This window comes from Peribacillus sp. NPDC058002, from assembly GCF_042886655.1.
Lineage (GTDB): Bacteria > Bacillota > Bacilli > Bacillales > DSM-1321 > Peribacillus > Peribacillus aracenensis.
Map to the genome: position 1 here is coordinate 1 of NZ_JBHVQU010000021.1, position 44432 is coordinate 44432.

Sequence of the window (44432 nt, forward strand, 5' to 3'; positions counted from 1 at the left end):
GCTTTATCATTATATACATAAATATTAATGAAAAGGTGGTTCAATTATGTCGAATAAGAAAAACCTTACTACAAGCTGGGGAGCGCCAGTTGGAGATAATCAAAACTCGATTACTGCCGGAGATCGCGGCCCGGTACTCATTCAAGATGTACACTTATTGGAAAAACTAGCCCACTTCAACCGTGAACGTGTGCCTGAACGTGTAGTTCATGCGAAGGGTGCCGGTGCATTCGGAACTTTCGAAGTAACGAACGACCTTTCTCAGTACACGAAAGCTAAACTTTTCAATGGTGTGGGCAAAAAGACAGATCTTTTTATCCGTTTCTCCACAGTTGCAGGTGAATTGGGTTCTGCTGATACAGTCCGTGACCCGCGTGGATTTGCTGTTAAATTCTACACGGAAGAAGGAAACTACGATATCGTCGGTAATAATACGCCTGTATTCTTTATTCGCGATGCGATTAAATTCCCTGATTTCATTCATACACAAAAAAGAGATCCAAGAACACATTTGAAAAACCCTACGGCTGTTTGGGATTTCTGGTCACATTCACCAGAATCTTTGCACCAAGTGACGATCCTGATGTCCGACCGGGGCATTCCTGCTACACTTCGTCATACACATGGTTTCGGAAGCCACACATTTAAATGGGTGAATGCTGAAGGACAAGGCGTATGGGTGAAATACCACTTCAAAACAGAACAGGGCATCAAAAACCTTGATGTGGATCTAGCTGCAAAACTAGCAGGTGAAAACCCTGATTACCATACGGAAGATCTTTTCAATGCGATTGAAAAAGGGGACTTCCCTGCATGGAAATTATATGTTCAGATCATGCCTCTGGAAGATGCGGATACGTACCGTTTCGATCCATTCGATGTGACGAAGGTATGGTCTCAAAAAGATTATCCGCTGATCGAGCTTGGCCGTATGGTATTGAACAGAAATCCTGAAAACTACTTTGCTGAAGTAGAGCAGGCCACGTTCTCACCAGGAACATTCGTACCGGGAATTGAAGCTTCACCAGACAAGATGCTTCAAGGACGTCTATTCGCATATGGAGATGCACACCGTTACCGTGTGGGCTCGAATCACAACCAGCTTCCGGTTAACCGTCCGAAAGTGGAAGCGAATAACTATCAGCGTGATGGCTTCATGCGTGCTGATGACAATGGCAAGGGATCTGTTTATTATGAGCCGAATAGTTTTGGTGGCCCTGCCGAATCAACGGGAAATAAAGTGACTCCTTTCGAGGTGACAGGGCAAGCTGCACAAGTCGGTCATAATAGCGATGATCACTACACTCAAGCAGGCGACTTATACCGTCTATTAAGTGCCGAAGAGAAAACTCGCCTTGTTGACACGATCGTGGGCGCAATGAAACCTGTCGAATTGGAGGAAATCAAGCTTCGTCAAATCGGTCATTTTTACAAAGCCGATCCAGAATACGGAACGCGCATAGCCGAAGGTTTAGGTTTGCCCGTACCGCAAGAAGCGTAAAATATGGGACTCTCAATCTATTAAATGAAAACAGGCATCCATTCATGTATGGGTGCCTGTTTTGTTTGTTTATGGAAGGCTCCGTTATATAAATGGCACCCGACAAGTTCGGTAAGAATATATAGTTATAAATGTTTGTAAGGAAGTCAGGCTGTCAGATTAATTGGGGGCCAGTTACTTAAATTATAAAGGGTGGAATTTATGACTAGTAAAAAGTATCGGGTGTTAGTAGGCAGTCCAATTTACCAGAAACCAGATATTTTACAAAAGTTCCTGATCTCACTTAAAAGGGAGGATGTGGAGGGACTGGAAAGATCACCATACGTTATCAGTCGTACATCCGACAGATGAGAACACCTGGTGTTCATAAAGTTGGGGGCTTGGGTGCCTGTACACTCATAAGTCAAAAAGCGTGAAAGCAGGTGTGAATTTTAAAATGATCGACAATCTATCATTTTGGGGTGAAGACCGGCATTTTTGCATCCGTGCGGCAGCTTTAGGGTTTTCCCTGTATGTTGATACCCACTTGCCCGCTTATCATATATACAGGGATTCGGACTTGGACGGTGCGATGGAATTCCTTGATCGGACGGATAAGCGGGGAGCTTCACCTTCAGGGGCATCCCGTCCCAAATTAACGCTGAGCATGGTCATCAAAAATGAAAGTGACTGTTGCCTAAGGAAGGGTTTAGAGGAAATTCGTGATTATATTGATGAAGCGGTGATTATTGATGATGGCAGCACGGACGATTCCGCAGAGGTTTGTTCAGAAGTATTGAAGGGGATACCGGTGCGTATCATCAGGAATGATGTCTCCAAGTTCTCCAATGAAATAGAACTTCGTAAACAACAATGGTCGGAGACGGTGAAGTCAAATCCCGAGTGGATTTTAAATCTTGACGCTGATGAAATGTTTGAAAAAAGATTCAAAGAGGTAGCCAGGCAGCTGATAAGTGATCAAGAAGTGGATGTATATTGCTTCCGGTTATATGATTTTTGGAATGAAACCCATTACAGGGAGGATGAACACTGGTGCGCTCACCGGTATTACCGGCCGTTCCTGGTCAGGTATCGGGAGGGGTTTGTATGCAAATGGAACGATAGGCCGCAGCATTGTGGGAGATTTGCAGAAAATGTCTTTGAATTGCCCCACAAGTTATCCGACATTCGCTTAAAGCATCTGGGCTGGGTCAATGAAGAAGATCGGATGGCGAAATTCAAAAGATATCAGGAATTAGACCCTGAGGGTACGTATGGAAGTACTGAGCAATTATTTAAGCATTCTGGATGATGCCCCCAATTTGGTTCGTTTTGAGGAGTGACTTTTCTATTGGTGAGGGTGCGTTGCGTTGGCAATAATTAAATCGAATCAGCATACATTTGGTTAAGAGGAGGTGCAGTATGGACGTTTTTGTGCGGCAAAATGATTCCTTGTGGTATTATAGCCAATTATTCAAGGTGAATTACCAACTTATGATTGATTCCAATAGTGGGATTGATCCACTTGCACTTATGATTGGCCAACAAATCAAAATTCCCGGCTTTATGACGACCAGTTATAATATTAAACAAGGTGATTCGTTATGGGCAATTGCCAGGTCACGTCATCTTACATTGGATGCCCTATTTTTGGTTAATCCCAATCTCAACCCGAATGCCCTGCAAGTTGGTCAGACAATTTCTGTGCCATTAAGAATTACGTGGAGGCTAATTCAAGGAAACAGGGAATATGATTATGAGACGATGATGACCGATGTAAGACGTTTGAAAACTATCTATCCATTTATTAAAACCTCCCCGATCGGTGACTCTGTGCTTAAAAGGGATATCCCTGAAGTGCAGATTGGAAATGGTAACAAACGAGTTCACTATAATGGTTCCTTTCATGCGAATGAGTGGATAACGACGCCTGTGATCATGACCTTTTTAAATGATTATTTACTCGCAATCACGAATCAGGCTGACATCCGCGGTCTATCCGTGTTTCCCTTTTATCAACAGACGATGCTGTCGATCGTCCCAATGGTGAATCCGGACGGGGTGGAGTTGGTTCTTAAAGGCCCGCCTGCAGATGAGTCATTGAGACGACGACTCGTGGAATGGAATAATGGAAGCGAAGACTTCTCTGGCTGGAAAGCAAATATTAACGGGGTGGATCTGAATGATCAATTTCCCGCCAAATGGGAACTGGAAAAAGAACGCAATAATGTAACGGAGCCAGGCCCGGCAAATTATTCCGGAGAAGGGCCGCTTACACAGCCAGAAGCCATTGCAATGTCAGAGTTGACAAGAAAACGTGATTTTGGCAAAGTCCTTGCATTCCATACCCAAGGAGAGGTCATTTATTGGGGGTTTGAAGGTTTGGAACCGCCTGAGTCGGAAACGATAGTCAATGAGTTTGCGAGGGTCAGTGGATATGAGCCTGTCAAATCCGCCAATAGTTACGCAGGGTATAAGGATTGGTTCATTCAGGATTGGCGCAGGCCGGGGTTTACCGTGGAGCTGGGCAAAGGAACGAATCCCCTCCCTATATCACAGTTCGATGAGATTTATCAGAAGTCGCTTGGGATTTTCTTGGCAGGGTTATATATGTGAATTTTGACCAAATGAAAAAGCTCAACTCCGTTACCATGGGGAAGAGCTTTTTAGTCTTATAAACTATTAGACTTGCAACGATGAGGGCTGCTGCAAAAAATAAGTAAAGTCATGCTTTACTTATCGATTGCATGATTGACACGCTTTTAGCCTGAAATTAACGGACATTCTCCATGTCCCAGTAATATTGCAGCCCTTACAAAAGGAATTCTAATCGTTTTACGGTAAGAAGTTTAACATCCTTAACGCTTGTATTGGCCCCACCTACGCCAGATACTGTGACGGCCACGCATGCCATCCAACCTAATTTCATTATAATAGAAAGCGCTTACATTTTCAAAAATAATCGTGATGCAAATTTCGACATTCGCATAAGTGTCCCTTATCAGTAAGAGGAGAACGGGTGTATTACTGATAAGGGCACTATAGGATTCAAGTTAATCTGCAATGAACTCCTGCAGCTTTTTTGTCAGTCCGCCACTGCCAAATTTAATGAACTTTGTCTTTCCAGCTTCTTGTGCCGGGGAAGCGGCAAACTCCAAAAAGGCTAAAAGGTTAATCCTTCGGTAAAGTATATGGTCAATGCCATATTGATAGAACCAATTATCGATTGCATTGTAAACTCCTCTATTCAGGGCATATTGCTGCCGGCACCATTCGAAGAATAATCTGTCAGGCAGATTGATGTACTTCATGTCCTCAAGGCGGCCACTTTTCTCCTCATTCAAAATTGGGAAAATGGGCCTTACCAATTTCTTTTGCATAGTGTATTTCCTCCCTTATTGATAAAAACGAAAAGGCTCCCTACTCATGTTGAATAGGGAGCCTCCAGTAAACTGGTCAGCTTATATATTTTCATTTAGCATAAAACTTATTATTCCTATTTGTCAAGTGTGTATTTAAAAAACTTAAATGAAATACGTCTGTTTAATATTTTAGGTGCAATTTAAATGGAAATACGAATAAATATTTATGTTTATTCATTTATAGTTCGTATATAATGTTTTTGAGGATACGGAGGAGGAGAGACTGAATGTATAAATCGAAAAAGATTTTATTATTGGGCTCGGGTGAATTGGGGAAAGAGGTCATAATTGAAGCACAGAGACTGGGTGTGGAAACCGTTGCTGTAGACCGCTATGAACATGCCCCTGCCATGCAAGTCGCTCATCGCAGTTATGTGATCGATATGCTGGATGCGGAACAACTAAGGGGTATTGTGGAAAAAGAACAACCAGATTTGATTGTACCGGAAATCGAAGCCATCGCTACATCTGAACTAATCAAATTGGAAGAGGAAGGCTTTCATGTCATTCCGACGGCAAGAGCGGCTAAATTGACAATGGATCGTGAAGGAATCAGGAGGTTGGCTTCTGAAACCCTGGAGATTCCGACCGCAGCCTACAAATTCGCCGATACATATGAAGAATTTGTCCTTGCTGCCAAGGAAGTTGGGTTTCCCAATGTCGTAAAACCGCTGATGAGTTCCTCAGGTAAAGGTCAAAGTGTGTGCTGCACGGAAGGTGACCTGGAGGATTGCTGGAGAATTGCGATGGAAGGCGGACGGGTTCAAAATGGACGGGTGATCATTGAAGAATTTATCCGTTTTGATTCGGAAATCACGCTGCTTACTGTCCGGGCCATAAATGGTACCATGTTTTGTGCCCCAATCGGTCACATTCAGCAGGGCGGGGATTATATTGAATCCTGGCAGCCGCATAATATGACAGAGGCTCAAATTATGGAAGCGAAAAGAATTGCCCATGCCATTACGGATGAGCTTGGAGGGTATGGATTATTCGGGGTTGAGCTTTTCCTTTCAGGGGATAAAGTCTATTTCAGTGAAGTTTCCCCACGACCTCATGATACGGGGCTAGTGACTTTAGTGACTCAGAATTTATCGGAGTTTGCCTTGCATATTCGGGCGATTCTAGGATTTCCCATCCCGGAAATCACGCTGATAAGCCCAGGTGCCAGCCGTCCATTAAAAGCGCGGGATGAGTTATCGGAATATTCTATAGTCGGTGTTGAACAGGCTTTGGCTTTACCTAATACACAAGTGCGTCTTTTCGGAAAACCTGTTACAAAGGCAGGTAGAAGGGTCGCAGTCGCCCTGTCGACTGCCGATTCAATCGAGTTGGCGAGAGTGAATGCGGCCCGCGCTTTGGAATGTTTAGTTGTAGAGAAGTAGAATAGATTTTGTCTATAGTCTGACTCTAAAGCATCCTGATAGGGTGCTTTATTTTCTTTTCTCCATTGATTTTTAGCACTTTCAAATTCCTTACAAATCATCCAGATTTGAAGACATTGAATGAAAAGATCACTTACCCCCGCTCGTGTTAACTAAATCTTTTCACTTCTCCAACTCCTGTAAAAGGGCCCCACTACTGCAGATTTCCTGAACAACCAACAACCCGCATAAAATTGGCCTGTCCCTTTACCTTGTCTTAACAATTATCCTGCTGCATTTTTACATAGCCTTGACATTGAGTTCATCTTCATCACCTATAGTTTAATTAAATGGAAAACAATTAAAGGGGGGCTATTCATTTGAATCGCACATGGAGTAAAAAGGTATTGCCCATCACACTGGCTTCAGCATTGGCATTTGGAGGTTTATCATGGTCCGCTGCTGATCGTGTTTCGGCAAAGGATAAGACAAAAAAAGACCCGGAAATCAAGAACGTGATATTCATGATCGGTGACGGCATGGGTGTGTCCTATACCTCCGCTTACCGGTATTTAAAAGATAACCCTGGTACGAAGGTGGCAGAACGGACAGAGTTTGATAAATACCTGGTTGGCCAGCAGATGACTTACCCAGAAGACTCTGCACAAAATATAACGGATTCAGCTTCTGCCGCAACGGCAATGTCTGCCGGAGTGAAGACTTATAACGCTGCGATTGCAGTGGATAACGATAAATCTGAAGTCAAAACCGTATTGGAAGCAGCAAAGGAAAAAGGAAAAGCGACGGGATTGGTTGCCACTTCAGAAATCACTCATGCTACACCTGCATCTTTTGGCGCCCATGATGAAAATCGGAAAAACATGAATTCAATCGCAGACGATTATTATAATGAATTAATCAAGGGCAAACATAAAATTGACGTCCTATTGGGCGGTGGGAAGTCCAATTTTGTCCGGCCTGATGTCAATTTGGCGAAAGCCTTCGAAAAAGACGGTTACAGTTATGTGACTGATAAAAATCAAATGCTTAAGGATAAAAATGAACAGGTCCTTGGTTTATTCGCTTCTGAAGGACTCCCGAAAATGATTGACCGCCCTAGTGAAACGCCTTCTTTGTCAGACATGACAAGCTCGGCGATCCAGCGCTTGAATAAAGACAAAGATGGATTCTTCCTCATGGTCGAGGGAAGCCAGATCGATTGGGCCGGACATGATAATGATATCGTAGGTGCAATGAGTGAAATGGAAGACTTTGAAAAAGCATATAAAGCGGCCATCGAATTTGCGAAGAAAGACAAACATACCCTAGTGGTGGCTACTGCGGATCACTCTACAGGAGGATTCTCGATCGGGGCAAAAGGAATATATAACTGGTATGGTGAACCGATCAAGGCAGCCAAACGCACCCCTGACTTCATGGCGGATGCCATCGTCAAAGGAGCCGATGTCGAAAAGACGTTAAAGCAATATATTAATCAAAATGAAGTGAAGCTAACTGACGCTGAAATCAAAACGGTAACAGAAGCTGCCAAATCAAAAAATGTGACGAACGTCGATAATGCCATCGAAGCCATATTCGACAATCGGACCAATACTGCATGGACTACCGGGGGACATACAGGTGAAGATGTTCCGGTCTACGCATATGGACCATATAAAGAACGTTTTGCAGGGCAGGTCGATAACACGGATCAAGCCAAAATCATCTTTGATCTATTAAAGAAGTAAAAACGCTTCAGGGAGGGATTCAATGAACAGACTGATGATTGGTGCCCTGTTATTAACCGCATTTGGTGCTCTTAATACACAACCAGCTTACAAAGAAGAAACGACAGCTAAAGAAAAAACAGAGGAAATTGCAAGACCACTGGTAAAAGAGGATGTCTATGTTCCGAATCCACAGCTTCCTGATGATATAAAATTGAACCAGATCGGTCAGAACGTTTCCGATGCAAAAGGCGAATTGACTTTGAAGGGCTATAAAAAAGTGAATGAAACAGTGAATGTTGGCCCGATCGAGGTTAAAGTCAAAGAAATGAAAGTGATGCATGCCACTCCGGATTACAGCATGATTGATTTCTTCCACGGCTATACGCATGATGAGGATTTCGATATCGTAAAAATGAACGTGGAAATTAAAAACAATTCGGATAAAAAACTCAAGTTTTCCCCAGTTGCCTTCCTTGAAACGAACAGTGGAGAACATCTGACATGGGAAGATGATATCTACTTGGAAGAACTTTCTGGTGAAATAGAAGGAAACGGTTCAAAAAGCGGAAACATTGGTTTCATTGTAAATGATGGGAACATAAAGGGCATATCCTTCATGACAAGCGATGCGGTGGATGAAGAAGAGAAAGTCCTTGCAAAAGGCAAGCCAGCTGAATTCGCTTTTTAAAGAATATGTATAAATGCCTTGGAAAAATAAAATACTAGAACAAGTGATGGGGTTTACTATCACTGAACGGAATATCCAAATCCTAATGATGAGGTGACACAGAATGAGCTATAAAGATCAATTAGATCCACATTCTCAAAAGTTTCACCATAATTGGACAAGACCTAAGCGTTCAAAATCTCAAGTTAATGGTCATACGCAAGAATCACAAACGAACATTATACTAAGAAGCAATGCAAAGGCTCACAGGTGGTAACGGATATTTCCGACAAAGAAGGAGGCTCCCAGCGAGTCTTCTTCTTTATATTTAATCCAGAAAACAGATCAAGGCATACATGGCTTTTCACTCATAATTATGATACCATTTACCTTTAAGATTGAAGTGATGAGCTTGGCGTGAAACTGGAGTTTCGATTCCGATTGAAAGTTTCACTTTATACAAATAGAGGACGTGAATTGTAATGATTAAAATTGAAATCCCTGCAGCGGATATAAGCATCAAACAAAGAAAGCAAGTTATAGAAGGAGACGAACCTGTCATTCCTGAAATTTACGGGTTTATCGATTTTCATTTGATTCCCCGTGATAAAGGCGGCATCATCTTGTTTTACAATGAGAATGATGAACTGATTTTTGTCGGTAAGGCCCGTAAATTAAGACCAAGGGTCAAGAAGCATTTCGAGGATAATGTTTCTCCGATTAAAGAGCATCGTAATGAAGTCAAGAAAATTGACATTCTTTTAGTCGAAGACGCTATGGAACGTGAAATCTATGAAACGTACATGATCAATAAGCTTCATGCTAAATACAACGTCGACAAAGTGTTTTATAAATAAGAAGTACCTATGAAAAGCTGACTGCATATGCACTCAGCTTTTTTTTGTGTGCAAACTTAAGTTTACATATGTCCAAAAATAATTTCATACATTTACAGCTGCTACATGCCAGGTTAACATTGTTGGTTTATATTTAGAGTATTCCAATACATTCTCAGGAGGAAGCTATTGAAGAAAATACTTTGTAAAAAGGTGTTGGTTATCTCGATCGGGACAGTGATTGCCTTTGGGAATTTAACGTGGTCCGTGTCACAAGCTTCTAAATTGGCGAAACAGAGAGAAATTGAAACTTTTGAACAAAAGACAGTAAAATCTTCAGGGTGGGAAATGGCGGAATAAGCATAGTGACGAATGATTTTTTTCCCGATTTGCAACAAAGAAAAAGAAAAATATATTGGAAAATGAAACGTTGTGGATGATCAGCAGCTTGTCAAATACATTAAATGATATAACTCAATGGAGGTTCTTTACACAAGATGTTATGTGTGATTGGGCTTCCTTTTAATTTTTGTTTTAAGTTTCATGAAGAATGTCAGCACCGTTCATTTATCCGTGATTACAATTGTCAGCAAAAGTATTCGGAGGCAATTTTAAAAAAACTTGCAAATAGTAATGATTACGTTTTATTATTAAAGGGTGTTTTTACTTGTGAGATAGCTTCGGCGTTTAAATCGTAATGATTTTGATTTACGGTGAGGTATTAGGTAAAGGAGTGGGAAGTGATGGAGATGAAGAAAATTCCGGTTACGGTATTGAGTGGATACCTTGGTGCGGGAAAGACGACACTTTTGAATCATATTCTTGAAAATCGGAATGATCTGAAGGTTGCCGTCATCGTTAATGATATGAGTGAAATCAATATTGATGCTTCTCTGGTCAAGCAGGGAGGATTTACCCGGACGGATGAAAAACTGGTGGAAATGCAGAATGGCTGCATTTGCTGTACGCTTCGTGAGGATTTGATGATTGAAGTGGAGAAATTGGCGAAACAAGGGGACATTGATTACATCGTGATTGAATCGACTGGGATAAGTGAACCGGTACCTGTAGCTCAAACCTTCTCGTATGTTGATGAAAGCATGGGAATTGATTTAGGGGAATATTGCCGGCTCGATACGATGGTTACCGTTGTTGATGGGTATAACTTTTGGCAAGACTTCACTTCAGGAGAAACACTTATTGACAGGATGCAGGCAACTGATGCTGCGGATGGCAGGGAAGTGGTCGATCTATTAATAGATCAGATAGAATTTGCCAATGTCATCCTGTTGAATAAAATCGATCTAATTGATGCTGATGCCGTTGAGGAATTGAAAGCGGTTCTTCAAAAAATGAATGCCGATGCGAGGATCATCGAAACAAACCATTCCAAGGTGCCGCTAAAGGAGGTATTGAATACACATTTATTTGATTTTGAAAAGGCAAGCCAAGGAGCCGGCTGGATAAAGGAATTGAATGAAGAGCATATTCCGGAGACCCTGGAGTACGGGATTTCTTCCTTCGTTTACAGAAGGAAAATACCCTTTCATCCCGAGAGGCTGATGGAGTGGTTGGAAAACTGGCCCGTACAAGTGGTGAGGGCAAAGGGCTTCCTTTGGCTGGCAACGAGAAATGATACGGCAGGCTTGCTATCGCAGGCAGGACCGTCATTAACTTTACAAGCAGCCGGTAAATGGATTGCAGCATACCCTGAGGAAGAACAGCGCCGAATTTTAAAGGAGGCACCTGAATTATTGGAACGGTGGGATGCAGTATACGGTGACAGGATGACGGAGCTGGTGATGATTGGCATTCAAATGAATCAACAGGAAATCGAAACTGAATTAGATCAATGCTTATTGACGGAAACTGAGTTGCAGCAGGATTGGTCTCTGTACGAAGATCGATTGCCTGCATTCACGGAAATCGTTCATTAAAAAACTTTAGGAGGAAACAAAAATGAGAGTGAACATTACTTTAGCATGCACAGAAACAGGGGACCGAAATTATATCACGACGAAAAACAAGCGGAATAATCCAGATAGGATCGAATTGAAAAAGTACTGCCCGCGATTGAAGAAACACACGCTTCACCGTGAAACGAAGTAATTTTAAGGTTTAAATCGGAATGATTATGTTTTATTGAAGAGAATGGATGTAAAAGGTGGGAAGTTCATGTTGGAATGGATCATAATTGGCGGAGGCATTCAAGGTATGACGATGGCTGCATTTTTACTTAAGTCAGGAAAAACGACGGTGGACCAGCTGGCGATTGTCGATAGATATGAAGAACCATTGGCAAGATGGAAGCATTGTACGGAAGTCATTTCAATGCCATATTTACGTTCTCCATCCGTACACCATCTGGATGTGAATCCCTTCAGCCTGCAGAAATATGTGGAGAAGGCAGACTGGAAAAATAACTTTTACGGCCAATATAAGCGGCCATCCTTAAAATCCTTCAATGAACATTGTGTTCACTTGGCTGATGATTTATCCATTAAGCAGGCATGGGTGCAAGGGGAAGTCATCTCTGCCTGCAAAACGGGACAGAGCTGGGAAATCCAATTGCAGAACAAGCAACGGCTTGTGGGACAAAAACTTGTGATTTCAATTGGTATTGGCGAACAGCCTTATTGGCCTGATTGGGCACAGCAATTCAAACAAGAGCATGGTGGTCCCATTTACCACATATTCGATGAAAATATTCCGGAGCTGACACAATTGCAGGGGCCCATCACGATCATTGGGGGCGGCATATCTTCTGTCCATCTAGCTTTAAAGCTAAGTAAAATCTATCCCCATGATGTAACGGTTCTGAAGCGGCATCATTTTAGAATTCATGATTTCGACAGTGATCCTGGTTGGTTGGGGCCGAAAAAACAGCGACCTTTCCGTGCTATAACCAGCTATCAAAAAAGACGCGAGACCATTATCCAGGCCCGTAATAAGGGATCCATCCCACCTGACATACATAAAGCGTGTATGAATCAGGTTAAACAGGGATTATTGCGTGTAATGGATGTTGAGGTGATAAGCGCTGTGTGGAGGGACGGGCGTATCTGCCTCAGGGATAAAAACGAAAAGGTCATTCAAGAAACGGGGACGATCCTTTTAGCGACCGGCTTTAAGTCATCGATGCCAGGGAAGGATTGGCTGACGCCAGTCATCCGGTCGCATGATTTACGCTGCGCGGAATGTGGTTATCCAATCATTTCGCAGTCGTTGCAGTGGGGACCTGGTTTATATGTCACGGGTGCATTGGCTGAACTTGAAATGGGACCGATATCCAGGAATATATCAGGGGCAAGACAGGCAGCGGAACGAATTGTGAATAGTTTATAGATTTTCATAAATTAAAGATCTTAAAAAAGGAGAATATAAATGGCGAAAAAATCCAAGGTGATAAAAGCACAAAAACAGTTGGCAATGGTCGAAAAGTATGCAGAACTTAGAAAGGAATTGAAAGAGAAAGGGGATTATACCGCATTGGCCAAACTCCCTCGCGATTCCTCGCCGACAAGGGTCCACAATCGTTGTGGAGTATCGGGGAGGCCACGTGGATATATGCGCAAATTCAACATGTCACGTATCGTTTTTAGGGAACTTGCTCATAAAGGGCAACTGCCGGGTATCAAAAAGTCAAGCTGGTGAAGCGGGAAAGGATCAAGTTCATTCATAAGAAAAGGGGCCTATGTTAAATAAGGGGTTGTTATCTTGGGATTTTATTGAACTTGACGAAGCGGCTTGTAGAGTGAACGTTAAAAAAGCAGAAGTCTTTAAGACTCTGCTTTTTACCTTTGGAAAAATTCAATCCACTCTTTTTCCGGTCCATATACGTAGAAATAGCGATAACCATTTGGAAGGGTGACTATCTCTTCATCAATCAGCTCAGTGTTATCCATGCTTTTGATCCGGGCGTATTCTTCTTCGATATCATCCACGGTAATGGCAAAATGGTGGATCGTTGCCTCGGATGGCAGTGTGTCACTATATCCCTGAATCAACTCTATTTCTGTTTCGTTCGACTCTTCGTATCCCAGAAATGCCAGTTCGATTACCCCATTAGTATGTGTCATCCGTGCTTTTAATTTTAAATCCAGCACATCTTGATAAAAGGCGATGGACTTTTCAAGATCTTTTACAACGACGCCAATGTGATCGACCCTTTTCACAGCCAAGAAATCTTCCTCCTTCATATGTCCGGATGCAAATTGCTAATATTAGTATATATAAGATTATTCGAAATTAAATTACATTTTTATAGCCGTTTTTAGATAATTTTTTAAATGATGTTAATTAAGGGAAAGTATTGCTGAATAATAAAAAAATGACAAATGGCTTATGGGATAATATTTTTCTGGATTCTTTTCTTGTAAAGAAAGGCATTCATCATTTTCTAGGGCAAAAATTTGTTTCTAAATGGAATAGCCGATATACTTATTGAAACAACTCCATTATTAATGGATAGGAAAGGAGAGGTAGTATGGGAAAAATTCGTGAAGGTGAAGTTTTCACCCTTACCGATGACAGCGATGAAGGCCATGAAGTTGAGGTTTTAGGATCATTGGATGTAGAAGGAACGGAATATGTAGCAGTAGGTTTGCTTGAAGATATTGAAGAGGATACAGATGAAGATATCGATATTTTCTTTTTCAGGGTCGAAGGTGAAGGTGAACTGCTCGATATCGAATCGGATGAAGAATTCGAAAAGGTATCATTGGCGTTTGAAGCGGCATTTGAAGCGAAAGAATGACAAGATAAAAGGCGGCACATTATGTGTCGCCTTTTTTTATGTATAAAGAAAGTATTGGCCCCGCCTTCGCCAAATACCATGATAGCCACGCGTGCTATCCAGCCTTACTTAAGTATAGGGTACTATTATTGATAGGACGTGTACGATATATGAATATTTTGTTAATAAACGGAGTATTTTTCCATATCCAAGACATAGGATAAAAATGGAGGTGATGGGATGGCCGTTGTTAAGCACACTGATGCCGATATTGCCTTATTGGCAAGATTGCTTAGGGCGGAAGGCGAGGGTGAAGGTGATCAAGGCATGTTGATGATCGGTAATGTAGGAGTCAATCGGATTAGGGCGAATTGTTCCGATTTCAAAGGATTGAGGACGATTCCAGATATGATTTATCAGGAGCATGCCTTTGAAGCTGTACAGAAGGGATATTTTTATCAGCGGGCAAGGGATAGGGAAAAAAGGCTTGCGCGCAGAAACGTAAATGGTGAAAGGCTATGGCCCTCTAAATTTAGCCTATGGTACTTCAGGCCGCCGGGAGATTGTCCGGCAACCTGGTATAATCAGCCCCTGGTTGGGCGTTTCAAGCTTCATTGCTTTTATGAACCAACAGGTACAGAATGCCCGAACATTTATAATACATTTTAAGGAGGAGGCTGAACCTTATGGAGGTTTGGCCTCTTTGTGCATCAGTCTTTAACTAGGAAAAATCATATGATAAAACTGGCAAATGATTTACTGATACTGTAAAATTGAGACTGTAAATTTCCGGATAAGAAAGGAATAAAAAAATTGATGAGTAAAAGGCTTATTAATTATGGACAAGGGCAAATGGGAATACAGCCGGAGGATAATACCGAGAAATTTAAATCTTTCATGGAGAACAACCCGGACGCCATTTCCATTGTTGATCTGGAAGGAAAGACCCTTCAAGTGAATGCAGCTTTTGAAGAGTTTTTCGGTTGGACGAATGATGAGCTCATTGGCATGCCATTTCCTATTATTCCTGATTTCTTGAAGGAATCAGTCAATGAATTGCATGACCAGATTAAGGCAGGGGTACAAAAGAAAGGCTTTGAAACGGTCAGGTTAAGGAAGGATGGCCAGTTAATCGATGTAAGCATCTCCCTGTTCAATATTCGGGATGATGAAAATGAGCCGTGCGCCCTGGTTTTCGTTTATCGGGATATCACGAATCAAAAACTTGCTGAAGCTGCCTTGAAGGAAAGTGAGCAAAGGTATCGCAGTTTAGTGGAGGTGTCACCTGAAGCGATTTTTGTACATCGCAATGGGATCATCGAGTATATGAATCCCATGGGGGCGAAAATGCTTGGGATGGATAGTGTGGAGGATATTATCGGTAAATCGGTTTTTCAGTTCGTTCACCTGGAGTCCCGGGAAAGTGTACAAAAAAGAATCGATATCATGAGGGATGATCATCAGGCTGTTGGTTTACTGGAACAAAAATTCATTCGACTTGACGGACAAGTATTTTATGGAGAAACACTCGGTCTTCCGATTATTTATAAAGGTCAGCCGGCCATACAGGTATTCTGCAGGGATATTACCGAGCGTAAAAAGACCGATGAGCTGCTCTGTAAATCCAATATGTTATCAGCGGTAGGACAGATGGCTGCAGGCATCGCGCACGAATTAAGAAATCCATTAACTACGGTCAAAGGATTTTTACAATTATTAAGGGAAAATCCTGAGCAAAAGGACTATCTTGAAATGACGGTCAGCGAAGTTGAAAAGATCGAAACCCTGGCCAATGAATTTTTAAGTTTAGCAGAGCCTGAAGCGAAGGTTTGTGAATACATCCAGCTTAACGATATATTGGATAGTGTGATTACGTTAGCCGAGTTACAAGCGATATTGAATGATGTTGAATTCATCAAAGAATATAATACGGATTCGGCATCTGTCTTTGGCGAACCGAATCAGTTAAAACAAGTATTCACGAATGTAGTCAATAATGCGTTAGAAGCCATGCCGAATGGCGGCAAACTTCATATACAGTTACACCATGGAGGAGACTCTGCAATGATCCGATTCATTGATTCAGGCTGCGGAATCTCAAATGAGCGTATGCAGCACCTAGGGCAGCCATTTTATAGCACCTCTGAAAAAGGAACGGGGTTTGGGCTCATGGTCAGTACTAAAATCATCCATGAGCATAATGGGGAAATTCATTTCAGCAGCGAAGTGGGAGAAGGGACGATTGTAGAGATCAGACTCCCTATAAATGAAAGTTCACAATGAAAGTGACGAGAAGCCATGCTCTCGTCACTTTTTTGGTTTATAGCTTAACGATCGTTCTGCCTCTTGCTTCCCCTTTTAATAGGGTAGGAAGGACGTCAGGCAATTCATTAAGTGTAATTTCCTGTTGAACGAGCTGTTCTAAATGCTCGAGTTTAAAGTCGGTGGCAAGGCGATGCCATACTTTCAATCTTGTTTCCATCGGGCAATTGACCGAATCGATCCCAAGTAGATTAACCCCTCTTAGGATGAATGGAAAGACGGTGGCAGGAAGGCTTGTACCAGCTGTCAACCCACTGACCGCCACAGCTCCGCCATACTTGATTTGGCTAAGGACTGAAGCTAACGGTTCGCCGCCGACGGGATCTACCGCCCCGCTCCACTTCTGTTTGCCCAGTGCCCGCAGCTTGCCATCATATACTTCTTCACGCGATACGATGGTCGCCGCACCGATTTCCTTCAAATATTTATGTTCCGATTCTTTTCCTGTACTCGCCTCAACGGAATAGCCAAGTTTGGAAAGGATCGAGACTGCAAAACTGCCGACTCCGCCAGTTGCACCAGTGACAAGTACGCTCCCTTGCCCAGGGGTGAGGTTATTTTCTTCCAGTCGCAGAACCGATAAGGCTGCAGTGAAACCGGCCGTTCCGATGATCATGGCCTCTTTCATTGTAAGGCCATCAGGAAGCGGGACGATCCACTCTGCAGGAACACGGGCAAATTGACTATAGCCCCCTGATTGGGAAACGCCAATCCCGTAGGAGGTCGCAATGACTTCGTCTCCTTCTTTAAAGCGGGAATCCGCAGATGAAACGACAACACCAGCCATGTCGATTCCCGGAACGATCGGATAGCTGCTGACAATGTTTCCATTTGGAATTGCTGCAAGGCTGTCTTTATAGTTCACACCGGAATAATGAACACGGATGAGCACTTCGCCTTGAGGTAGATCATCTAGAGATAGTTGCTGAATGTTAACGGTGAATTGATCATCTTGCTTGTTCACGACCAATGCATCAAATTGCTGTATCATGGTTCGTTCCCCCTTAAAAATAATGTTCTACCCCATTATAAAAGAAAAAATATAGGAATGTATAATGATACAATTCGAAATAATAGCGCTCGCTTTTCTTTCTGCTTCTAAAAATGGTACTATTAGATTTGATTCAGTTCATATTAAAGGAGATGTTTAACATGGCTAAAAAAGGATACATACTTATGGAAAATGGAGAAAAAATCGAATTCGACCTTTTCCCGAACGAAGCACCGAACACAGTGGCTAACTTCGAAAACTTGGCTAACACAGGATTTTATAATGGCGTAGTCTTTCACCGTGTAATCCCTGGTTTCGTAAGCCAAGGCGGAGATCCAACAGGTACAGGTGCAGGCGGAAGCGGCAAGCAAATCAAATGTGAAACAGAAGGAAACCCTCATAAACATGAGGCAGGAAGCCTATCGATGGCACATGCCGGAAAAGACACAGGCTCAAGCCAATTCTTTATCGTGCATGAACCACAACCGCATCTTAACGGTGTTCACACAGTATTCGGTAAAGTGACATCTGGACTTGAAACAGCCAAAGCTATGAAAAATGGCGACAAAATGGAAAAAGTCGAAGTTTTTGACGCTGAATGATGAAAGCGAAAAGAGGGGGCATTATGCTCCCTCTTTCTTTTTGCACTGTTCATGAGTGGAAACAGGGGAATGTAGAGTCATTTTGGCGTCATGCTTTCAGTGAAATGATATTCGACCTCTGTCAAGGTTTCCGAAATGGCCCATAATCTTTTCGAGATTTCTTCATTATATAAGGAATCGATGATATCATCTTTTCTCGGAAAGCCTTTCCTGCTCTTCTTTCCATCGGGTCCGATATACTCCCCGCCTGTTAATGTAGGTTCCGTTGCGGCATAAAGGGTAGGCAATGCTCCCATACTCGCCGGCTGGGTGATGGTTTTCGAAAGAAAATGCACGAATCTATTTACGGGTTTGCCAGATCCGCGAGACATGAGATTAGTATGGGAAAGGCCCGGATGACAGGCGATGCTGATCGGGTTTGCATCATGCTGGTTGAATTTATTCTGTAATTCGCGGGCGAAGAGTAGATTCGCCAGCTTGCTTTGCCCATAGTATTTCATTGGTTTATAACCGTTTTCACCATTTAGGTTTTCGAAGTCTATATATCCATTGATGGCGGCCAAGCTGCTCAATGTGACCACACGCGATCTTGGCGTAGAAAGGATACGCGGAAGAAGGAGGCCTGTCAAAGCAAAATGACCGAGATGATTGCTGCCGAATTGCAGCTCGAAACCATCTTTCGTCTTACTGTATGGCGGAATCATCACACCCGCGTTATTGATGAGGACGGACAGAGAGTCATAGTTTTCCTGAAAGGAATCAGCAAAATGCCGAATACTGCTTAAATCACTTAAATCCAGCTGCATCACGTGTACATTCGCCTTAGGATGGACCGATAAGATTCTATCGACTGCCTTTTCACCTTTTGAAGCATTCCGGACTGCAAGGATGATCTCTGCCCCCTTACCGGCCAGTGCAAAAGCCGTTTCGAAGCCAATTCCACTATTTGCACCAGTAATCACAATGGTTTGCCCCGATACATCTGCCATTTCTTCGCCATTCCACTTTTCACTCATCCAATCACACCTTCCCACACGGTCTATACCTATCATATACCCAAATAATTCCTATATGTCACATTCTGTGGCGGGAACATGTGCCTGTATTCTATTTTTTAAAAAAGCTCTTTTTGTTAAGATTGTTGTTTTTAAAACGAAACGATTTAAGGTTGATTGGAGCGGAAGTGCGAGACTCCTGCGGGAGCAGCGGGACAGGTGAGACCCCACAGGCGTTCACGCCGAGGAGGCTCACCGCCCGCCCCGCGGAAAGCGAGCAATGGAGGGCAAATCAACCACACCGCATTACTTGGTGAATAGCAACAGAGTATGCGAAAACAGCCTTTAAAAAAATTAGCCGCCCATTAAATAATCCATTATATTTTTCAAAATCAGAATGACGGTTACTATGATAAATAATACCCTTACATATGCCACTCCCTTCTTAATGGCGAATTTAGATCCGGCCAAAGCACCTGCTATCATGGAGATCCCCATCGGTATTCCGTAGGAAAAGTTGACGGTATCAAGGAAAATGAACATGATCAGTGCTGCCAGATTGCTTCCGAAGTTCAAAAATTTTGCATTTCCTGCAGAGTGCAAAAAATCAAAGCCAATCATTAAAAAGGCAAAGAGAATGAAAGATCCCGTTCCAGCGCCCAAAAACCCATCATAAAAACCAATGGCAAATATAGCAAACGCAAATAGTACAGCCTTTTGCCATGTGAGTTTATGGTAAGTCGATTTCTGTCCCCAGTCCTTTTTAAAAAAGGTATAAATGGCAATAGCTATTAATAGAACCAAGATCATTGGCTTTAATAATTCAGGCGAGACGAAATTAACAACCCAAGCGCCCAGCAGGGAACCTATGAAAATCAGTGGGAAAAGTTTGGATACCAATCGAAAATCAACCTTACCTGAGCGAATGAAGGCAATGGTGCTTGTTAAAGACCCCATGGAACTCGCTAACTTATTCGTTGCGATCGCTTGAGAGGGGGGAAGTCCAGAAAATAATAAAGCGGGTATGGAAATCAGGCCTCCGCCGCCTACCACAGAATCAATGAATGCTGCCAAAAATCCGAAAAACATCAGCAGCAAGAGTGTTGAAATTTGTATATCCTCCATCCAAAAAGCCTCCGTATCAATGGCATTATGGCTGAAATGCTTGTTATGCCGAAGCCATAATCCAAAGTTTTTCTATTAGTCACTATTTAAATAGTAACTAATAAAACCCATTCTGTAAATGAGAATATTATGAGTCATACCTTTTGAAATCGAATAGATTTCGATAAGAGATTTGGTATGATAGGCATATAACTTACTAAAAGCACTAGGAGGTACTATGCAAGATATCATTCAAAAACTACAGTCTCTCGGGTTTAGTCAATATGAAGCAAAGGCTTATGTTTCTTTGGTTCGCCAAGGTCCAACCAGTGCCTATCAAGTAAGCAAGGAATCAGGAATTCCCAGGGCCCGCATCTATGAGATATTAAACGGACTGCAAGAAGAGGGAATCGTCTTAAAAGAGGAAATCAATGACTCGATAAAATATTCACCGTTACCAGTCGATGTGTTTTTGGAGTCGGTTCAATCAAAATGGAACAATACCTATCAATCCATCAGCCATACACTAAAACAATTTGAGAAAATCGAACCGATGTCCGATAATCGTGTAATGACGCTTAAGGGGGAAGGGCATATCCTTTCCTTTTGCCGTACTCTGATTCACAAAGCCGAGAAAAGGGTGGTGGTTTCCTTATGGGACGAGATGTATGGAAAACTTGAACAAGAGCTAAAGGGGGCTGCCGCGCATTGCACTCTCAAGGGGATTGCCTTTCATGTTGAAAAACCATTATCAGGTATAGACATACATCGCAAAACAAGTTATGTGGAAAATATCGGAGAAAACAAATGGTTCATCTTATCCATTGATGGCAAGGAGACGATTTACGGCCCTTCTCCCGAAACGAGAGAAACGGCTTTCTACACAGATGATCCCATTCATATCAATTTTCTCGAAAATTACATTTGGCATGATATCCTCGTTAACCGCTTGGTTAAAAAGAATGAAGAAGATACCGAGAAGTGGATTTCAAGTGAAAGAGACCGTTTTTTCTCCCTATAGAAAAAAAGCTGATAGCCCCATTGCAGGGGGGCTATCAGCTTTTTTATTTTTGTATCAAAAGTCATTCGGATAAAAGGGTTTTAGGAAATCTGATGGCCGTGGGCAAGCTGGATTTATCCCGATAAGATCTGTAAGACACAATCGGATGATCATGGGCTTGAACATCCAACTGGAGAATCTGTGAGCTTTTCATTTCCAAATAGTACGTAACGTCTTCTTTTTGTAAATGATAAAAAGAAAAGGGGATCCCTAAAAGGTTTTTCCTGATTAGTTTTGTTTCAGGCTGATTGATGATGTGCTCACTCAATTCCGCTATCGTAACAGAGGTTGTTCCTGTAATTGCTGTTATTTTTTCTTTTGCATAATCGACTGCATGACTGAAGGTACCGGCAATATTCTTCAAGATTCCGTTCATGGGGGGCATCTCCTTTTAATTAGGCTATGTTTGTAGTATGGTACCTGGCTAATGCTTTATGCAAAAAATACGCGTAGATGATATAGAATTGTCACTTTATGAACATGATTAAGAAGTGTGCAATGAAATCAAAAAAAGCAATCAAGGAAGGACAGGGAAAATGTCAATGAAGGTCAAAGCATGAAGAATAAAAAAATGTATATGGGCCTGCTTTTCATCACAATCCTCGCTTTTTCAATATGGTTCATTCAGTTGAATATCGATGTGAACTCAAGAGCGGAAAAAGGGAAAGACGCCGAGGCGGATAGTCATGAGAAAGTAGAAAAATTGCTTAAAAAAATGACACTTGAAGAAAAAATCGGACAGCTTATGATGGTCGGTTTCAGGGGAACTGAAAAGGGCAATGAAATCACGGAGCTTATCGAACAAAAACATATAGGAGGCGTCATTTATTTTGACCGCAATATGAAATCGCCTAAACAAGTGGCTAGATTATCCAACTCGCTTCAGCAAACGGCCAATCAAAGTACACATTCGCTTCCGTTGATGGTGGCCATCGATCAGGAAGGAGGGGACATCATCAGGATGAAGGAAAGGGTATCTCCCCTCCCTGCGCAACAGGATCTTGGAAAAAATGCCTCTATTGAAGACATGTACAAGGTGGCCAAATTGAATGGAACAGAACTTGGATCCATGGGGATTAACATTAATTTCGCCCCTGTACTAGATCTATCGCAAACGGATAAGCGTTCATTGGGGCAAGATCCCAAAAAGGTCTATCAATACGGAAAGAAAGCCATTCAAGGCTTGAATGATGCATCGATAACTGGTGCATTGAAGCACTTTCCTGGAAACGGACGCAGCGAAATCGATCCGCATGTCGAAACATCTTCCGTTGAGGCAAACCAACTTGATCTGGAAAATTCGGATATTTATCCTTTCAAGCAAATCATAAGTGAAATGGATAACCAAAAGTTTTTCGTGATGGTGACCCACATTAAATATCCAGCCTATGATAAAGAAAAACCAGCAAGCCTATCTAACATCATCATAGAAGACCTGCTTCGGGGGAAACTCAAATATGAAGGGATTGTCGTTACCGACGATTTGGAAATGGGTGCTGTGAACAAGTATTACTCCTATGAAGAGATGGGGAAGCAGGCAATCCTTGCAGGAGCTGATTTATTACTTGTGTGTCATGAATACTCCCATGAGCTTGAAGTATATAACGGATTGCTACAAGCGGTAAAAGCAGGGGAAGTTCCAATGGATAGAATTAACGAGTCAGTGAAAAGAGTGCTGACATATAAACTTTACAATATGAAGCAAACGAAAACTGACCCGGATCAAGCTGAAAAAGTAGTGGGAAATCCAGAAAGCATAAAGTATATCGAAAGCCTGGGCGATGATGAATAAAAGCGAAGCCACTCTCTCAAAAGGATGCTTTTGTTTAAATCAGCTGATAGAGGGAATACTATATATGACTAACTTGAAGGAGGAAACTAACATGCCATCAAACAAAATGCTTGGAACCGTCCTGATAGGAGCAGCCGCATTTTTAATGCGCAATAAGAAAACCCGTGAAAAAACCATGAGTCAAATAAAGTCCCTAGCCACACCGGAAACCATCGATAAGGTTAAGGGCCAATTCCAATCAATAACCAAAACAAAATCAAGTAATCCTTCCGTACGTTAAGGTGAAATAACCCATTAAAAGTTTTAATGGGACAAGACTGTAAATTAGAGAAAAACTAGTTTACAGTCATTTTCTTCTTGAAAAAGTTCCAGTTGATCCGCTCCCGTTCCGCCGACTGTCTGCCAAGCCTCCTTGGCTAGTCAGGGGTTCGCACATAGAGGGTTCATTCGTATAAATCATGGTTCGGGGTGAGAGCATTTCGAACTTCTTTTGTCATCAAACTGTCCCCGCTAAAAGGGGGCTTTTTTAATTGCTTAATATCCAGCAGTAAAAGGAAAAGCACCCGTTACTTTAGAAGACCTTGGAAAGGTCTTCTAAAGTACAAGTGCTTTCATGAATGGTCAATGATCATTCAGCTTCATCTTCACCGTCATCTTCTTTGTTGAACCAAAGCGGATCCTCATTATCGACTTCACCATTATAATTAATCAGGATTTCTTCTCCTGCTTTTATGTCGGTGTAAGCAAAGAAATCAAACGTATGATTCTTGAAGTTTATGTCATACGTAGCGTTGGGTGTATAAGAATGATTAAACAGCATGCCATAACCCAAAAGCATGGCAGTATGGTTAATTCCATATTCAAACGCATAATCAGCCAGCAATGTTTTCTCTATGAAAACATGCTCCTCGTTCGGATAAGCAATGACAGGTGCCTCATGCAAAAGCTCACCCTTTTTAATGTCTCGTGTTGCGAATACGCCTCTATTGAACTCACCATCACTGAGTGTGGAAGTTTTAACTTCAATCATGTTCGTCACCTTCTTGTTCTATTCAATATAGTCCAGATCATCTAAGCTTGACAGTTAATAAGAAGAAAAGCAACTATTTTACGGAATTAATCAATTTTAACAAACGGCACGATTGTTTTTTATGCGGCTCTACCGGTACCGTGGGACGGAATTCTTCACATGAGGAAAAAAAAAGGTAGCGAACGGCTGAAGTAATCCGGATAGCCCCGAATATCCATTCCAATAAAAAAACACCTCCGCTAGAAGACAAGCTAGGGAGGTGTCGTTCATATAGGTAAATCCCTTAATTCACACCGACAGCTGTAAAGGCATTTTTGACAGCTGTGACTTCTGCACTGCTAGAACCGTATAAATCAGAGGCCGCTTGTACGACTGCCGCTTTGGCTTGTGAAAATGTCGACGAGGAAGTTAAATAAACCGTGTTTGCCCGGTAAAAGATGGTCCCCAGTTTATCGATGCCAATCCCGGATACGCTCACGCCATGGTGAGTTCCGCCTGCAGAGATCAAATAGGCCGCCTTATTGATGATTCCGCTGTTCGTATGGACTCCGCCATTATCACCGGTTCCCGTATAGCGGTTCGAATAATGGTCAGGGTCACCATTCAATGTAGGATTAGCCATTGAACGAAGTGCATCACCTGAAATGTTAGGTGTGTAAATATCTTCGCCGATCAAATAATCGGCTTTGTCACTTTGATTCTTGAATTCGACGACCGTGCCAAAAATATCAGAAATCGCTTCATTCAAAGCACCGGATTCATTCTGATAGGTAAGATTCGATTCCGAGGAAGTCACGGCATGCGTCAGTTCATGTGCAACGACATCCAGACCGCCCGACAGTGGGATGAACGTCGTGCCATCTCCATCACCGTAAACCATTTGGGTGCCATCCCAGAATGCATTATTATATCTTGAGCCATAATGAACGGTCGATTTCAGGCTGGTTCCATTTCCATCATAAGAGTTCCGTCCAAACGTGGATTTATAATAATCATAGGTTTTACCTGCATAATTATGGGCATCAACCGCAGCTTTATCGGTAGAAGTAGTGAAAGCATTTGTCGTGTTGGAAAAGAGTGTACCAGGCAATGTTGAACGGTTATTGGCATTATAAGTATAGATGCCTTTCCCGCGTGTATTGTCCTGTAAATAGTATTGGCCGTTGGATAAGGTAGTGTTCAATGACACGGTATTGTTTAAGACGCCGGTGCCCGTTCCGACGGAATTGGTCCCCGTCACTTCATCTAGTGTATTAAATTTATTCAGGATTTTACCTGTTTTGACTGATATGAAATAATTATGATTTCCTGGTTCGGGACTTAAGAACTTCAAATTGACTTTATATACATAATCGGCCTTGCCTTCATTTGCGTATACATATAGGTCGGATTCAGGTGATTGTTCGTAGGCAGGAGTGAACCCAAGATCCGCTTCAGCTATTTTGATAGCTTCGGATTTACTGATGCCTTTTTTAGCCTTTTTCCCTAATTTCGTGTTTAGATTGGCTTCAACCGTACCGGACACGACCGTCAGTACACCTTTAGTGTCAATCAATACTGCTTGTGTCGAATTCCATACAGGGACGCCTTTATAGGTTTGTTGCAATTTAAGGACGGTATTGCCTAGTTCATCCTTGCTTTCTTTCTGGATCGTGAAGGAGTCTTTCGCCTTTTGTTTTTCTAGCTTGTAAGACTTTTTGTTTTCATCAAAAAAGGTAAGAATGATATCTTCTGCAGTTTGCTTTGATGGGTCCGTAAGTTTCCCAGACTTGAATTCTAGCGAATCCTTATGCTTATTGTACTTTTCAACACTTAACACATTTTTTGCCGCTAAAGCTTCTTGATGGGGAATAGCAGAAAATAATAGACCGAGAGATAGTGCAGTTCCTAAAAATACCTTACCCTTCATAACACTCAACTCCTTCATGAGAATAACCTCATTTTTACATCGTTTCATATTATTCACAAACGGAGAAAACTTCCAAAAAATATGACATTTAAAGGAATAAAATGGAGAAAAATGGTTTTTGGGAGAAATATTCTCTGAATATATTCTTATAGTAATATTTGGAATGTATGTAAATTGAACCAAATGAATAAAAGTGCAAAAAAACATGGCATAATGTGCAAAAAAATGTGGCGTAAAGTGCAAAATATTTTGTCTATTAAGGGCGTTTTTTTTGTTTATTTGTTGAATATTGCGTTTTATAAATTTGGCATGAAAATTGCATATATTCAGAAAAGGAATTCGAATTGTAAATTAGATCTATTTGAAAGTCTATGAAATAGGAAAATTTATTAAATGGATTTCCCATATATGAAAGCGCTTATATAGAAAGGGATGAAAATTATGATACCAAAACAAGAACATGACATCGTTCAACATCCTCCGCAGCAAGAAGGACAAGAACTAAAACGCGGTTTAAAATCCCGCCATTTAACGATGATTTCCATTGGCGGGGCTATTGGCACCGGGCTGTTTCTTAGCAGCGGGGCAGCCATCCATACAGCTGGGCCAGGCGGCGCATTACTTGCATATGCCTTAGTTGGGGCAATGGTTTACTTTGTGATGACGAGCTTAGGGGAACTGGCAGCCTTTATGCCGACAAGCGGCTCATTCAGTACTTATGGAACGAAATTCGTCGATCCGGCATTTGGTTTTGCCTTGGGATGGACGTATTGGTTCAATTGGTCGATGACGATAGCGGCAGAGTTGGCAGCCTCGACAATGATCATGAAATTCTGGTTTCCGAATAGTCCATCATTGTTATGGAGTTCATCATTCTTGGTGCTCATTTTCCTTTTGAATTATTTATCCGTTAAAGGATATGGTGAAGGGGAATATTGGTTTTCCTTCATAAAGGTTACAGCCATCGTTATATTTATAATCGTCGGGCTGCTAATGATCGTCGGCATTATGGGCGGCGAAGCAGTAGGTTTTAAAAACTTCACCGTCGATGACGCTCCTTTCCCGGGTGGGTTCATGGGTGTCTTCATCGTGTTCATAGCGGCTGGCTTTTCTTTTCAAGGTACCGAAATTGTTGGTGTGGCTGCCGGGGAAAGTGAAGATCCTGCACGGAATATACCGAAGGCCATTAAGAGTGTCTTCTGGAGAATCTTGCTTTTTTACGTATTTGCAATATTTGTTATAGGGCTGCTTATCCCTTATACGAACTCAAGTTTACAAGGTGATAACGTCATGGTAAGCCCATTCACGCTCATTTTTGAAAAGGCTGGAGTGGCCTTTGCCGCTTCGCTTATGAATGCCGTCATTTTAACCGCGGTATTATCTGCAGGTAACTCAAGCCTATATGCATCAACGCGTATGTTATACTCAATGGCAAAAGATGGACAAGCACCGCGCATTTTTGCAAAACTTAATAAACGCGGAGTACCGGTTGCAGGCATGGTTTTGACATGTTCCATCGGCATGCTGGCCTTTTTAGCCTCCATATTCGGGGATGGTAAAGTGTATATTTGGTTAATGAATGCCATTGGAATTACAGGATTTATCTTTTGGCTCGGCATTTCCATCAGCCATTACCGTTTCCGGAAAGCATTCATCGCTCAAGGCCATTCATTGGAGAAGCTGCCATATAAGGCATTATGGTTTCCGATTGGACCGATCTTTGCCATTTTAATTGGCATGATTGTCATCCTGTCCCAAAATATCCAAGCATTTTTCTCAGATCACATCGATTGGGGCAGTGTTATAGCTGCATACCTGGGAATCCCGCTTTTCCTTGGTCTATGGTTTGGCTATAAACTGGTAAGAAAAACTAAATTCGTTAAAATTGATGAAGTAGAATTTGATTTTGACAAAAAATATGAATGAACAAGCTTAAAGTAAAATCAGCCGGACAATGTAATTTTAAATTGTCCGGCTTTTACTTGTGTTCATTAACAAAATCCAGGAAGCTGATTCCTGGATTTTTATTTTTATTAAATGGAAATTTATACAAAAATGACAGGCGGTGTTATATGATAATCGTAAACTCTGCATAATTGCATGTACTGAACGACGGGGAAAGCTTTTACTATTTCCAATGGAAAGGGAAGGTGCACGGCTGATGACATTATTGACTCATTTAAAAGTATTGGATTTTTCAACGTTACTGCCAGGCCCATTTGCCACTTTGATGCTAGCGGATTTAGGAGCGGATGTTTTGAAGGTAGAGAGGCCGGGAGCAACGGATTCATGGGGTGTGAACCAATATCTTAACCGATCGAAAAAGTCGATCACACTTGATTTGAAACAATCTGAGTCCATTGAATCCGTAAAAAATCTAGTGAAGGAATACGATATCGTCATTGAACAGTTCCGTCCAGGTGTCATGGAACGCCTAGGGCTAGGATATGAGGCATTAAAATGGATCAATCCGAAGCTGATTTACTGTTCCATCACGGGCTTCGGCCAGACCGGTCCCTATAAAGACCGACCGGGACATGATATCAATTATATTTCGATTGCAGGCTTATCAGGCTATTCCGGTACAAAAAAGGACGGCCCGGCAAAAAACGGAACCCAAATAGCAGATCTTGCCGGAGGATCCCTGCATGCTGTTATCGGTATATTATCTGCAGTCATTCACCGGGAAAGAACGGGATTCGGCCAAGCCATCGACATCAGCATGACCGACTGCAGTTTTGCGTTGAATGCCATCTCCGCACCCCTGAATTTACAAGGGGGCCTCGAGCTTGAACCAGAAAAACTGATGTTGAACGGAGGATCCTTTTATGACTTTTACGAAACGAAGGATGGACGCTATTTTTCGGTAGGAAGCCTAGAGCCCCCTTTTCGAAAAGCATTATGTGAAGCGATCAGTGCACCCGAATTGTATGAACTGAGCACCAAAAGTGATGAAGAAAGCGGAATCAGGTTTAAAACGGCCGTCCGACTGGCTTTCCTTGAACGGGATTTTCATGAATGGCAGGAAATATTCGCTGATTTCGAAGCCTGCGCAGAACCAGTTCTAACCTTCACTGAAGCGGCCGAACACCCCCAATTGAAGGAGAGGGGAATGATCGTCAAGGTACCGGACGGAAAAGGAAATGTCCAGAAGCAAATCGCTTGCCCGATCAAAACATCGGTTTTCACCCCTGAATATAAACATGCAGGCTTGAGGCCAGGACAAAACAACGCAGAAATTCTTCACACCCCCAATCGATAAAAGAAGATGTTAAGGCTATCAATTTTCCGAGTTTTTTCGGAAGGAGGTAGCCTGTTTCTTTGAATTAAGCTGGAGTCAGGCCAAAAACCTGGAAACAACCCGGATTAAGCAGAAGGAGAACAATAGCACTTGTGGTAAGCGATATATCGCTACTGTGAAAATTTACTAGTTATAACGAATGTGGGCAGGGTATCAGAGTAGCATCAAGTAGGAAATTGCTCAGGTAAGGAGGGTTGCATAAACATGTTTGGTCTCTCTGATATCATCAAATTTCTATTTTCCTTTTTTTTGATCATGCCGATCGTTACGCTGATACATTTGAGCGGGCATATTTTTTTTGTCACGATCTTTGGGGGATCAGAAAAGAAAATCTTGATCGGTTGTGGCAATAAGCTTTTCGCCTTTCGGAACATAGAGGTGAGGAAATATTATTTTTGGAATGGGACTTGCGAGTTCAAGGGATTGAAACATGATAATCGATTGACGAATACGCTGATCTATTTAGGAGGGGCTATCTTTAATTTAGTCAGCATGCTGATCATCTATAGCTTAGTGTATCAGGATATCCTGGACAGCTCGGTGGTCTGGTATCAATTCATCTATTTTTCTTTCTATGTTATGTTCTTCTCGTTGTTTCCGATGTATTTCTCGGACGGGTCGCCTAGTGATGGGAAGGCCGCGGAATTGGCCTTGAGGAACAAGCTGGAAGATAGGGTGACGGATGATATATTTGTGAAGAAAATGGATGATGATAGCTGCAAGTAAAAAAGGGACGTGCTGGTGGCCGTTCTTTTTTTTGTTCTCGGATTTTTGGAAGAATGTCTTTTACGCTTTTTATTATAAACCTAATCGGCACGCTTATATTGATGCCGATTAGATTGTTCGAATGGATTAAAGTCTCCGCTAAAAAATCATTCCCATACTTCTTTTGCTACATCAACGACGAATTTCAGCTTTTCCCATTGCTGTTCTTCGGTCAGCTTGTTGCCGTGATGGGTGGAGGCGAAGCCGCATTGCGGGCTTAAGCATAATTGTTCGAGAGGAACGAAGTGCGAGGCCTCTTTAATGCGTGCCTTAACAGCTTCCTTGTCTTCAATTTCCCCATTTTTTGAAGTGACGACACCCAGTACGACCTGTGCACCGCCATTTGGAATGTATTCCAATGGTTTGAAATCCCCTGAGCGTTGATCATCATATTCCAAGAAAAATCCATCCACCTTTTCTTTAGCCAATAAAGTTGGGGCGATACGGGCATAGCTTCCTTCAAATGCCCAAGTCGACTGGTAGTTCCCACGGCATAGGTGTGTTGTGACGACAAGGTCTTCTGGTTTGCCTTCCAATGCGCCATTAATTACGCGAAGTGCAAGATCGATTAACTGTTCCCTCGTATATTTTCCATCTTTGAACTGAAAATCCGGAGCTGAAAGTCTGGCAATATATACATCATCCAATTGAAGATAACGCACACCAGCTTCATAAAAGGCCTTCAAAGCATGCTGATATGCTTTGATGATATCATTTGCATAGTCTTCAATATCAGGGTAGATGTCTTCATTATGAATGCCTACAGCAAATAATTGATTCGGACTGGGAATGGTTTGCTTGGCAACGGCGCGTCCGTTCACGATTTTGTTCAATTCAATGAAGTCACGAATGAAAGGATGTTCAGGATTGAATGAAACCTTCCCGGTATTGCGAACGTTATATCTCTCTGTTTCCACACCATCGAACGTGAGCCCTTTTTCAGTCACATATCCCTCGATTCCATTTAAATGTTCGAGGAAGTCAAAGTGCCACCATGTACGTCTGAACTCACCGTCCGTCACGGCTTCCAATCCAACTTCAATTTGTTTTTCGACAATCCGATTGATTTCTTCGGTTTCAACTTCACGAAGCCGCTCTGCTGAAATGGTACCTTCCTTAAATTGCTTTCTGGCAACATGTAAACGTTCTGGTCTTAATAAACTTCCGACGTGATCGGCCTTGAATGGTGCTTTCGTTAATGTGATGGACATGTTGCATTCCTTCTTTCCTTTTAAAAATAAGGCTGTTTTCGCATACTTTGTTGCCATTTACCAAGTAATGTGGTGTGGTTGATTTCCCCTCCAGATGCCCGCCTTCCGCGGGTCTCACCTGTCCCGCTGCTCCCGCAGGAGTCTCGCACTTCCGCTCCAATCAACCTTAAATCGTTTCATTTTAAAAACAACAATCTTTACGAAAAGAGCCAAAAATAAAAAACCTCTTCTTAAAAATAAGAAGAGGTGTTGGCAACCAAGCTATACACTCTTCTTATCTTCAAGTTTTTACACTTCTGGAATTAGCACAGTACATGATCAGTCTGTTGCTGAGGCATCAAAGGGCCAGTCCCTCCACCTCTCTGGATAAGAGTTGTCTATTAAATTAATTATGACTATACAGGTAGTTTTTATAAAGGTCAAGGGTTGAAGGTGGAAGATTTTGAATATACAGATTATTGATATGTGTTACTACATCAGGGAACCCGGCATATGCTATAACCGAAGATTCATATGAGCGGCAGGAGGGGAATGCAAGGATGAGTACATTCAGTCCATTCAAAAATGGCATAACGATAACTTTAACTGAAGCCATGATAGAGAAAATCATAAGAAGGAAATCAGATGGTCAGGATATTAAAGTCGAGATTACGCCAAAACATATCGTGCTTTCCGGAACGACGGAAGTGAAAAAAATGATGTTTAAGAAAAACGTAGCTTTCCGGATTACATTAAAACCGGTTTCTGTGGAAAAAAGAACGATTTTATTTGAATTAGTGGAAATGGAACCAATTGACAGGAAATTCATAAACCAAAGGATATTTAACAGACCGCCATTTTTTGAATTTGAAAAAAGAACGATCAAAATGAATGTTAATGCCTGGAACATCGTGAGAAAAATTCCCGTTGGCACAATTAAATCGTATGAACTCGTCGAAGGTGCATTGAAAATGAAACTTACTTTATGATCGAGTTTACATACATCCTTAGCCGAAAACTATAAAGGGAGTGCCAGGTATGATAGTGTTATGGTGATATGGGTCATAAAAAATGTGTTTGATAAATCAAGCTCTTTAAAATATACTAAATGACTTGAAGTTTTGAGTTTTTCTGGGAATGAGGAGGATAATGATGGATCAGAAGATTTTGCCTGCTTCAGCAAGCATGAAGGATTTCGAAAGATTTTTAGAGAGTTCCTATGAAATAGGTGTGTTTCTTGATTTGCATATATCACAATTGAAAAACGTAAGTATGATGGCCAAGCAACATAATAAGAAAATGATATACCATGTCGATTTGATCCATGGCATAAGAAGTGATGAGTACGCGACAGAATTCATTTGTCAGGAATATAATCCATATGGGCTGATTTCGACTAAATCAAACGTTATATTGAAGGCGAAGCAAAAGGGGGTCATTGCCATCCAGCGAATCTTTTTAATAGATTCACATGCGCTTGAGAAAAGTTATAAGCTGGTGCAGAAAACCAAGCCGGATTATATCGAAGTATTGCCGGGCGCCATGCCATGGATGATAAAAGAAGTGAAGGAACGATTGCAGACACCGATTTTTGCAGGTGGCCTCATTCGTACTTCGGATGAAGTCCTGAATGCCCTCGATGCTGGAGCATCGTCAATCACCACTTCCAAAACTGAATTATGGGATATCGTTTAATAGGGGAAATTGAAAAAAAATACAGAAAAATAGATAAATTCCTCACAAATTATTGACAGCGTTTTCATAAACAAGTATATTTTACAGTACAAGTTAATAGATGTGACGGAGACTAGGAGATTCACAACAGATCTATTCATAATTTATATTATGAGGATAGTTCTGCTGTGAATCTCCTTTATTTGTTGGTAAGGTTTAAAAAATTATCAGGGGAGGGGTTTTATTCATGACTCCATTTTGGGGAGAAGTGTTAGGTACGATGATATTAGTTTTATTCGGAGCAGGCATTGGGGCTGGTTCATCCTTAAAGGGATCCTATGCAAAAGATGCCGGCTGGATCGTTATCACGATTGCGTGGGGATTGGCTGTTACCATGGGTGTTTTTGCAGTGGGCTCCATAAGCGGGGCGCATTTAAACCCGGCAGTCACAGTGGGGTTTGCCATTATTGGGGAATTTCCTTGGAGTGATGTGCCTGGTTACATCGTTGCCCAAATGATTGGCGCAATCCTTGGAGCAACTTTAGTATTCCTGCACTATTTGCCACACTGGAAAGCTACGGATGATCCAGGAGCGAAGCTTGGTGTGTTCGCGACCTCACCTGCAATCCCGCACACATTTTCAAATCTATTAAGTGAGATGATTGGAACTTTCATCCTTATTCTTGGTTTATTATTTATAGGTGCCAATCATTTTACGGAGGGTCTAAACCCATTCGCTGTCGGGTTATTGATTGTCGTGATCGGGATGTCACTTGGCGGAACGACAGGATACGCGATTAACCCGGCCCGCGATCTGGGGCCGCGCATCGCTCACTTTTTGCTGCCGATACCGGGGAAGGGCAATTCGAATTGGGGCTATTCATGGATTCCGGTCGTTGGACCGATTATTGGGGGTTCACTTGGTGCCGTTTGTTATAAAGCGTTCTTTATGGGAGAAATAACAGCAGGATTTTGGTCTGTTTTGGGTGCAAGCCTGGTACTATTGATATTAGCCTATGCATTTGGTAAAAAACAGTCACATGAAATGGAAAGCAGAAATATTGCCAGTTAATTAAAAGGAGGGGCATACACAATGGAAAAATACATTTTATCATTAGATCAAGGAACAACGAGTTCGCGGGCGATTTTATTTAACGAAAAGGGGGAAATCGTCCATTCCTCCCAAAAGGAATTCACGCAGCATTTCCCTAAACCAGGCTGGGTCGAGCATAACGCTAATGAGATTTGGGGATCGATCCTGGCAGTCATTGCCGGAGTACTATCTGAATCCGGTGTAAAGCCAGAGCAAATTGCCGGGATCGGGATCACCAATCAGCGTGAAACGGCAGTCGTTTGGGATAAGGAAACAGGTACCCCTGTCTATAATGCGATTGTATGGCAGTCCAGGCAAACAAGTGAAATCTGTGATGATTTGAAGGAAAAGGGACTTAATGATCTATTCCGGGATAAAACGGGATTGTTGATAGATGCTTATTTTTCCGGAACGAAAGTGAAATGGATCCTCGATAATGTCGAAGGGGCCCGGCAAAAGGCGGATGAAGGCAAGCTGTTATTCGGTACCATCGATACTTGGCTGATCTGGAAGCTATCAGGAGGAAAGGCTCATGTAACGGACTATTCCAATGCATCCCGGACATTGATGTACAATATCCATGAACTGAAATGGGATGAAGAACTGCTCGAGATATTGACTGTACCAAAATCGATGCTGCCGGAAGTAAGGCCTTCCTCTGAAGAATATGCACGTACGATCGAATATCATTTCTTCGGCCAATCGATTCCGATCGCCGGGGCAGCCGGTGATCAGCAGGCAGCATTATTCGGCCAAGCCTGCTTTAATGAAGGAATGGCTAAAAATACGTATGGAACAGGCTGTTTCATGCTCATGAATACAGGAGCCAAGGCTGTCAGTTCCGAACACGGACTATTGACGACACTTGCCTGGGGACTGAATGGAAAGGTCGAATATGCATTGGAAGGCAGCATATTCGTAGCGGGCTCCGCAATCCAATGGCTGCGCGATGGCCTGCGGATGCTTCATGATGCCAAGGACAGCGAAGCCTATGCAAAACGGGTGGAAAGTACGGATGGAGTATATGTGGTACCGGCTTTTGTAGGACTTGGAACCCCATATTGGGACAGCGAAGTGCGGGGAGCCGTTTTTGGTTTGACGCGCGGCACATCCAAAGAACATTTCATTCGTGCCACACTTGAATCATTGGCATATCAAACGAAGGATGTCCTTGATGCAATGGAGGCGGATTCAGGAATCGAGCTCCAGACATTAAGAGTGGATGGCGGGGCAGTCAAGAATGACTTCCTGATGCAATTCCAAAGCGACTTATTACGGGTGCCCGTCGAGAGGCCGACCATAAACGAAACTACAGCATTAGGTGCTGCATACTTAGCTGGCCTTGCTGTCGGGTATTGGAAGGATCAAGAAGAAATCTCCCGGCAATGGGCAGTAGACAAAACCTTTAAACACTCCATGGAAGAGCAAGATAGTGAAAAATTATATGAAGGCTGGAAAAAAGCTGTACATGCCGCCATGGCATTTAAATAAAAAACGAGGTGTATTCTTTCTCAAACGAGCTGGAGTATGCTATAATGAAATCAAGTTAATAACTCGGCCGGAGAACAGGAGAGACCATGAATGCGTTATCGTTAATTCGATAATGTCATTTATGGTCTCTTTTTTGTTTTCAATGGCAGATTAGGGATATTAATATCTATATAAACTATGCGAACAAATGAACCAATTGAATAGAATGACCGAACTCACGAGTAAATAGCGTGAACTCACGAGTTAAAGTGCAGAATTCACGAGTAAAAGTGCAGAATTCACGAGTAAACCGTGTGAATTCACGAGTAAAAGTGCAGAATTCACGAGTAAACCGTGTGAATTCACGAGTAAAAGTGCAGAATTCACGAGTAAACCGAGCAAATTCACGAGTAAAGCGCGAATTCACGAGTAAACCGTGTGAATTCACGAGTAAACTGCACGAATTCACGAGTAAAACGCACGAATTCACGAGTAAACGCAGAATTCACGTAAAAATAGAATGCAATACTTAAAGGAGGAGTCAGGCATGAGGTTTTCAAATATATATCGGGAAGAAACGATCGAACTTCTGAAAAAAGAGAAATATGATGTGGTTGTCATTGGCGGGGGAATTACCGGTGCAGGGATCGCCCTGGATGCAACGACCCGTGGAATGAAAGTGGCTTTGGTTGAAATGCAGGACTTTGCAGCAGGTACTTCAAGCCGTTCGACAAAACTTGTTCATGGCGGATTGCGGTATTTAAAGCAATTTGAAATAAAAATGGTTGCCGAGGTTGGTAAAGAGCGGGAAATCGTTTATGAAAATGGACCGCATGTTACCACACCGGAATGGATGCTGTTACCAATGCACAAAGGTGGCACCTTCGGGAAATTCAGTACTTCCATTGGCCTTCGGGTATATGATTTCCTTGCGGGGGTTAAAAAAGCTGAACGCAGGAAAATGCTTTCGGCGGAGGAAACGCTAAAGCGGGAGCCGCTCGTTAAGAAAGAGGGGCTGAAGGGCGGAGGCTATTATGTTGAATACCGGACAGATGATGCACGTCTGACGATCGAAGTGATGAAGGCGGCTGTCGATAAAGGTGCAACACCGATAAATTATACAAAAGTGGAAAAATTGTTATATGACAATGGCAAGGTGAACGGCGTCCAAGTTGCCGATTCACTATCAGGTGATTCTTATGAAATATACGCAGACAAAGTTATTAATGCAGCAGGTCCATGGGTCGATTCCATTCGTGAAAAGGACCAATCGAAAAAAGGGAAAACGCTGAAGTTATCCAAGGGTGTTCATGTGGTCATCGATCAATCGAAATTCCCGTTGAAGCAGGCGCTTTATTTTGATACGCCTGATGGCAGGATGATTTTTGCCATCCCGAGAGCCGGTAAGGCTTATGTAGGGACTACGGACACTTTTTATGATGGTGATCCTGCAGTGCCGACCGTTACGTCCGAAGACCGTGCCTATTTATTAAAGTCGATACATTATATGTTTCCAGAAGTGAACATTACGGGTGACGATATTGAATCAAGCTGGGCTGGAGTGAGGCCGTTGATTCTTGAAGAAGGGAAAGATCCTTCTGAAATATCAAGGAAGGATGAAATTTGGGAGTCCGATTCGGGCCTTATCACGATTGCTGGAGGGAAATTGACCGGTTATCGCAAAATGGCCAAAACGACGGTCGACCTTTTGGCAGGGAAGCTTGCCCAGCAATCCAATAAAACTTACCCAGCCAGCAGCACTAAAGGAATGCCGGTTTCGGGAGGGGATGTCGGGGGATCAAGAAACTTTCCCGATTATATCAAGCAACATATTCAAATGGGAATTGACTCGGGACTCGCAGTTAAGGATACCGAAGAGATATTGGCCATGTACGGGTCCAACGCACCCGTGATATTCGATATCGCGAAAGGCGAAGGAGACGGAGGAGCAAGCAGTGGCCTTCCAAAGAAATTGTTCGTACAGCTGAAATACGCACTAGATCATGAAATGGCCGCAACCCCAGTGGATTTCTTCTTCCGTAGGACGGGGACGCTATTATTCGATATTGATTTAGTCCAAAAGCATAAACATGCAGTGATCGATTATATGGCTGGATATTTTGGATGGACGGAATCAACAAAAATGGAGAGAACCAATCAATTGGAACAGGAAATATCGGGTGCGATTAGAGTATCTTGACCAATATGCAATAACAAGACGCCGGCGGCATCGCTGGCGTTTTTTCATTTCTAGAAGGTAAATCTAGCCTGTTGTGTCAGATTTTATTACGGCTTTAAATGGAGTATTATGGAGTACGCCAGTCATTTATATTTTATTGGGAGTAGGTTTATTATTTTCGATTTTAACCCGTTTTCTGCAAGTGAGGCACATTAAGGAAATGATCGTTTTGATGTTCCAAGGCAAAAGTTCGGAAGCGGGGATTTCCTCATTCCAAGCTTTATCCATAGCACTTTCAGGACGGGTCGGTACAGGTAACATTGCAGGAGTGGCCACGGCTATCGCCTTTGGCGGTCCCGGTGCCGTATTCTGGATGTGGGCCATCGCCTTCATAGGAGCGGCCAGTGCATTTGTGGAATCCACTTTAGCTCAAATTTATAAAGTCAAACAAGATGGACAATATCGGGGTGGCCCCGCTTATTATATTGAAAAAGGGATAGGGTGGAAGTGGTTTGCTGTACTCTTTGCATTTGCAGCACTTGTTGCCATGGCTATCCTTATGCCAGGTGTTCAATCCAATTCGATTGCTGCCGGAGTGGAAAATGCATTCGGCATCAACCCGGTGATCACTGGATTGGCGATCGTCCTTTTACTGGGCTTCATTATATTTGGCGGTGTAAAACGGATAGCTAATGCTGCAACCTTGATCGTGCCTTTCATGGCTCTAGGTTATATATTGCTATCTGTTGTCATCGTCCTATTGAATATAGCTGAATTACCAGGAATCATCTCTTTGATATTCAGAAGTGCCTTCGGGTTGGATTCTGCATTTGGGGGAATCATTGGCATGGCGATTGCCTGGGGAGTGAAACGCGGCGTTTATTCGAATGAGGCAGGCCAAGGGACAGGCGCTCATCCTGCGGCTGCGGCTGAAGTATCACACCCGGCAAAGCAGGGTCTTGTCCAAGCATTCTCGGTTTATATCGACACATTGTTCGTTTGTTCCGCTACGGCCTTCATGATTTTATTTACAGGCATGTATAATACACAAGCGGAAAATGGTTCATATATCGTCAATAATTTGGGCGATGTAACACCTGGTCCAGGGTATACACAAGCGGCAATCGATAGTGTAATACCGGGTTTTGGTGCTGGCTTTGTTGCAATAGCCCTTTTCTTCTTCGCCTTTACGACGATCATGGCCTACTATTATATTGCCGAAACCAATATCGCCTATTTAATACGCAACCGGAATGGTAAATGGGCCATGTTCGCCTTGAAGATCATCATTCTGGCGGCCAGTTTTTACGGATCCGTGCGTACGGCAGAGCTAGCTTGGGCATTAGGGGACGCTGGCTTGGGCATAATGGTGTGGCTCAATGTCATTGCCATTTTGATTCTGGCTAAACCGGCGCTTATAGCGTTAAAGGATTACGAAAAGCAAAAGAAGGCAGGGGTCGATCCAGTTTTCAATCCGAAAGCTTTAGGCATAAAAAATGCCGATTTTTGGGAGCATGAATACACCGGCGACAAGGAAAACGTTTCTTGAAGGAAAATGCGCTTAAATGAAAAACCAGCTCAAGGTATTTGAGAGCTGGTTTTTAGTTTTGCGATAACCAGGGGGGATGATATGTTAGCTAAACTAGCTCAAGAAATTGTGGACATAACCAGTGAAGTAATCGGCCATGATGTACTTATTACGGATAAAGACGGAATGGTGCTTGGTTCAAGCGATAAGTCGAGAATCGGCACATTGCATCAAGCTTCTCTTGGAGCCATTTTTCGTCGTAAGGAAATGACTCACAATGAAGCACCATCCCTATTGAAATATCAGGGGAGTATGTTGGGACATTAGGCATCACGGGATACTTGTCGAATTAAGTGTTCAAACGGGGAATTCTATATATACGAAGAAGGGATGAATTCGGGTGATGGAGCAGTTTGATCAAGAGAGAGAGGAAAACGGCAGACCTAGCCGCGTTTCTTCTCTCCTTGGCTTATTGAATCTCCCAAACCCAAAAACCGGGGACCTCTTTAAGATCTCTGCTTTATAAGCTGTAAATCGATGTATAGTTGCATTCTTGAATGAAAGTCATCAAAATCGATTGAGGTGAGATCGGTTATTTGATTCAATCTATATTTCAATGTGTTGGTATGGATGTATAGCTGTTCAGCTGTCGGTTTGATCCGGCAATTGTTAAACAGATATATTTCCAGTGTTTGAAGGAGTTTGGTTTGGCTTTCCTGGTCCTTCTTTTGAAGAATCTCTAGATCCGTATTGATATAATTCGTTTTAGTATGATGGTTGGAGATCATTTCGAGGTAACGGAAAATCCCAAGCTTGCTATATTGGAAGGGAAGCTGTTCAGGTTCACCGATGAACTTGGCTGCGTTGATCACTTCCAGGGCTTCGAGATAGGATTTTCTTAATTGAAGAATGGAAGAGTACTCATTTCCGATACCCGGAAATACCTTTTTGTCATTGAATTGGGAAAGAACGGTGTTCGTTAAATCATTGGCGCTATCGGTAAGCAGGTCTTTCCCTTTTCCATTGCTTCCAATCAAGACGATGATCTTCAATTGGTTTGTGAATACATGTGTAAAATGATTCAATGCATTGGCGAATAGGCTGACTGTATCCGATAATTCATCGAAATGTTCCGCATCGGATTGAGCGATGGTAAAGACATTGACAAGGAAAGTTTCCGGAATGAGAAGACTCATATTGGCGGCTTCCCATTTTATTTGATTTTCCGTTTGATAGACTTCGTCAATGACCTTTTGATAAAACTCATTTTTTTCTTCATCTTTTTTTATGTTTATCTGTTTTTTCTGATAAAGGAGCTTGCCGATATGATGGGAAACTTCATGTAAAAATTCCAAATCGGAATCAGTCATCATTTCCGTTTCTTGGACCCAAATGAATCCGAGGACCTGTCCTTTGTGAACGGCGCTCACAACGACTCTTTGATTTAATCCGATTTCCTCGATTTGTTTCACCCTGAATGGATGCTCCACGGTTTTAAGCTGTTCGACAATGCCCTCATCCATGAATTTCTCCAGAATTGGAATCGGCCAATGCTTTGTGAAGATGGTTTGCCGATTGGCTTGGTCGAAGTGTTCGATATAATATGAACTATATGCCAGCAATAAAAATTGTTCATTTTCGATGACGACTGGTTTTTTTAAATAAGTGCTGACCATATCCGTTATATCGTTGATGTTTGTGAGAGTCAGGATTTTTTCTAATGACATATATGGCCCCCTGTAGTTTTTTGAAGTGTAGGACAACTTAGTATAATAATACTTTTAAAGTTATGATGTGTATAGGGGCAAGAACAAAGAAGGAACGGTATATGAAAAAATACCGTTCCTTTTAGGGGATTTATTATTGTTTTAATGTTCTTTCGAATTCTTCGAAATCCGTTTCTACTTCTTTTGATGGCTTCTTTGTAAGAAGACTGACCACAATGATAGCAATCAAGCTTGCGCCAAAACCAGGAATCATTTCATAAAGCGTATCTGATAATCCTGACATGGACCAGATAATGACAGTAGCAGCACCAACGACCATCCCTGCTAATGCCCCCCACTTTGTCATGCGTTTCCAGCAAAGGCTTAGTATGACCAATGGACCGAATGAAGAACCAAATCCAGCCCACGCGTACCCGACAAGTCCAAGAATCGTGTCATTTTTCTCCCAAGAGAGAATAAGCGCGATGATTGAAATGATCAGTACAGAAAGCCTGCCTAGGAAGACAAGTTCTTTATCCGATGCGGAACGACGGAAGAAGGTTTTGTATATATCTTCGGTTAAAGAGCTGGCAGTAACCAAGAGCTGCGAAGAAATCGTGCTCATGACGGCTGCCAGTATGGCTGAAATCAAGAAACCAGTAATGAATGGGTGGAATAGTATTTCCCCTAACTCAATGAAAATCGTTTCAGGGTCAGCTAATTTGAGACCGTTTTGGGAATAATACGTGATTCCGATGAATCCAGTCAGCATCGCACCGATAGTGGAGAAAATCATCCAGCTCATCCCGATAGTACGGGCTTTCTTTATTTCCTTAACAGAACTGATCGCCATAAAGCGGACAATGATATGAGGCTGTCCGAAGTAACCCAGTCCCCATGCAAATAATGAGATGATGCCTAAAAAGCTCGTCCCTGTGAAAATATTCAATAGGGCTGGATCAATGGAACGTGGTGTTTCTATGGAAGGACCGAAACCGCCAACATGGAAAAGTGTGACGATCGGTACAAGAACCAGGGCCACGACCATGATCAGTCCTTGAACAAAGTCTGTCCAGCTTACTGCCAGGAATCCGCCGAATAAAGTATAGGCAACGGTGACGCCTGTCAAGATCCATAGACCTGTATGGTAATCAAGGCCAAATGTACTTTGGAATAAGACTCCGCCGGACACCATTCCGGAAGAAACGTAAAAGGTAAAGAATACCAGGATAACCAATGCTGAAATGAACCTTAAGATCCGCGAGCCCTCACCAAAACGATTTTCCAGGAAAGCGGGGATCGTAATGGAGTTATTGGCTACTTCCGTATAGGTTCTCAATCTTGGTGCAACATACAGCCAGTTCGCATAGGCACCAAGCGTCAGGCCGATTACGATCCAGATGGAACTGAGTCCCGTTGCGAACATGGCGCCGGGCATCCCCATTAAAAGCCAGCCGCTCATATCGGCAGCGCCTGCGCTTAATGCAGTGACAGCAGGTCCAAGACCCCGGTCGCCAAGCATGTAATCATTTAGATTGGAGGTCTTTTTGTAGGCGAAATATCCGATTAGCAGCATGCCCGCCATATAAATGCTGATCGAAATTATTAATGAGTAATCTATCATTTGAAGACTCCCTTCAGGTTGAAATAAGTAATTTTTTGTTTTAAAAGAGGAAGCAACCTATTTGTCACTTCCTCCATTTAACCTCATTTTGGTTTCCGTATCCTTAATGGGAGATACATAACCATAGTGTGTTTCAAAGCATTTTCAAATTGCTTAATCGAATCTTATCAAAATGTTTCGGATGTTGTTTTGGCTTGCATATGAAGCTGCAAGTAGTCCGGTCCGCCTGCCTTGGAATCGGTTCCTGACATGTTGAACCCGCCGAATGGCTGGTAACCTACGATTGCACCAGTGCAGCCGCGGTTGAAATACAAGTTTCCTACATGGAATTCTTCGCGCGCTTTTTCCATGTTAAGGCGATTTGTCGTAATGACAGCCCCGGTCAAACCATATTCAGTGTTATTGGCAATCTCAAGAGCTTCGTTAAAGTCCTTCGCTTTTGTGAAGGCAACGACTGGTCCGAAGATTTCTTCTTGCATCAAGCGGGCTTGCGGATCGACATCAGCAACGATTGTCGGCTGAACGAAGTAGCCTTTAGAGCTATCTCCTTCTCCTCCTGTCAGAATGCGTCCTTCTTGGTTCCCGATTTCAATATAGCTCATGATTTTGTCAAAAGCAGCTTGATCGATAACTGGTCCCATGAAATGATTTTCTACAGGATTTCCAACTGTTAGCTGTTTTGTTAATTCAACAGCGCGATCTAATACTTGATCGTATACGTCTTCTACGATGACAGCACGGGAGCATGCAGAACATTTTTGTCCCGAGAAGCCAAATGCAGATTTCACGATCGATTGAGCGGCCAATTCAAGATCTGCCTCTTTGTCGACGACGATCGTATCTTTTCCGCCCATTTCAGCAATGACACGCTTCAGCCAAATTTGTCCTTCATTCACTTCAGAAGCACGTTTGTAAATGCGCAGACCTACATCACGTGAACCTGTGAAGGAAATGAAACGTGTTTTAGGATGATCAACCAGGTAGTCGCCCACCTCGGCTCCGCTTCCCGGAACGAAATTCAATACACCTGCTGGAAGACCGGCTTCAAGCATCACTTCAACGAATTTCGCAGCAACGATAGGAGTAGTAGAAGCTGGTTTCAATAGAATTGTGTTACCAGTAACGATAGCGGCAACAGCTGTACCTGCCATGATCGCAAATGGGAAGTTCCAAGGAGAAATGATGATGCCTACCCCTAATGGAATGTAATCATAGCGGTTGAATTCGCCCGGACGGCTTTGAACTGGCACACCATCTTTAAGCGTCAGCATTTGGCGTGCATAGAATTCAAGGAAATCGATCGCTTCCGCTGTATCCGCATCAGCCTCATTCCAAGGTTTTCCCGCTTCTTTCGTCAATAACGCAGAGAACTCATGCTTGCGTCTGCGAATGATGGCAGCTGCTTTGAACAAAACGTCAGCACGGATTTCCGGCTTCACTTTTTTCCAGCTTTCAAAAGCGGTAACCGCTTCCTGCATGGCTTTTTCAGCAAGATCCCTATTCGCTTTCGATACTCGGCCGATGACCTCTTGCTTATCTGCAGGGTTATATGAAACGATTTTCTCATCGGTCGTCACTTTCTCTGCCCCGATATAAAGAGGGTAGTCTTGCCCTAAGTAGCCTTCAACAGTTTGAAGTGCTTCCTGATATGCTTTTTTGTTTTCCTCGTTTGTAAAATCGACAAATGGTTCGTGTTTATATGAAATCATTGATAATCACACCTTTTAATAGATTTTTTGTAGCCATTAATAATGTTGAATGTATATTTAGCTTCTGACCATCCCTTTGAAGGCAAAGGCAATATTGGATGGCCGTTCTGCAAGCCTTCTCATGAAGTATCCATACCAATCCAGACCATATGGT

The 44432-nt window shown here is 42.5% G+C and carries 42 protein-coding genes, 1 pseudogene and 1 riboswitch; of the genes and pseudogenes, 30 read left to right on the forward strand and 13 right to left on the reverse strand.

Annotated features, from left to right (window positions below; genetic code table 11):
• Positions 1–46 precede the first annotated feature (46 nt).
• The 3 genes from katA (at position 47) to ACFVSH_RS06595 (ending at position 4096) form a co-directional block, all read left to right on the forward strand.
• The gene (gene katA, locus ACFVSH_RS06585; protein ID WP_387705302.1) at positions 47–1501 is read left to right on the forward strand and encodes a catalase KatA; all 1455 of its coding nucleotides are present in this window, start codon (positions 47–49) and stop codon (positions 1499–1501) included.
• A 436-nt stretch (positions 1502–1937) separates the two neighbouring features.
• Positions 1938–2792, forward strand: coding sequence for a glycosyltransferase (locus ACFVSH_RS06590; RefSeq protein WP_387705304.1), 855 nt, complete (start codon positions 1938–1940; stop codon positions 2790–2792).
• Positions 2793–2902: 110 nt separating this feature from the next.
• On the forward strand, positions 2903–4096 hold the full coding sequence (locus ACFVSH_RS06595) for a M14 family metallopeptidase (protein WP_387705306.1): 1194 nt from the start codon (positions 2903–2905) through the stop codon (positions 4094–4096).
• 437 nt (positions 4097–4533) lie between these two features.
• Here ACFVSH_RS06595 and ACFVSH_RS06600 read toward each other — a convergent pair whose 3' ends face one another.
• On the reverse strand, positions 4534–4860 hold the full coding sequence (locus ACFVSH_RS06600; protein ID WP_387705308.1) for a hypothetical protein: 327 nt from the start codon (positions 4858–4860) through the stop codon (positions 4534–4536).
• A 269-nt stretch (positions 4861–5129) separates the two neighbouring features.
• On the opposite strand from ACFVSH_RS06600, the gene purT reads away from it, so the two are divergent.
• The 10 genes from purT to rpsN all read left to right on the forward strand — a co-directional run bounded on the left by purT (position 5130) and on the right by rpsN (position 13153).
• Positions 5130–6287 (forward strand): phosphoribosylglycinamide formyltransferase 2, encoded by a 1158-nt coding sequence (gene purT / locus ACFVSH_RS06605; RefSeq protein WP_387705310.1) that lies wholly within the window; start codon positions 5130–5132, stop codon positions 6285–6287.
• 359 nt (positions 6288–6646) lie between these two features.
• The gene (locus tag ACFVSH_RS06610; RefSeq protein ID WP_387603841.1) at positions 6647–8014 is read left to right on the forward strand and encodes an alkaline phosphatase; all 1368 of its coding nucleotides are present in this window, start codon (positions 6647–6649) and stop codon (positions 8012–8014) included.
• A 22-nt stretch (positions 8015–8036) separates the two neighbouring features.
• Positions 8037–8684 (forward strand): DUF4352 domain-containing protein, encoded by a 648-nt coding sequence (locus ACFVSH_RS06615; RefSeq protein WP_387705312.1) that lies wholly within the window; start codon positions 8037–8039, stop codon positions 8682–8684.
• Positions 8685–8787: 103 nt separating this feature from the next.
• Positions 8788–8940, forward strand: a complete 153-nt coding sequence (locus ACFVSH_RS06620) for a YpzG family protein (RefSeq protein WP_072272311.1) — start codon at positions 8788–8790, stop codon at positions 8938–8940.
• Between the two features lie 199 nt (positions 8941–9139).
• Positions 9140–9520 (forward strand): nucleotide excision repair endonuclease, encoded by a 381-nt coding sequence (locus tag ACFVSH_RS06625; protein WP_260285755.1) that lies wholly within the window; start codon positions 9140–9142, stop codon positions 9518–9520.
• Positions 9521–9688: 168 nt separating this feature from the next.
• Positions 9689–9859: a hypothetical protein gene (locus ACFVSH_RS06630; RefSeq protein ID WP_181762212.1), complete on the forward strand. Its 171-nt coding sequence runs from the start codon at positions 9689–9691 to the stop codon at positions 9857–9859.
• 383 nt (positions 9860–10242) lie between these two features.
• Entirely contained in the window at positions 10243–11436 is a 1194-nt protein-coding gene (locus tag ACFVSH_RS06635; protein WP_387603835.1) for a GTP-binding protein, read from the forward strand.
• 22 nt (positions 11437–11458) lie between these two features.
• The gene (rpmG, locus tag ACFVSH_RS06640; RefSeq protein ID WP_053348792.1) at positions 11459–11608 is read left to right on the forward strand and encodes a 50S ribosomal protein L33; all 150 of its coding nucleotides are present in this window, start codon (positions 11459–11461) and stop codon (positions 11606–11608) included.
• 66 nt (positions 11609–11674) lie between these two features.
• A complete protein-coding gene (locus tag ACFVSH_RS06645; RefSeq protein ID WP_387705313.1) occupies positions 11675–12844 on the forward strand; it encodes a SidA/IucD/PvdA family monooxygenase in 1170 nt (389 codons plus the stop codon).
• Positions 12845–12883: 39 nt separating this feature from the next.
• The gene (rpsN, locus tag ACFVSH_RS06650) at positions 12884–13153 is read left to right on the forward strand and encodes a 30S ribosomal protein S14 (RefSeq protein WP_387705315.1); all 270 of its coding nucleotides are present in this window, start codon (positions 12884–12886) and stop codon (positions 13151–13153) included.
• A gap of 140 nt (positions 13154–13293) precedes the next feature.
• On the opposite strand, the gene ACFVSH_RS06655 is transcribed toward rpsN, so the two are convergent.
• Complete coding sequence (locus tag ACFVSH_RS06655) at positions 13294–13680, reverse strand: VOC family protein (protein ID WP_387705317.1); 387 nt, start codon at positions 13678–13680, stop codon at positions 13294–13296.
• Between the two features lie 305 nt (positions 13681–13985).
• On the opposite strand from ACFVSH_RS06655, the gene ACFVSH_RS06660 reads away from it, so the two are divergent.
• From ACFVSH_RS06660 to ACFVSH_RS06670, 3 genes are all read left to right on the forward strand, one after another.
• Positions 13986–14255 (forward strand): DUF1292 domain-containing protein, encoded by a 270-nt coding sequence (locus ACFVSH_RS06660; RefSeq protein ID WP_034310405.1) that lies wholly within the window; start codon positions 13986–13988, stop codon positions 14253–14255.
• A 219-nt stretch (positions 14256–14474) separates the two neighbouring features.
• Entirely contained in the window at positions 14475–14903 is a 429-nt protein-coding gene (locus ACFVSH_RS06665; RefSeq protein ID WP_387603828.1) for a cell wall hydrolase, read from the forward strand.
• Positions 14904–15050: 147 nt separating this feature from the next.
• On the forward strand, positions 15051–16517 hold the full coding sequence (locus tag ACFVSH_RS06670; protein ID WP_387603825.1) for a PAS domain-containing sensor histidine kinase: 1467 nt from the start codon (positions 15051–15053) through the stop codon (positions 16515–16517).
• Positions 16518–16554: 37 nt separating this feature from the next.
• Here the strand turns inward: ACFVSH_RS06670 and ACFVSH_RS06675 are convergent, their stop codons facing one another.
• Entirely contained in the window at positions 16555–17547 is a 993-nt protein-coding gene (locus tag ACFVSH_RS06675; protein ID WP_387705318.1) for an NADPH:quinone oxidoreductase family protein, read from the reverse strand.
• A gap of 161 nt (positions 17548–17708) precedes the next feature.
• On the opposite strand from ACFVSH_RS06675, the gene ACFVSH_RS06680 reads away from it, so the two are divergent.
• Positions 17709–18149, forward strand: a complete 441-nt coding sequence (locus ACFVSH_RS06680) for a peptidylprolyl isomerase (RefSeq protein WP_192206864.1) — start codon at positions 17709–17711, stop codon at positions 18147–18149.
• A 77-nt stretch (positions 18150–18226) separates the two neighbouring features.
• On the opposite strand, the gene ACFVSH_RS06685 is transcribed toward ACFVSH_RS06680, so the two are convergent.
• Positions 18227–19165, reverse strand: coding sequence for an oxidoreductase (locus ACFVSH_RS06685; RefSeq protein WP_387705320.1), 939 nt, complete (start codon positions 19163–19165; stop codon positions 18227–18229).
• 333 nt (positions 19166–19498) lie between these two features.
• Positions 19499–20269, reverse strand: a complete 771-nt coding sequence (locus ACFVSH_RS06690; protein WP_387603815.1) for a TSUP family transporter — start codon at positions 20267–20269, stop codon at positions 19499–19501.
• 217 nt (positions 20270–20486) lie between these two features.
• Between ACFVSH_RS06690 and ACFVSH_RS06695 the strand changes: the two genes are divergently transcribed.
• Entirely contained in the window at positions 20487–21269 is a 783-nt protein-coding gene (locus tag ACFVSH_RS06695) for a TrmB family transcriptional regulator (RefSeq protein ID WP_387603812.1), read from the forward strand.
• A 61-nt stretch (positions 21270–21330) separates the two neighbouring features.
• On the opposite strand, the gene ACFVSH_RS06700 is transcribed toward ACFVSH_RS06695, so the two are convergent.
• Positions 21331–21684 carry a hypothetical protein gene (locus tag ACFVSH_RS06700; protein WP_387705322.1) on the reverse strand — a complete coding sequence of 118 codons (354 nt, stop codon included), beginning with the start codon at positions 21682–21684 and terminating at the stop codon, positions 21331–21333.
• Between the two features lie 180 nt (positions 21685–21864).
• Here ACFVSH_RS06700 and nagZ point away from each other — a divergent pair, with 180 nt between their 5' ends.
• Both nagZ and ACFVSH_RS06710 read left to right on the forward strand, forming a co-directional pair.
• Entirely contained in the window at positions 21865–23100 is a 1236-nt protein-coding gene (nagZ, locus tag ACFVSH_RS06705) for a beta-N-acetylhexosaminidase (protein WP_387705324.1), read from the forward strand.
• A 91-nt stretch (positions 23101–23191) separates the two neighbouring features.
• Positions 23192–23380, forward strand: coding sequence for a hypothetical protein (locus ACFVSH_RS06710; RefSeq protein ID WP_260285626.1), 189 nt, complete (start codon positions 23192–23194; stop codon positions 23378–23380).
• A gap of 348 nt (positions 23381–23728) precedes the next feature.
• On the opposite strand, the gene ACFVSH_RS06715 is transcribed toward ACFVSH_RS06710, so the two are convergent.
• Both ACFVSH_RS06715 and ACFVSH_RS06720 read right to left on the reverse strand, forming a co-directional pair.
• On the reverse strand, positions 23729–24130 hold the full coding sequence (locus tag ACFVSH_RS06715; protein ID WP_192206858.1) for an SET domain-containing protein: 402 nt from the start codon (positions 24128–24130) through the stop codon (positions 23729–23731).
• Between the two features lie 283 nt (positions 24131–24413).
• Positions 24414–26039, reverse strand: coding sequence for a M4 family metallopeptidase (locus ACFVSH_RS06720; protein WP_387705326.1), 1626 nt, complete (start codon positions 26037–26039; stop codon positions 24414–24416).
• A gap of 441 nt (positions 26040–26480) precedes the next feature.
• Between ACFVSH_RS06720 and ACFVSH_RS06725 the strand changes: the two genes are divergently transcribed.
• The 3 genes from ACFVSH_RS06725 to ACFVSH_RS06735 all read left to right on the forward strand — a co-directional run bounded on the left by ACFVSH_RS06725 (position 26481) and on the right by ACFVSH_RS06735 (position 30066).
• Positions 26481–27965 (forward strand): amino acid permease, encoded by a 1485-nt coding sequence (locus ACFVSH_RS06725; RefSeq protein ID WP_387603799.1) that lies wholly within the window; start codon positions 26481–26483, stop codon positions 27963–27965.
• A gap of 235 nt (positions 27966–28200) precedes the next feature.
• Positions 28201–29301 (forward strand): CaiB/BaiF CoA transferase family protein, encoded by a 1101-nt coding sequence (locus ACFVSH_RS06730; RefSeq protein WP_387705327.1) that lies wholly within the window; start codon positions 28201–28203, stop codon positions 29299–29301.
• A gap of 243 nt (positions 29302–29544) precedes the next feature.
• Entirely contained in the window at positions 29545–30066 is a 522-nt protein-coding gene (locus ACFVSH_RS06735; protein ID WP_387705329.1) for a hypothetical protein, read from the forward strand.
• 146 nt (positions 30067–30212) lie between these two features.
• Here the strand turns inward: ACFVSH_RS06735 and ACFVSH_RS06740 are convergent, their stop codons facing one another.
• Complete coding sequence (locus ACFVSH_RS06740; protein ID WP_387705331.1) at positions 30213–31316, reverse strand: 5-methyltetrahydropteroyltriglutamate--homocysteine S-methyltransferase; 1104 nt, start codon at positions 31314–31316, stop codon at positions 30213–30215.
• 271 nt (positions 31317–31587) lie between these two features.
• Positions 31588–31689: riboswitch (SAM riboswitch) on the reverse strand.
• A gap of 166 nt (positions 31690–31855) precedes the next feature.
• On the opposite strand from ACFVSH_RS06740, the gene ACFVSH_RS06745 reads away from it, so the two are divergent.
• The 7 genes from ACFVSH_RS06745 to ACFVSH_RS06775 all read left to right on the forward strand — a co-directional run bounded on the left by ACFVSH_RS06745 (position 31856) and on the right by ACFVSH_RS06775 (position 39566).
• Positions 31856–32284, forward strand: a complete 429-nt coding sequence (locus ACFVSH_RS06745) for a hypothetical protein (protein WP_387705333.1) — start codon at positions 31856–31858, stop codon at positions 32282–32284.
• Between the two features lie 163 nt (positions 32285–32447).
• Complete coding sequence (locus ACFVSH_RS06750; RefSeq protein ID WP_061465361.1) at positions 32448–32990, forward strand: glycerol-3-phosphate responsive antiterminator; 543 nt, start codon at positions 32448–32450, stop codon at positions 32988–32990.
• A gap of 226 nt (positions 32991–33216) precedes the next feature.
• Positions 33217–34041 (forward strand): MIP/aquaporin family protein, encoded by an 825-nt coding sequence (locus tag ACFVSH_RS06755; protein ID WP_192206850.1) that lies wholly within the window; start codon positions 33217–33219, stop codon positions 34039–34041.
• Between the two features lie 21 nt (positions 34042–34062).
• Complete coding sequence (glpK, locus tag ACFVSH_RS06760; RefSeq protein ID WP_387603786.1) at positions 34063–35553, forward strand: glycerol kinase GlpK; 1491 nt, start codon at positions 34063–34065, stop codon at positions 35551–35553.
• A gap of 526 nt (positions 35554–36079) precedes the next feature.
• Positions 36080–37732 carry a glycerol-3-phosphate dehydrogenase/oxidase gene (locus tag ACFVSH_RS06765; protein ID WP_387705334.1) on the forward strand — a complete coding sequence of 551 codons (1653 nt, stop codon included), beginning with the start codon at positions 36080–36082 and terminating at the stop codon, positions 37730–37732.
• A gap of 73 nt (positions 37733–37805) precedes the next feature.
• Positions 37806–39260: an alanine/glycine:cation symporter family protein gene (locus tag ACFVSH_RS06770; protein ID WP_387705336.1), complete on the forward strand. Its 1455-nt coding sequence runs from the start codon at positions 37806–37808 to the stop codon at positions 39258–39260.
• A gap of 81 nt (positions 39261–39341) precedes the next feature.
• A complete protein-coding gene (locus ACFVSH_RS06775) occupies positions 39342–39566 on the forward strand; it encodes a sugar diacid recognition domain-containing protein (protein WP_387603779.1) in 225 nt (74 codons plus the stop codon).
• Between the two features lie 179 nt (positions 39567–39745).
• Here ACFVSH_RS06775 and ACFVSH_RS06780 read toward each other — a convergent pair whose 3' ends face one another.
• From ACFVSH_RS06780 to ACFVSH_RS06795, 4 genes and pseudogenes are all read right to left on the reverse strand, one after another.
• Positions 39746–40966, reverse strand: a complete 1221-nt coding sequence (locus tag ACFVSH_RS06780; RefSeq protein WP_387705338.1) for a PucR family transcriptional regulator — start codon at positions 40964–40966, stop codon at positions 39746–39748.
• Between the two features lie 133 nt (positions 40967–41099).
• Entirely contained in the window at positions 41100–42569 is a 1470-nt protein-coding gene (gene putP, locus ACFVSH_RS06785) for a sodium/proline symporter PutP (RefSeq protein WP_387603774.1), read from the reverse strand.
• 167 nt (positions 42570–42736) lie between these two features.
• The gene (gene pruA / locus ACFVSH_RS06790) at positions 42737–44278 is read right to left on the reverse strand and encodes an L-glutamate gamma-semialdehyde dehydrogenase (RefSeq protein ID WP_098372313.1); all 1542 of its coding nucleotides are present in this window, start codon (positions 44276–44278) and stop codon (positions 42737–42739) included.
• Between the two features lie 57 nt (positions 44279–44335).
• Positions 44336–44432, reverse strand: a pseudogene (locus ACFVSH_RS06795) (proline dehydrogenase); the annotation flags it as partial.

Bases quoted from the DNA above. Each gene is read 5' to 3' on its own strand.
- katA (WP_387705302.1), top strand. From the start codon at position 47: ATGTCGAATAAGAAAAACCTTACTACAAGCTGGGGAGCGCCAGTTGGA.
- ACFVSH_RS06590 (WP_387705304.1), top strand. From the start codon at position 1,938: ATGATCGACAATCTATCATTTTGGGGTGAAGACCGGCATTTTTGCATC.
- ACFVSH_RS06595 (WP_387705306.1), top strand. From the start codon at position 2,903: ATGGACGTTTTTGTGCGGCAAAATGATTCCTTGTGGTATTATAGCCAA.
- ACFVSH_RS06600 (WP_387705308.1), bottom strand. From the start codon at position 4,860: ATGCAAAAGAAATTGGTAAGGCCCATTTTCCCAATTTTGAATGAGGAG.
- purT (WP_387705310.1), top strand. From the start codon at position 5,130: ATGTATAAATCGAAAAAGATTTTATTATTGGGCTCGGGTGAATTGGGG.
- ACFVSH_RS06615 (WP_387705312.1), top strand. From the start codon at position 8,037: ATGAACAGACTGATGATTGGTGCCCTGTTATTAACCGCATTTGGTGCT.
- ACFVSH_RS06620 (WP_072272311.1), top strand. From the start codon at position 8,788: ATGAGCTATAAAGATCAATTAGATCCACATTCTCAAAAGTTTCACCAT.
- ACFVSH_RS06635 (WP_387603835.1), top strand. From the start codon at position 10,243: ATGGAGATGAAGAAAATTCCGGTTACGGTATTGAGTGGATACCTTGGT.
- rpmG (WP_053348792.1), top strand. From the start codon at position 11,459: ATGAGAGTGAACATTACTTTAGCATGCACAGAAACAGGGGACCGAAAT.
- ACFVSH_RS06645 (WP_387705313.1), top strand. From the start codon at position 11,675: ATGTTGGAATGGATCATAATTGGCGGAGGCATTCAAGGTATGACGATG.
- rpsN (WP_387705315.1), top strand. From the start codon at position 12,884: ATGGCGAAAAAATCCAAGGTGATAAAAGCACAAAAACAGTTGGCAATG.
- ACFVSH_RS06660 (WP_034310405.1), top strand. From the start codon at position 13,986: ATGGGAAAAATTCGTGAAGGTGAAGTTTTCACCCTTACCGATGACAGC.
- ACFVSH_RS06665 (WP_387603828.1), top strand. From the start codon at position 14,475: ATGGCCGTTGTTAAGCACACTGATGCCGATATTGCCTTATTGGCAAGA.
- ACFVSH_RS06670 (WP_387603825.1), top strand. From the start codon at position 15,051: ATGAGTAAAAGGCTTATTAATTATGGACAAGGGCAAATGGGAATACAG.
- ACFVSH_RS06675 (WP_387705318.1), bottom strand. From the start codon at position 17,547: ATGATACAGCAATTTGATGCATTGGTCGTGAACAAGCAAGATGATCAA.
- ACFVSH_RS06680 (WP_192206864.1), top strand. From the start codon at position 17,709: ATGGCTAAAAAAGGATACATACTTATGGAAAATGGAGAAAAAATCGAA.
- ACFVSH_RS06685 (WP_387705320.1), bottom strand. From the start codon at position 19,165: ATGAGTGAAAAGTGGAATGGCGAAGAAATGGCAGATGTATCGGGGCAA.
- ACFVSH_RS06690 (WP_387603815.1), bottom strand. From the start codon at position 20,269: ATGGAGGATATACAAATTTCAACACTCTTGCTGCTGATGTTTTTCGGA.
- ACFVSH_RS06695 (WP_387603812.1), top strand. From the start codon at position 20,487: ATGCAAGATATCATTCAAAAACTACAGTCTCTCGGGTTTAGTCAATAT.
- ACFVSH_RS06700 (WP_387705322.1), bottom strand. From the start codon at position 21,684: ATGAACGGAATCTTGAAGAATATTGCCGGTACCTTCAGTCATGCAGTC.
- nagZ (WP_387705324.1), top strand. From the start codon at position 21,865: ATGAAGAATAAAAAAATGTATATGGGCCTGCTTTTCATCACAATCCTC.
- ACFVSH_RS06710 (WP_260285626.1), top strand. From the start codon at position 23,192: ATGCCATCAAACAAAATGCTTGGAACCGTCCTGATAGGAGCAGCCGCA.
- ACFVSH_RS06715 (WP_192206858.1), bottom strand. From the start codon at position 24,130: ATGATTGAAGTTAAAACTTCCACACTCAGTGATGGTGAGTTCAATAGA.
- ACFVSH_RS06720 (WP_387705326.1), bottom strand. From the start codon at position 26,039: ATGAAGGGTAAGGTATTTTTAGGAACTGCACTATCTCTCGGTCTATTA.
- ACFVSH_RS06725 (WP_387603799.1), top strand. From the start codon at position 26,481: ATGATACCAAAACAAGAACATGACATCGTTCAACATCCTCCGCAGCAA.
- ACFVSH_RS06730 (WP_387705327.1), top strand. From the start codon at position 28,201: ATGACATTATTGACTCATTTAAAAGTATTGGATTTTTCAACGTTACTG.
- ACFVSH_RS06735 (WP_387705329.1), top strand. From the start codon at position 29,545: ATGTTTGGTCTCTCTGATATCATCAAATTTCTATTTTCCTTTTTTTTG.
- ACFVSH_RS06740 (WP_387705331.1), bottom strand. From the start codon at position 31,316: ATGTCCATCACATTAACGAAAGCACCATTCAAGGCCGATCACGTCGGA.
- ACFVSH_RS06745 (WP_387705333.1), top strand. From the start codon at position 31,856: ATGAGTACATTCAGTCCATTCAAAAATGGCATAACGATAACTTTAACT.
- ACFVSH_RS06750 (WP_061465361.1), top strand. From the start codon at position 32,448: ATGGATCAGAAGATTTTGCCTGCTTCAGCAAGCATGAAGGATTTCGAA.
- ACFVSH_RS06755 (WP_192206850.1), top strand. From the start codon at position 33,217: ATGACTCCATTTTGGGGAGAAGTGTTAGGTACGATGATATTAGTTTTA.
- glpK (WP_387603786.1), top strand. From the start codon at position 34,063: ATGGAAAAATACATTTTATCATTAGATCAAGGAACAACGAGTTCGCGG.
- ACFVSH_RS06765 (WP_387705334.1), top strand. From the start codon at position 36,080: ATGAGGTTTTCAAATATATATCGGGAAGAAACGATCGAACTTCTGAAA.
- ACFVSH_RS06775 (WP_387603779.1), top strand. From the start codon at position 39,342: ATGTTAGCTAAACTAGCTCAAGAAATTGTGGACATAACCAGTGAAGTA.
- ACFVSH_RS06780 (WP_387705338.1), bottom strand. From the start codon at position 40,966: ATGTCATTAGAAAAAATCCTGACTCTCACAAACATCAACGATATAACG.
- putP (WP_387603774.1), bottom strand. From the start codon at position 42,569: ATGATAGATTACTCATTAATAATTTCGATCAGCATTTATATGGCGGGC.
- pruA (WP_098372313.1), bottom strand. From the start codon at position 44,278: ATGATTTCATATAAACACGAACCATTTGTCGATTTTACAAACGAGGAA.